Source organism: Salinispora mooreana, assembly GCF_000379065.1.
Classification (GTDB): Bacteria; Actinomycetota; Actinomycetes; order Mycobacteriales; family Micromonosporaceae; genus Micromonospora; species Micromonospora mooreana.
On record NZ_KB900614.1, the window covers coordinates 4,902,151 to 4,949,968 of the forward strand.

The 47,818-nt window shown below is 67.4% G+C and carries 51 protein-coding genes, 2 tRNA genes, 2 pseudogenes and 1 riboswitch (1 of these 56 cut by a window edge); of the genes and pseudogenes, 37 read left to right on the plus strand and 18 right to left on the minus strand.

Annotated features, from left to right (window positions below; translation table 11 throughout):
- The 6 genes from SALPAC6_RS0123500 to SALPAC6_RS0123525 all read left to right on the plus strand — a co-directional run.
- Positions 1-1,447 carry the 3' portion of a beta propeller repeat protein gene (locus SALPAC6_RS0123500; protein ID WP_018255761.1) on the plus strand. It extends 1,349 nt beyond the left edge of the window, so the window shows 1,447 of its 2,796 coding nt (coding positions 1,350-2,796); its start codon lies beyond the left edge, outside the window; it ends in the stop codon at positions 1,445-1,447.
- A gap of 25 nt (positions 1,448-1,472) precedes the next feature.
- Positions 1,473-2,333, plus strand: a complete 861-nt coding sequence (locus SALPAC6_RS0123505) for a carbohydrate ABC transporter permease (protein ID WP_018255762.1) — start codon at positions 1,473-1,475, stop codon at positions 2,331-2,333.
- Positions 2,330-3,655: an ABC transporter substrate-binding protein gene (locus tag SALPAC6_RS0123510; protein ID WP_018255763.1), complete on the plus strand. Its 1,326-nt coding sequence runs from the start codon at positions 2,330-2,332 to the stop codon at positions 3,653-3,655. Before SALPAC6_RS0123505 ends, SALPAC6_RS0123510 begins: the two co-directional genes overlap by 4 nt.
- Entirely contained in the window at positions 3,652-4,707 is a 1,056-nt protein-coding gene (locus tag SALPAC6_RS0123515) for an ABC transporter ATP-binding protein (RefSeq protein ID WP_018255764.1), read from the plus strand. Before SALPAC6_RS0123510 ends, SALPAC6_RS0123515 begins: the two co-directional genes overlap by 4 nt.
- Before the next feature lie 68 nt (positions 4,708-4,775).
- Positions 4,776-5,645, plus strand: coding sequence for a carbohydrate ABC transporter permease (locus SALPAC6_RS0123520; RefSeq protein ID WP_018255765.1), 870 nt, complete (start codon positions 4,776-4,778; stop codon positions 5,643-5,645).
- Between the two features lie 7 nt (positions 5,646-5,652).
- Positions 5,653-5,726: transfer RNA gene (locus tag SALPAC6_RS0123525), tRNA-Lys, on the plus strand.
- 142 nt (positions 5,727-5,868) lie between these two features.
- Here the strand turns inward: SALPAC6_RS0123525 and SALPAC6_RS28490 are convergent.
- Both SALPAC6_RS28490 and SALPAC6_RS30580 read right to left on the minus strand, forming a co-directional pair.
- Positions 5,869-6,897 carry a site-specific integrase gene (locus SALPAC6_RS28490; protein ID WP_223874467.1) on the minus strand — a complete coding sequence of 343 codons (1,029 nt, stop codon included), beginning with the start codon at positions 6,895-6,897 and terminating at the stop codon, positions 5,869-5,871.
- A gap of 12 nt (positions 6,898-6,909) precedes the next feature.
- A pseudogene (locus tag SALPAC6_RS30580) lies at positions 6,910-7,455 on the minus strand (tyrosine-type recombinase/integrase); the annotation flags it as partial.
- A 2,252-nt stretch (positions 7,456-9,707) separates the two neighbouring features.
- Between SALPAC6_RS30580 and SALPAC6_RS29535 the strand changes: the two are divergent.
- The 4 genes from SALPAC6_RS29535 (at position 9,708) to SALPAC6_RS0123545 (ending at position 12,918) form a co-directional block, all read left to right on the plus strand.
- A complete protein-coding gene (locus tag SALPAC6_RS29535; RefSeq protein WP_162561506.1) occupies positions 9,708-10,229 on the plus strand; it encodes a hypothetical protein in 522 nt (173 codons plus the stop codon).
- 80 nt (positions 10,230-10,309) lie between these two features.
- On the plus strand, positions 10,310-11,044 hold the full coding sequence (locus SALPAC6_RS28500) for an ATP-binding cassette domain-containing protein (protein WP_188115261.1): 735 nt from the start codon (positions 10,310-10,312) through the stop codon (positions 11,042-11,044).
- 293 nt (positions 11,045-11,337) lie between these two features.
- Positions 11,338-12,297, plus strand: a complete 960-nt coding sequence (locus SALPAC6_RS29540) for a hypothetical protein (RefSeq protein WP_162561505.1) — start codon at positions 11,338-11,340, stop codon at positions 12,295-12,297.
- Between the two features lie 15 nt (positions 12,298-12,312).
- Complete coding sequence (locus SALPAC6_RS0123545) at positions 12,313-12,918, plus strand: hypothetical protein (protein WP_223874316.1); 606 nt, start codon at positions 12,313-12,315, stop codon at positions 12,916-12,918.
- Positions 12,919-13,226: 308 nt separating this feature from the next.
- Here SALPAC6_RS0123545 and SALPAC6_RS0123550 read toward each other — a convergent pair whose 3' ends face one another.
- The 3 genes from SALPAC6_RS0123550 to SALPAC6_RS26660 form a co-directional block, all read right to left on the minus strand.
- Entirely contained in the window at positions 13,227-13,418 is a 192-nt protein-coding gene (locus SALPAC6_RS0123550; protein ID WP_018255769.1) for a DUF397 domain-containing protein, read from the minus strand.
- 234 nt (positions 13,419-13,652) lie between these two features.
- Positions 13,653-13,853 carry a hypothetical protein gene (locus SALPAC6_RS30585; RefSeq protein ID WP_018255770.1) on the minus strand — a complete coding sequence of 67 codons (201 nt, stop codon included), beginning with the start codon at positions 13,851-13,853 and terminating at the stop codon, positions 13,653-13,655.
- Positions 13,853-14,110, minus strand: a complete 258-nt coding sequence (locus tag SALPAC6_RS26660; protein ID WP_018255771.1) for a hypothetical protein — start codon at positions 14,108-14,110, stop codon at positions 13,853-13,855. Before SALPAC6_RS26660 ends, SALPAC6_RS30585 begins: the two co-directional genes overlap by 1 nt.
- Before the next feature lie 186 nt (positions 14,111-14,296).
- Between SALPAC6_RS26660 and SALPAC6_RS0123565 the strand changes: the two genes are divergently transcribed.
- From SALPAC6_RS0123565 to SALPAC6_RS0123580, 4 genes are all read left to right on the plus strand, one after another.
- Entirely contained in the window at positions 14,297-15,094 is a 798-nt protein-coding gene (locus tag SALPAC6_RS0123565; protein WP_080636180.1) for a helix-turn-helix domain-containing protein, read from the plus strand.
- Complete coding sequence (locus SALPAC6_RS0123570; protein ID WP_018255773.1) at positions 15,085-15,285, plus strand: DUF397 domain-containing protein; 201 nt, start codon at positions 15,085-15,087, stop codon at positions 15,283-15,285. Before SALPAC6_RS0123565 ends, SALPAC6_RS0123570 begins: the two co-directional genes overlap by 10 nt.
- 262 nt (positions 15,286-15,547) lie before the next feature.
- Positions 15,548-15,622, plus strand: a tRNA-Ser gene (locus SALPAC6_RS29545).
- A 238-nt stretch (positions 15,623-15,860) separates the two neighbouring features.
- Entirely contained in the window at positions 15,861-16,541 is a 681-nt protein-coding gene (locus SALPAC6_RS0123580) for a YdcF family protein (protein WP_026190008.1), read from the plus strand.
- A 6-nt stretch (positions 16,542-16,547) separates the two neighbouring features.
- Here SALPAC6_RS0123580 and SALPAC6_RS26665 read toward each other — a convergent pair whose 3' ends face one another.
- The gene (locus tag SALPAC6_RS26665; RefSeq protein WP_018255775.1) at positions 16,548-17,288 is read right to left on the minus strand and encodes a hypothetical protein; all 741 of its coding nucleotides are present in this window, start codon (positions 17,286-17,288) and stop codon (positions 16,548-16,550) included.
- 3 nt (positions 17,289-17,291) lie between these two features.
- Between SALPAC6_RS26665 and SALPAC6_RS30590 the strand changes: the two genes are divergently transcribed.
- From SALPAC6_RS30590 to SALPAC6_RS0123600, 4 genes are all read left to right on the plus strand, one after another.
- A complete protein-coding gene (locus SALPAC6_RS30590) occupies positions 17,292-17,429 on the plus strand; it encodes a hypothetical protein (RefSeq protein ID WP_018255776.1) in 138 nt (45 codons plus the stop codon).
- 147 nt (positions 17,430-17,576) lie between these two features.
- Entirely contained in the window at positions 17,577-18,083 is a 507-nt protein-coding gene (locus tag SALPAC6_RS29550; RefSeq protein WP_162561504.1) for a hypothetical protein, read from the plus strand.
- A 381-nt stretch (positions 18,084-18,464) separates the two neighbouring features.
- The gene (locus SALPAC6_RS0123595; RefSeq protein WP_018255777.1) at positions 18,465-19,067 is read left to right on the plus strand and encodes a GNAT family N-acetyltransferase; all 603 of its coding nucleotides are present in this window, start codon (positions 18,465-18,467) and stop codon (positions 19,065-19,067) included.
- A gap of 28 nt (positions 19,068-19,095) precedes the next feature.
- Positions 19,096-20,514, plus strand: coding sequence for an RtcB family protein (locus tag SALPAC6_RS0123600; RefSeq protein WP_018255778.1), 1,419 nt, complete (start codon positions 19,096-19,098; stop codon positions 20,512-20,514).
- A gap of 39 nt (positions 20,515-20,553) precedes the next feature.
- Here the strand turns inward: SALPAC6_RS0123600 and SALPAC6_RS0123605 are convergent, their stop codons facing one another.
- On the minus strand, positions 20,554-20,994 hold the full coding sequence (locus SALPAC6_RS0123605) for an archease (RefSeq protein WP_018255779.1): 441 nt from the start codon (positions 20,992-20,994) through the stop codon (positions 20,554-20,556).
- A 115-nt stretch (positions 20,995-21,109) separates the two neighbouring features.
- Between SALPAC6_RS0123605 and SALPAC6_RS0123610 the strand changes: the two genes are divergently transcribed.
- The 4 genes from SALPAC6_RS0123610 to SALPAC6_RS0123625 all read left to right on the plus strand — a co-directional run bounded on the left by SALPAC6_RS0123610 (position 21,110) and on the right by SALPAC6_RS0123625 (position 24,754).
- The gene (locus SALPAC6_RS0123610) at positions 21,110-22,594 is read left to right on the plus strand and encodes a flavin-containing monooxygenase (protein WP_026190009.1); all 1,485 of its coding nucleotides are present in this window, start codon (positions 21,110-21,112) and stop codon (positions 22,592-22,594) included.
- Positions 22,587-23,519: an SDR family NAD(P)-dependent oxidoreductase gene (locus SALPAC6_RS0123615; protein WP_018255781.1), complete on the plus strand. Its 933-nt coding sequence runs from the start codon at positions 22,587-22,589 to the stop codon at positions 23,517-23,519. The genes SALPAC6_RS0123610 and SALPAC6_RS0123615 overlap by 8 nt, the downstream gene beginning before the upstream one ends.
- Before the next feature lie 34 nt (positions 23,520-23,553).
- Positions 23,554-23,772: a hypothetical protein gene (locus SALPAC6_RS0123620; RefSeq protein WP_162561503.1), complete on the plus strand. Its 219-nt coding sequence runs from the start codon at positions 23,554-23,556 to the stop codon at positions 23,770-23,772.
- A gap of 211 nt (positions 23,773-23,983) precedes the next feature.
- Positions 23,984-24,754, plus strand: coding sequence for a hypothetical protein (locus SALPAC6_RS0123625; RefSeq protein ID WP_018255783.1), 771 nt, complete (start codon positions 23,984-23,986; stop codon positions 24,752-24,754).
- A gap of 45 nt (positions 24,755-24,799) precedes the next feature.
- Here the strand turns inward: SALPAC6_RS0123625 and SALPAC6_RS0123630 are convergent, their stop codons facing one another.
- The 3 genes from SALPAC6_RS0123630 to SALPAC6_RS0123640 all read right to left on the minus strand — a co-directional run bounded on the left by SALPAC6_RS0123630 (position 24,800) and on the right by SALPAC6_RS0123640 (position 28,237).
- The gene (locus SALPAC6_RS0123630; RefSeq protein WP_018255784.1) at positions 24,800-26,422 is read right to left on the minus strand and encodes an alkaline phosphatase D family protein; all 1,623 of its coding nucleotides are present in this window, start codon (positions 26,420-26,422) and stop codon (positions 24,800-24,802) included.
- Between the two features lie 93 nt (positions 26,423-26,515).
- A complete protein-coding gene (locus tag SALPAC6_RS0123635; RefSeq protein WP_026190010.1) occupies positions 26,516-27,964 on the minus strand; it encodes an MFS transporter in 1,449 nt (482 codons plus the stop codon).
- Positions 27,965-28,000: 36 nt separating this feature from the next.
- Positions 28,001-28,237 (minus strand): hypothetical protein, encoded by a 237-nt coding sequence (locus tag SALPAC6_RS0123640; RefSeq protein ID WP_018255786.1) that lies wholly within the window; start codon positions 28,235-28,237, stop codon positions 28,001-28,003.
- 219 nt (positions 28,238-28,456) lie between these two features.
- On the opposite strand from SALPAC6_RS0123640, the gene SALPAC6_RS0123645 reads away from it, so the two are divergent.
- From SALPAC6_RS0123645 to SALPAC6_RS0123655, 3 genes are all read left to right on the plus strand, one after another.
- Positions 28,457-29,605 (plus strand): geranylgeranyl reductase family protein, encoded by a 1,149-nt coding sequence (locus tag SALPAC6_RS0123645; RefSeq protein ID WP_018255787.1) that lies wholly within the window; start codon positions 28,457-28,459, stop codon positions 29,603-29,605.
- A 465-nt stretch (positions 29,606-30,070) separates the two neighbouring features.
- Positions 30,071-30,268 carry a hypothetical protein gene (locus SALPAC6_RS0123650; protein ID WP_018255788.1) on the plus strand — a complete coding sequence of 66 codons (198 nt, stop codon included), beginning with the start codon at positions 30,071-30,073 and terminating at the stop codon, positions 30,266-30,268.
- A gap of 92 nt (positions 30,269-30,360) precedes the next feature.
- Complete coding sequence (locus tag SALPAC6_RS0123655) at positions 30,361-30,519, plus strand: hypothetical protein (protein WP_018219641.1); 159 nt, start codon at positions 30,361-30,363, stop codon at positions 30,517-30,519.
- A gap of 4 nt (positions 30,520-30,523) precedes the next feature.
- On the opposite strand, the gene SALPAC6_RS0123660 is transcribed toward SALPAC6_RS0123655, so the two are convergent.
- From SALPAC6_RS0123660 to SALPAC6_RS0123670, 3 genes are all read right to left on the minus strand, one after another.
- Positions 30,524-31,174: an HhH-GDP family DNA glycosylase gene (locus tag SALPAC6_RS0123660; protein WP_026190011.1), complete on the minus strand. Its 651-nt coding sequence runs from the start codon at positions 31,172-31,174 to the stop codon at positions 30,524-30,526.
- Positions 31,175-31,541: 367 nt separating this feature from the next.
- Complete coding sequence (locus SALPAC6_RS0123665) at positions 31,542-32,009, minus strand: hypothetical protein (protein ID WP_018255790.1); 468 nt, start codon at positions 32,007-32,009, stop codon at positions 31,542-31,544.
- A 140-nt stretch (positions 32,010-32,149) separates the two neighbouring features.
- Positions 32,150-33,031, minus strand: a complete 882-nt coding sequence (locus SALPAC6_RS0123670) for a universal stress protein (protein WP_018255791.1) — start codon at positions 33,029-33,031, stop codon at positions 32,150-32,152.
- 370 nt (positions 33,032-33,401) lie between these two features.
- Between SALPAC6_RS0123670 and SALPAC6_RS0123675 the strand changes: the two genes are divergently transcribed.
- From SALPAC6_RS0123675 to gcvP, 11 genes are all read left to right on the plus strand, one after another.
- Positions 33,402-34,010 (plus strand): CDP-alcohol phosphatidyltransferase family protein, encoded by a 609-nt coding sequence (locus tag SALPAC6_RS0123675; RefSeq protein WP_018255792.1) that lies wholly within the window; start codon positions 33,402-33,404, stop codon positions 34,008-34,010.
- The gene (locus tag SALPAC6_RS0123680) at positions 34,007-34,930 is read left to right on the plus strand and encodes a DUF881 domain-containing protein (protein ID WP_018255793.1); all 924 of its coding nucleotides are present in this window, start codon (positions 34,007-34,009) and stop codon (positions 34,928-34,930) included. Before SALPAC6_RS0123675 ends, SALPAC6_RS0123680 begins: the two co-directional genes overlap by 4 nt.
- A complete protein-coding gene (locus tag SALPAC6_RS0123685) occupies positions 34,927-35,259 on the plus strand; it encodes a small basic family protein (protein WP_012013613.1) in 333 nt (110 codons plus the stop codon). Before SALPAC6_RS0123680 ends, SALPAC6_RS0123685 begins: the two co-directional genes overlap by 4 nt.
- A 9-nt stretch (positions 35,260-35,268) precedes the next feature.
- Positions 35,269-36,180, plus strand: a complete 912-nt coding sequence (locus tag SALPAC6_RS0123690; RefSeq protein ID WP_018255794.1) for a DUF881 domain-containing protein — start codon at positions 35,269-35,271, stop codon at positions 36,178-36,180.
- A 62-nt stretch (positions 36,181-36,242) separates the two neighbouring features.
- The gene (gene gcvH, locus SALPAC6_RS0123695) at positions 36,243-36,623 is read left to right on the plus strand and encodes a glycine cleavage system protein GcvH (RefSeq protein WP_018255795.1); all 381 of its coding nucleotides are present in this window, start codon (positions 36,243-36,245) and stop codon (positions 36,621-36,623) included.
- A gap of 215 nt (positions 36,624-36,838) precedes the next feature.
- Positions 36,839-37,291, plus strand: coding sequence for an oxoglutarate dehydrogenase inhibitor Odhl (gene odhI, locus SALPAC6_RS0123700; RefSeq protein ID WP_018255796.1), 453 nt, complete (start codon positions 36,839-36,841; stop codon positions 37,289-37,291).
- A 50-nt stretch (positions 37,292-37,341) separates the two neighbouring features.
- Complete coding sequence (ftsR, locus tag SALPAC6_RS0123705; protein ID WP_018255797.1) at positions 37,342-38,037, plus strand: transcriptional regulator FtsR; 696 nt, start codon at positions 37,342-37,344, stop codon at positions 38,035-38,037.
- A 190-nt stretch (positions 38,038-38,227) separates the two neighbouring features.
- On the plus strand, positions 38,228-38,692 hold the full coding sequence (locus SALPAC6_RS0123710; RefSeq protein WP_018724884.1) for a bifunctional nuclease family protein: 465 nt from the start codon (positions 38,228-38,230) through the stop codon (positions 38,690-38,692).
- A gap of 201 nt (positions 38,693-38,893) precedes the next feature.
- Positions 38,894-39,454 carry a MerR family transcriptional regulator gene (locus tag SALPAC6_RS0123715; protein ID WP_026190013.1) on the plus strand — a complete coding sequence of 187 codons (561 nt, stop codon included), beginning with the start codon at positions 38,894-38,896 and terminating at the stop codon, positions 39,452-39,454.
- Positions 39,455-39,472: 18 nt separating this feature from the next.
- On the plus strand, positions 39,473-40,366 hold the full coding sequence (locus tag SALPAC6_RS0123720; RefSeq protein WP_026190014.1) for an NAD-dependent protein deacetylase: 894 nt from the start codon (positions 39,473-39,475) through the stop codon (positions 40,364-40,366).
- Positions 40,367-40,452: 86 nt separating this feature from the next.
- Positions 40,453-40,552, plus strand: a riboswitch (glycine riboswitch).
- A 71-nt stretch (positions 40,553-40,623) separates the two neighbouring features.
- Positions 40,624-43,440 (plus strand): aminomethyl-transferring glycine dehydrogenase, encoded by a 2,817-nt coding sequence (gene gcvP, locus SALPAC6_RS0123725; protein WP_018255800.1) that lies wholly within the window; start codon positions 40,624-40,626, stop codon positions 43,438-43,440.
- A gap of 122 nt (positions 43,441-43,562) precedes the next feature.
- On the opposite strand, the gene SALPAC6_RS0123730 is transcribed toward gcvP, so the two are convergent.
- The gene (locus SALPAC6_RS0123730) at positions 43,563-43,763 is read right to left on the minus strand and encodes a DUF5999 family protein (RefSeq protein WP_012013604.1); all 201 of its coding nucleotides are present in this window, start codon (positions 43,761-43,763) and stop codon (positions 43,563-43,565) included.
- 96 nt (positions 43,764-43,859) lie between these two features.
- Here SALPAC6_RS0123730 and SALPAC6_RS0123735 point away from each other — a divergent pair, with 96 nt between their 5' ends.
- Positions 43,860-45,086: a chorismate-binding protein gene (locus SALPAC6_RS0123735; protein WP_080636181.1), complete on the plus strand. Its 1,227-nt coding sequence runs from the start codon at positions 43,860-43,862 to the stop codon at positions 45,084-45,086.
- 36 nt (positions 45,087-45,122) lie between these two features.
- On the opposite strand, the pseudogene SALPAC6_RS28515 reads toward SALPAC6_RS0123735, so the two are convergent.
- The 4 genes and pseudogenes from SALPAC6_RS28515 to SALPAC6_RS28520 all read right to left on the minus strand — a co-directional run.
- A pseudogene (locus tag SALPAC6_RS28515) lies at positions 45,123-45,946 on the minus strand (IS5 family transposase).
- Positions 45,947-46,422: 476 nt separating this feature from the next.
- Complete coding sequence (locus tag SALPAC6_RS30595; RefSeq protein ID WP_223874394.1) at positions 46,423-46,638, minus strand: DUF6596 domain-containing protein; 216 nt, start codon at positions 46,636-46,638, stop codon at positions 46,423-46,425.
- Complete coding sequence (locus SALPAC6_RS26675; protein WP_026190016.1) at positions 46,617-47,171, minus strand: sigma factor; 555 nt, start codon at positions 47,169-47,171, stop codon at positions 46,617-46,619. Before SALPAC6_RS26675 ends, SALPAC6_RS30595 begins: the two co-directional genes overlap by 22 nt.
- 262 nt (positions 47,172-47,433) lie before the next feature.
- On the minus strand, positions 47,434-47,818 hold a 385-nt coding region (locus SALPAC6_RS28520), incomplete at its 5' end, for a transposase (RefSeq protein WP_162562070.1).

A 47,818-nucleotide genomic window follows, 5' to 3' on the forward strand; every position in this document is an offset into this window, starting at 1 on the left:
CCAGTGCTGGTACGACATGTTCGTGCACACCCCGCCGGGGCATCCGGACATCGTCTACACCGGTGGCTCCTATGTCTACGGCGAGACGGTCGCGCACAAGCGGGCCGTCGTCCTCTCCACCGACGCCGGGGTCAGCGGTACCGACATGACCTTCGACGGCACCGACGAGCTGCACCCGAACGGTCTGCATCCGGACCAGCACGCGATCGTGACCCACCCGCGGGACCCGTATCAGTTCTTCGAGGCCAACGACGGCGGGATCATGCGCTCCAGCGGTGACTTCGTCGATCGCTCCGCCTGGTGTGACAGCCCGGACCGCAACCTGACCACGCAGTCCCAGCAGGATCGCTGCAAGCAGATGCTCTCCCGGATCCCGAGCAAGCTGGAGGGCATCAACAAGGGCATGAACACGTTGCAGTTCATCAGCCTGTCGGTCAGCCCGCACGACGTGAACCTGCTGCAGGGTGGCACGCAGGACAACGGGACCTGGGAGAACAACGGCGAGCGGCGGCGCTGGTCGAACACGATGATCGGTGACGGTGGTGCCTCCGGCTTCGATGTCGGCAGGCCCGAGTTCCGCTTCCACACCTTCTTCGACGCGTCACCAGAGGTGAACTTCGCCGGCGGCGACATCGCCGAGTGGATCTGGACCGCGGACCCGATCTACGGCCAGCCCGGCACCCTCTTCTACGCTCCGGTCATCAGCGACCCGGTCGTCAGCGGCACGATGTTCGCCGGTACCGGCCGCTCGGTGTACCGGACGAAGACCTTCGGTCTGGGCGACCGGAGCATCGAGGAGGCCAACCGGATCTGCAACACCTGGACCGGCACCTTCGAGGAGCAGTGCGGGGACTGGGAGGCGCTGGGAGCCACGCCGCTCACCGACGAGGCGTGGGGGGACCGGGCCGGTGGCGCGGTCTCGGTGGTCCAGCGGGTCGACACCGACTCCGCCACCGCCTACGCGGCCACCAGCACCGGTCGAGTCTTCGTCAGCCACAACGTTGACGCCGAGTCGGCCGCCGAGGTGACCTGGACCCGGATCGACAACCCGGACACCCCGAACCGCTTCGTCACCAGCATCCACATCGACCCGAGCGACCCGAACCGGGCCTGGGTCTCCTACAGCGGCTTCAACTCGAACACGCCCGAGACGCTCGGGCACGTCTTCGAGGTGACGACCGCCGGCACGACGGTGACCTGGACCGACCGTTCGTACGACTTCGAGGATCAGCCGATCACCGACCTGGTCCGGGACGACGTCACCGGTGATCTGTACGCCTCGACCGACTTCGGCGTGTTGCGGTTGGCCGAGGGGCGGACCAGCTGGACCAAGGCGGGCGGTGGCATGCCGAATGTGGAGGTCGCCGGGCTCACCATCGTGCCGGGCGAGCGGGTCCTCTACGCGGCCTCGCACGGCCTCGGCGCCTGGCAGCTCAACCTGAAGTAGGTCGATCATCCACACCACCAACCGAGTGGGGGGCCGCGCCGGCGGCCCCCCACCGCTGTCCGGGAGGATCGGTCAGATCTGGCGTGCCCTGGGCGCGCTCTTCGTCCTGCTCGTCTTCGTCCCGCCGCTCCTGCTGCTGGTCTCGGGCTCGCTCACCGAGCCCGGGCTGCCGCCGTCCCCCACCCCGCGGCTGATCCCCGATCCGGTCTCCACCGCCGGCTACCGACAGGCCCTGGCGGTCGGCGGGGTGCTCCGTGCCGCGCTCAACTCCCTGCTGGTGGCGGTCGTCGCCGTGCCGCTGAGTGTGCTGGTTGCCGCGCTGGCCGGCTTCGCGTTGGCCCGGCTCAGGCCCCGGGCGGCCGCCCTCGTTGTGGTGGCCTCCCTGGCAGCCCTGATGGTGCCGGCCACCGCACTGCTGGTACCCCGGTTCACGATCTTCCGCGCGCTCGGGCTGACCGATACGCTGGTGCCCTTGATCGCTCCGGCGCTGTTGGGTACCTCCCCGCTCTACGTCCTGGTCTACTACCTGGCGTTCCGGGCGCTGCCGCGGGACCTCTACGACGCCTGTCTGGTGGAGGACATGACTCCGATGGGCATCTGGTGGCGGGTCGCGCTCCCGTTGGTGCGTCCGGTCACTGCCGCGATCACCGCGTTGACCTTCGTGCTGACCTGGTCGAACTTCCTCGATCCACTGATCTACGTGTACGACCGTGACCTGTTCACCCTGCCCTTGGCGCTGCGTTCGCTGTCGGTGCTGGATCCGACGAACTTCCCGGTGTTCCTGGCCGGGGCGGTCCTGGCAACCGGCCCGGCCGTGCTGGTCTTCGGGCTCGTCCAGCGCCGATTTTTCCACCACGATGACCAGACAGGACGGAACCGGCCATGAGAAGACCCAAGGCGCTGCTGGCGGCGCTGCTCGCGACTGTGCTCTTCGGCACCGGCTGCGCAGCCGGACCCGGGGCCGCCGCCGACGGGCCGGTGCGGCTACTGGTCTTCGGCGCCCCCGAGGAGTTGGCCGCGTATCGCACGCTGATCGAGGCGTACGGTCAGGCGCAGCCCGGTAACGAGGTGCAGCTCATCGAGGCGAGCGACCGCAAGGACCTGCTGGCTCGGCTCGCCACCTCGGTTGCCGGGGGAGCCCCACCGGACCTGTTCCTGATGAACTACCGCTTCTACGGCCAGTTCGCGGCGAAGAACGTGGTGGAGCCCTTGGACGAGCGGATCGCCGCCTCCGAGAGGGTGAATCCCGCTGACTACTATCCGGTGGCGGTGGAGGCCTTCACCTGGGGCGGCAAACAGCTCTGCCTGCCGCAGAACGTCTCCAGTCTCGCCGTCTACTACAACCGCACCCTCTTCGCCAAATACCAGGTCCCTGAGCCGAAGGCGGGCTGGACCTGGAACGACATGGTCGGGACCGCCATCGCGATGACCCGGGACGACCGTGGTGTGGTGGTCAAGGGCACCGAGAGCGAGGGGGCCGCTGCCCGCCCGGCCGTGCACGGGCTCGGCGTCGAGCCGTCGATCATCCGGGTGGCCCCGTTCACGTGGTCTGCCGGCGGTGAGATCGTCGATGACCCGGACCGACCGACCCGACTCACCCTGGACACCCAGGCCGGCCGGGAGGCGCTGAAGAACCTGGTCGACCTGCGCCAGGCGTACGGGGTGGTGCCCACCGACGAGGAGGTCGAGGCGGAGGACGACGAGTCCCGCTTCGCCAACGGCCGACTCGCCATGCTGATGTCCTCGCGGCGCTCCACCACCACCTTCCGCTCGATCACCGGCTTCGAGTGGGACGTCGCTCCGCTGCCGGTCTACCAGGACCAGGTCGGGGTGCTGCACTCGGACGCGTACTGCATGACCCGGGGTGCCAAGCGTAAGGACGCGGCGTGGCGGTTCCTGGAGTTCGCCATCTCCGCCGAGGGGCAGCAGATCATCGCCGCCACCGGGCGGACGGTGCCGTCGCACATCGGTGTCTCGCAGTCCCCGGTGTTCCTCGACCCGTCCCAGCCACCGCGCAACGCCCAGGTCTTCCTCGATACGGTTCCCACCCTCCGGACGTTGCCGACCATCTCCACCTGGCCGGAGGTCGAGGATGTGACCGCCGGGATCCTGGAGAACGCGCTCTACCGGGGCGACCGGTTGGACGAGGTCATCCGCGCCCTGGATGAGCAGACCCGCCCGCTGTTCGCCCGTGGTGAGCACGGGTGAACGATGCCGGTCTGACCCACGACGCCGGGCTGACTCTGGACGGAGTGAGTGCCGCCTACCGGGGCGTTACCGTTCTGCGGCAGATGTGGCTGACCGCGGCCCGGGGAGAACTCCTGGTGGTGCTCGGCCCCTCCGGCGCCGGCAAGTCGACGTTGTTGCGGGTGGTGGCCGGGCTGGAGCCGGTCACCACCGGGCGAGTCTGGATCGCCGGCCGGGATGTCACCGCCGACCGTCCCGGCCGGCGTAACGTGTCGATGGTCTTCCAGTCGTACGCGCTCTTTCCCCACCTGACCGTCGCCGAGAACATCGCGTTCGGCCTGGTGGTGCGGGATGTCCCGAAGGCGGCGGCCCGAGAGCGGGCCCGGCGGGCCGCCGAGCAGGTCGGCGCGGCGCATCTGCTCGGCCGGCGACCCGGGCAGCTCTCCGGCGGCGAGCGACAGCGGGTCGCGTTGGCTCGGGCGTTGGTGCGGGAGCCGGACGTCTTCCTCCTCGACGAGCCGCTGTCCAACCTCGACCTTGCGCTGCGGGTGCAGATGCGGGCCGAGCTGCGGGCCCTGCACGACCGGCTCGGCGCCACGATGGTGCACGTCACGCACGACCAAACCGAGGCGCTGGTGCTGGCCGACCGGATCGCGGTGCTGCGCGACGGCCGGGTGGAGCAGGTCGGTACGCCGGACGAGATCTGGCACACCCCGGCGAGCCGGTTCGTGGCTGGCTTTGTCGGCTCCCCGGCGATGAACGTGCTTCCGAGCTCCGGCCCGATCCACCCGTCCGGTGCTCCGCCGGCGGGGATGGCCGGCGACCGGGAGATCGGGTTCCGCCCGGAGGCGGTGGTGTTGGGGGAGTCCGACGGCGCGGCGGCGACTGTTGACCGGGTGGAGGTGGTCGGCACGGACGCCTACGCCTACCTCACTCTCCGCGCCGGGAGCCCGGTGGTGGCCCGGGTGCCCGCCGCCCACCGGCCCGCGCGCGGCGATGCGGTTCGAGTCGGGGTCCGCTGGGCCGATACGCACGTCTTCGACGCCGCCACCGGGCTCCGGTGCGTTCCTTGAGCGAAAGGAGTGAGCGGTCGCGCGCCGGGGTAGGGCCGGCGGCGCGTGGGCACCGGCAGGTGGTGCTGATGCTGGCGCCGTATCTGATCGGTCTGGTCGGTTTGGTGTTGTTCCCTGCCGCGGTCACGCTTGCCCTGGCCTTCACCGAGTACGACCTGGTCAATCCGCCGAGCTGGGCCGGGTTGGCGAACGTCTCCGAGCTGGTGACGGACCCGGTCTTCCGGGTCGCGCTGACCAACTCGCTGGTGTTCGCGCTGGTGGCCGTGCCGCTTCGGGTGCTGCTCGCACTGGGCTTGGCGCTGCTGCTGCATCGCCGGTCGTTCGGGGCCCGTCCCGCACGGGTCGCGGCGCTGCTGCCGACCGCGGTACCCGAGATCGCCTATGGCCTGCTCTGGCTCTGGCTGTTCAACCCCTTGTACGGCCCGATCAACCAGCTGCTGCGCGTCGGTGGCGAGAACGGGTTGACCGTGCTCGGTCGTACCCCGCCGCAGTGGCTGACCGACCCCACTGACGCCCGCGCCGCGATCATCCTGATGAGTGTGTTCACCATGGGCGAGACCTTCGTGGTGTTACTCGCCGCCCGGCGGGCCCTGCCAGCGGATGTCTATGAGGTGGCGGCCCTGGAGGACGCCACCGGTTGGGACGTCTTCCGCCGGGTCACCCTGCCGCTGATGGCGCCGGTGCTGGCCCTGCTGGTGGTGCGGGATCTGATCGCCAGCCTGCACTTCTCCTTTGTGCCGGCGCTCGTGGTGACCGACGGTGGCCCGCCGCCGTATGCCACCACCTACCTGTCGTTGTTCATCTACCGCACCGGGTTCGAGTACCTGCGCTACGGCTACGCCGCGGCCGCGACGTTGGTGATGATGCTGCTGACGGTGGCGGCGGTGGTGGTGCAGTGGCGGCTGTTCCGCCGCTACCGGGCCTTCTATCGGCTGTGATCATTCAGGGCCGGTCGGTTCGTGGCTTCCGTCGGACTCTTAATCCGCGGGTTCGGGGTTCGAGTCCCTGGCGGCGCACCAACGAGCAAGGCCCTGACCTGGCACTTCTGTGCCGGTCGGGGTCTTTTTCGTCGGTGTCTGTCGATATCTAGCGCTGCTGTGAGCCCGAGGTGAGCCCGGGGGTGTATTGCGATGCCATCAGGCGGTGGAAGCTCCCACCGCCTCAGGACGCCTGGTCATCGATGTCAGCCGATTTATCGGGCTGTGAGCCCGGGTGAGCCCGGGAGCGCTTCTGCCTGGGCACCAGACGCGCGGCGGCTTCCGCCGCATCGTGCGCCACCTCCGGCAGGACCGAGGTGTAGGTGTCCGACGTGAGCCCGATGGACGCGTGGCCCAGCATCTCCTGTACCACCTTCCGGTCGACCCCGGCCGCGAGCGCGATCGTTGCCGCACCGTGACGGAGGTCATGCAGCCGGATCGGCGGAAGGCCAGCCCTCCGGGTCAGCCGCTCGAAGCGGGCTGTCAGCCGGTCTGGTTCGATCCACCCCCCGGTTGGCTGGGTGAACAGTCGACCGCTGTCCACCCATGCCGCTCCGGCCCTCTCGCGCGCCTTGCGTTGCCGCTTGAGGTGCCGCTTGAGCACCTTCACGCTCTTCCGATCCAGCGCAACGACGCGATCCCCCGCGTCGCTCTTCGGTGTGCCTTCCAGCGTCTGCCCTCCGAACGCCACTAGCTGAGTAGCGATGGTGAGGGTTTGTGCCTTGAGGTCTAGGTCCTCTGGCCGTAGCCCGCACGCTTCGCCCCGTCGCAGTCCCCGGAACACGATCAGGTGAAAAAGCGCGCACAGGTCGTCATCACCGATCGCATCCAGGAACGCGCCGGCTTGCTCTGGTGTCCACACCATGACCGGTGACGGCTTCACACCGGTAGCCTGCCATTGCGCCACCCGGTCATCAGTCCACACAAGCGCCTTCGGGCGCTTCACGGAATCCAGCTCGACATGTGCGGCAGGGTTAAACGTGATCAGCCCCTGGGCTATCGCATCGTTGAGTGCTGCGCGGAGCGTTGCCCTGATGTGTCGCTGCGTCGTTGGCCCCGCTGGACGACGGAATGGGGGCATCTCTGCGATAGCGGCACGTGCCGTACGGCGACGCTGCCGCCCCTTGAGCGCCTTTAGCTCATCGATAGCGGCGTGCCGTAGCGCGTTCGACTCTTCAATCTCGATGTTTTGTTCAGCGATACCAGCGAACATCTCTTTTAGGTGAGACACCCTAAGTCGGTCTAGCCGTATGTCCCCGATGCGGGGCTTTAGGTGATTCTGGATGTCTCCGGCGTACCTGTTCTTCGTGCTGGGGCGGATTTTGCGGCCAGCGATCCATTCGTCTAGCCACTCCCCGACCGTGGTCTTCGCGGTCAGTGACTGTCCGCTGTGCAGCTTGCGCCTCGTCTCGTCCAGGTCGGGCAATGGTCCCCCACTGGATGCGACACCCGCCAGTAGGTCCCCGATGCGCTGCTGTCCGTCTGCGTCGTCACTGTCAGGCAGCGCCAGCAAAGCCCGTAGGGCGTCCAGGTCGACCTGTGCCTCAGCAGCCGACGTGTAGCCGGTCCGGCGGAACGTCCGCCGTTCGCCGTCCGCTGTCGGCGGTAGCTCCTGGCGTACGCCCCATGTGCCGTGACGGCGTTGGTTGAGCTTCGGGCAGGACTGTCCGTACTGTTTGCCTGTCTGTGGATCGCGGCAGGCGCAGCGGCGGAATGTTGATCCTCTCAAGGTTCCTCCTGACAGTGAAGGTTGGTACCAAGTAGGTACCATACAGGTACCTCCAAGGTATCAACTAGAATGAGGGCGTGGAAGGGCAAAGAGTGGGCGCAGATGGCATGCCAGAGCTTCCCCCGAAACCTAGGGTGAGGAAAGAAAAGCGAGATCGGCAGGCCAAGATTCGGCTCTCGGATCGGGAAACCAAGGCCCTAGAGGACCGGCGGCCAGACCTTACGGTTGCGGGCATTGTCTCCCTGTTGGTTGATGACGTGCTAGAGGGTCGCCACAATCCTTCATGGATGCTCCCGGCGGACGACGACACTGACCCCCAATAGTTCAAGGATGGCCCGGACCGGAACAACGTAGCTACGTCCAACCCGAATGACCTGTACAGGGAACTGCCCGCGTTGGGCTAGCGTGTAGGCTTTGCTGCGGCCGATGCCGAGGATTGATCCGGCCGTAGCGACATCCGTTGTCAGTCCGAGACCCTGAACAGATGCGACGGTCCAAGGTTCATTGGTGCCGTTTTTGGACATGAATCTCCTCCCGTTGGGAAGACAAGTTTGTGGCTCCGCTTGAGGCTTAAAGCCAGTGAGGCAGTTATTCAGGCAGCCTGATGGACACTTCCAGCCCAACTTCAGGATCGATCAAGGGTTCACGTGTAGCCCGACCTTGGAGCGACAACCATAGCAGCCACTGCAACACCCCCCTTCGCGAAGCAGTGACCCAGGTCACATCAGATTCCACCTACAGGCATACGGGTTTGTAGGTGGTTATTAATAGTGAGGGGGTTTTACGGGAGGGAGGGGAGGGAGCGAAGGCGACCGACCCGACCGACCCAACAGTGACCTACCAGTGAGGGCAGCCCCCTTGGCTGCCCGACAGTCACTACTGCTAACAGCAACAGGGCAGCCCCCTAGGGCTGCCAACACTAGTCACTACTGACTACTACTAACCAGGTTGGCAGCCCTTCGGCTGCCAACAACAGAACCAACCACTACGGCAGCCCCCGAGGGCTGCCAACACTGACAACAGCAGTAGCAGCAACTACTGTTGGCAGCCCCCTCGGCTGCCAACCAACAGTAACTACTAAACAGTTCTACTCAAACAAGGGCAGCCCCCTCGGGCTGCCTAGTAGTAACCACTAACTACAGTGGCAGCCCTCAAGGGCTGCCCGCAGTAACAAACTGAAGCTTTAATAGCTACCACTGTTGGGCAGCCCTTCGGGGGACTGCCCAACCAATAACCAACAACCAACCACTAAAGGGCAGCCCCGAAGGGCTGCCTACAGTAACAAACCACAGCTTCTAATTAGCTACTACTGTTGGCATTCCCCAAAGAATGCCAACCAACAGAAACAACCACTGTCCCGCAAAGGCAATGAGTTACAACACCTGCACCATCTGCAAACACCTCACACCCCACGGCACCACAAGGTGCCCAACACACCAGCCGAAACCGTTCGCCACCGCCCAACGGTCGGAGGCGCACAACCGCACTCACCCCGAAGTTTGGTATTCCGCAAAGGCAGCCCGCGCGAAACGCGCGTACCTCAACCACCATCCGGTGTGCTGGGAATGTGGAGCACCCTCAACACACGTCGACCACACCATCCCCACGTCCACACCGGAAGGCCAGGCACTGCTCATGGAACCGTCGCTGTGGCGTCCTCACTGCGCCACCTGCTCCAACCGCCAAGGGGCCCGGTTAGGGGCCCAACGAAGAATCGAGAACCGTGCGACCCCGTTCGGTGAAAGAGCCCCTGGGCTCTGACACAACAGTCTAGCTGGGCGGGGGTTCGCACACTACGGTCTGCATTCCGTACAGAAAAACCCACAAGACAGTCTGCTCAGGAAATGCAAACCCACAACCCCCAACCCCCGGCAGGGGGAAAGGGGCAGAAAAACTTTCCCACAAACTTTACCCACTCCCGCTGCATTAGGCTCGTTTTTGTGTCTGCACATTTCCCGGGTTTGTGGGAATTCGAGGGAAACCTTAAATTGTTTCAGTTACCTTAAATGAGAGTAAGGAAATTTCATGGATGATCCGTTTTCGGCGTTCCGTGAGCCCCCTACCCGACCCAGCGACCAGCACAGCACCGTAAGGAGAACTTCTCCTCCACCGCCCTGGCGGTGGAGGAGACCTCGTCGTAGCTGGTCGGCGCGGCCGCCCTTGAACAGGAGCCGGGCCAGCTGACCGCTGCTGAGGTTTCGGTTTTCGGAGAGCCTAAAGTTGGTTGGCTTGACTTTCTCAAATCCCATTGATAACCTTTCCGCGTCAAGACAACGATCCACTGTGGAGGAACGATGAAGATCGGTAGGGCATTGTCAAGGCTAGGCCTTGGAGTGGCAGTGGTGGCCGTCGGTGGATTTATGGCGCTTAGCTCCGGGACGGGCGCATTCGCGAATACCACGTTTAAAGATGAGTATAAGTACTGGCAATCCGAAAGCAATCCATTGAAGGTTTCCGGCTACGGCAGTACCGTCTATGGATATGGCCAGTGGCGGGTCACTGACAACAGTAGCGGAACTCGTTCGTTCCTGGACGCCCGACTTTGGTATTCCAACGCAGACAACCACAAGAAGTACGCTGAACTCGAAACGCAGGCGAATGTTACGCCAGCTGGCGCGATCAGTGCCCAATTCTTCCCCCACGCAATTAAAGCAACTCCGAGTTCCAATTACACGTCCAAAACCTGGAACTACGTCAACACCTCAGTTCATTCCTGGGGCACTAAGGCCCGTGCGGCTGTCGTGGTATGTCTCGACATCCCGAACCGCTTCGATCCGTGTTCTGGTGAGAGTATAACTGGCAGCACAAATTACTAACATATAGATCTCACGAGTCACCGCCGAGCCTTGCCGTCGCAACGATTGGACTTATCAAGGCTCGGCGGCGGCATGATCGCATGGAGAAACTTTTGGACGTGGGTCGCCTTGTCCTGACCGACTTGACGAAGGCTTTTGGGAACTCGTTTACTCTCGGGCCGCTTTCTTTGACTTTAACAAAGGGCGTAACGTGCCTCGTCGGACCGAACGGCGCGGGCAAATCAACGCTCTTCCGTATTGCCGCTAAAGTGGACCGTCCCACCTCCGGATCCATCACCCTTGAAAATGACGGGAGATCAGCAAGGCTGGGTTACCTACCACAGGAGCCGTTGCTGCCGCCATCGGCAACCTGTGAAGACTTTCTGCACTACGTGGCCTGGCTGCAGCGCATCGGTCGACACCAGCGCGCGGCTGCTATATCGTCGGCTTTGGCCGCCGTAGGACTAGCCGACCGTCGCTCTAGCAGGATCCGCGAACTGTCGGGCGGAATGCGTCGGCGTCTCGGTATCGCGCATGCGATTGTCCATGACCCGGCCCTCATCCTGTTGGACGAGCCGACCGTTGGCCTGGATCCGGCGCAACGAATCAGTCTACGCAACACCATCGGCACGGTTGGCCAGGACAGGATCGTACTCGTCTCGACCCACCTCGTTGAGGACGTTCGCGGTCTGGCTGACCGGGTGATCATCCTTAATCAGGGAAGAGCTATCTACGACGGCAACATCCCCGATCTGGAGAAGCTCGCGACGGCCGAGGCACCTGGTGACACCGATTTGGAGCGAGCTATCGCCAGCCTAATGGAGGGGCAGCAGTGAAGCTCCACGTGCCTTTCGCACTGCGTACGTTGGTCGGCCCTTGGCTAGTGCTGCCGGCACTCGGAGTAGAGATCGCCACTTTCCTTTTGCGAGGTCTACCCTGGCGTGGCGAGGGAATGTGGACCATCGAATGGTTTGCCACCTCCCTATACCTTATCGGGCCCCTGTGTGCTGGTGCAGCTGCGGTAGACGCCGCGCGCCTTACCCGCCCCGGGAACCTCCATCTTGCTGTTGCTGTGCCCCGACCATGGCGGGTGTACGCGCGGGCTGTCGCGTGGTGCGCGGTCCCGCTCATGATCCTGCACCTAGCCGTGATCATCGCTGGCCTGTTGGTTGGAGAGGTTCGCCAGCCGAGTGCCGGCTGGGCGATGATGTCAGTCGCTGCCACGGTTCAGTGTTTCGCGATTCTCTGGTTTGCTACGCTTGGCTCAGCTATTGGACGCTTCGCGAATTATCTTTTGGCTGGGTTGATCGGTGCTGCATCCGGCTACCTCCTCAGCTACCTGGTCAGCGATGCACTAGACGGCGAACCCCGATTCCGTCTCCTCGCTTTAGGGGCCGCTACCGTCACCCTCTTGGGGCGTAGCTACAATTCGGGATATCTGCTCGGGCAACTGACCGTATTCGGCCTCACATCAACGCTTTTCCTCTTGACTTTGGTGCGGATTCGGTCAGGTGTCCGACTGCCTAGCCTCACTGGCGCTGCCGCAGCGATGCTCGCTGTGGTAGTGGTTGCCCTAGCCCCGGCGGTTCTTCCTGCCGAAAGGCGTGTCGATGACCCCCGACCACCAAGCTATTGCTTGGGTAAGGACCCGGAGGTCTGCTTATATTACGAACACCGCCGATATGCGGAGCTAGTCGAACCACACATTCGTACGCTAATGAACGCCGCCCAGGAAAACGGCTATTCCGCCTTTGTGCCCCAACGGATAATGGAGGAAAGTCAAAGCTATAGGCCCGACCCTTCGCAGGCCAAGCCTCTCTGGTTGCCGGCTGAGGTATACGAGGAGGGCAGGTATACTCTGGAAGACGCTGCTTTCTTCCTCCTGCTACCGGCACACTGTGACTTCCTAAATGGCCCGACATTGACCCCCGAAGGTTACGATGAAATATTCTTCTCGCTCCTCGGAACCTGGCTCGAAATTGCCGACGGGAAGCCCTCCCACGCGCCGGTAGAGTACCGAAAACTCACGCCGACCGAGGTGAGTCAAGCATTGGCGGATCTGGATCGATGTCAAGTCGGTAGTGATTGATTAGAAGTGGAATTAATGCGCACGCTGCGTGCTTGGTCAGCCGTCCACAGTACCGGTCCGGCCCTCGGTGCCTTGGCGTTGGTGGGATTGGCTTCGCTGTTTTTTGCCGATTCGACAGTGGACGGGATAGGACCTTTCCGCTTTTGGATGCCAGTGTCCGCACTTCTACTCCTTCCGGCCATCGCGGGAGTGAGTGCCGCCATCGCATGCGCCAGCACCCATCGCCTACCACTGCCCGATCCGGCGCGCGCCCATGGGGCGCGCGCCGGATGGGCGGTCGCCTGGACGGCGCTGGCTGCCCTTGTCGCCAACTTGGGCTTGCTACTCTCCTCGGGTACCTCGCCCCTGGCGGTTACTCGCAACGTAGCCCTCTACATGACGCTCAGTCTCGTGATGGTGTCCGTCGGGCACTCTCACTTGGCTTGGGCGCCCGCGTTCGCCTACACGATCGCCGCAATGCTATTTGGGCACGGCTCCAATTCCGATCAGTACACGTACTACTGGTGGGCTGTCGTGATGCAAGAAGAACTGACGACCACACAGTTGGTCATCAACCTGTTGATCCTCGCTATCGCGCTAACCTTGTACGTGGCCAAGCCCAGTCACAACAGCCGTGTCTAGAGGAATTCAGATTCAGGACGTAGGGCTTGCTGTTTCTATTGGGCCTGTCAAGACAATTGCCCTGTCTCACATTCGGTGGCGATGGAGGATCCTGCTATCCGAGGAGGATGCGGTGGGCGAGGCAGGGTACAGCCTAAGGGGTATCTCGCAACCCTAATGTATGTCTGTTGAGGATGATTACGGTCCTGGACCCCGACAGGGGCCCGGGGCCTTTTCATTGGGCGGTTCACACGATCCTCAAAGGCGGCACCTGGACCGCTAGCCGCCCACTACGGCCAGCCCTCAATGGCTGACCCAGGACGGACGCGTCAGAAACGCTGTCCGGCGCGGATAGAACCCTCGAACGCGTCCCACTCATCCGCCGTGAAGCGGAGCGGCGGCTGATCCGGGTTTTTAGTGTCGCGGATATGCCGATCGCCGTTCTCGCCTTCGGCCACCTCAACACAGTTCGGGGCGGAGTTGTCACACCTCATCGGCTTCTGCCGGCTCAACTTCTCCACGAGAATCTTCCTCTCTCTTTTCCTCACCGGACGCTGATTGCGTCCGGACATCCTTCGGGTGCGGTGGCGTACGTGGGTCAAGCAGGTCATGGGCCAGCAACTCCGCGAATGCTTCACCCCACACCCGGCACCGCCGTCGGGTGCCGCACTCCGGGCAGTGACCATTGACCGCCTGGTGCAAGCTGAGGGTCTTCTGCCACCGCTCAACCGTTGTCCGGCAGGGTGGCCGGCCTGTCACCGAAGTGCCCCGATCACGACGGCGGCAACAACGATCACCACCACCAGTAGAGCTGTCAGTTTCTGACGGGTCGTCAGGGGGTAGGGGTCTGGCTGTGGTACTGGCTCACTGTGCACCTGGTCGCCATCCGGCAACGGGGGCGACCCGTGAGGATCACGGTTGCGGTGTAGCTCTTGGTGCCCACTGTCGTCTGCCATCACAACCGCCTGAGCCCGTCCAGCACAGCCTCAAGCACGTCTACGTCCGGATGGGTCGTGTAGTACACCCGCGCCCGCCCGACGGCGGGCGAACTCTGCACGCAAAGATCGGTTGCAACCGGCGTGGAGGGGGTCGGCGGAGCTGCCGCTTCCAGGTCGATCCGGTGCCGAGCGGCATTCGCCTTCGTGCCTGTGATCACGCCCAGGAGCAGGCCAAGCATGCCCGCAACGGCAGCTATAGAAATCATTACCAGCATTGACGCTCCTAGGGTCCAAGAAGTCCCCGGCGGGTTGGGTTCTCCACCGGCACGCTGTCGGGTTCCACGATGGATGCGCTAGGCATACCCTCACTAGGTGTGTCTATCGGGTGGGCAGCGCCGAGACAGTCCGGGGAACCCGTGCGATAGCCTGAATTATTGATCTTGATTTTGGGGGACGTTGAATTGGTCGACCTGTCGAACCCGATCGCATCGTTCATCGTTAGTGAGATCCGCCGTGCCAGAGGAGCGGCCGGCATGACACAAGAAGCGTTCGGGCGAGCAGCCGGATATGCCGCGTCACACGTTAGCTCCGTCGAGAACGGAACACGGGCGCTAACAATCGACTTCATCCATGGAGCCGATCGGGGCCTCAACACCGGCGGACTATTCGAACGCATGATCAAAGAACTGGGGCGGCGATCCTGGTTCCTGCCTTGGCTAGATGCCGAACGCACTGCAACACAGCTCAGGTGTTTTCAACCTTCCCTCATTCCTGGCCTACTACAGACCCAGGACTACGCCCGGGCGGTGATCCGGTGCGATGACCGGCTCAGCGATGAAGAGGTTGATCGGAGGCTTGTCGAAAGGATGGACCGGCAAGAAGTCTTGACCAGAAAGGACCCTCCCCACTTCATAGCGGTTATTGCCGAATCGGTAATCCGTCGAGCGGGCGAAGACTTCCGTGACATCATGGCCGGTCAGACTAAGCACCTAATCTCACTTGCGGAAAGACCCAACATTAGCGTCCACATCCTGCCTGACGAAATCAGTATGCATGTCGGGCTTACTGGCCCATTCAGCCTCACCTGCGCCGGTCACCAGTGGCTAGCGGAGATGGAAAACCAACTAGGGGGCACGGTTGTAGACCAAGACGACAACGTAGATACTCTGATGTCACGGTGGGAGACGGTGCGCAACGAGGCACTACCTCGCCGCCAGTCAGTCGAGCTGATGAAGGAAGTAGTGGACTCATGGACCTGATCGGCGCTCAGTGGCGCAAGTCGACCCGCAGCGGCTCCGGTGGCGGCAACTGTGTGGAGGTCGCCGGCAACCTCCCCGGCATCGTCGGGGTCCGGGACAGCAAAGACCCGACCGGCCCGGCGCTCGTGTTCGGCCCCGAGGCGTGGCGCTCGTTCGTCGCGTTCACCAACAGCGGGCACGTAGCCCGCTGAGGCGCTACACGCACAACGAAACCCCCGGCCCTTCCTCACGGGTAGCCGGGGGTTTTCACGTCCACAGGGCCCGTACTGCCGGCCCTGCAGTGACGGTCGGTGTATTGCGGGGGTCTTCTATGTGGCTTCTTGCTCCCCGCCTCACCCCTGGATGGTGAGCCCGGTGTGAGCCCGGATGTCTCTGGACCGGCCGTCAGCCGGTGGGACCGGCCGGCATGAAGAAGGGTGCCCACCTGGCTTGATAGGCACCCTTCACTATCCAGCGGGACCGGCTAACACGAAACCGCTCTAACTCTTAATCCGCGGGTTCGGGGTTCGAGTCCCTGGCGGCGCACCAACGAGCAAGGCCCTGACCTGGTATTTCTGTGCCGGTCAGGGCCTTTTCGCGTACGGCGGTGGTGGTTGGTCGCTCGGTGGGTGCTCGGGAGCCGTTGGACGTCACGATCATCCTGGCCGTCGCCAACCTCCTGGTTCTGAGGTGGTCGGCGGCGTGGTGCTGGCGTCAGCGGTGTTGTGCTGCGCTGCTGCCCCTACGCTGGCGGCATGAGGGAACCCAGCGCGGACCGGACTGGTAGGTGCTGATGGACCGGCGTGCGGCAGTTGCTGCCGAGGTGATTCCCGACGCTGTTCGGGCGGATGTGGTGACGCTGTGGCGCTACCACGACCTGCGTCACGGGTTGCGTTCGTGTGATGTGGGTATCGGGTTGGGCAGTCATGATCTTGGGGTGGCGGTCGTCGCGACGCGTCTGTTCCACGAGGGCCTGTTTCCAAGGATCGTGTTTACCGGCGCGAATGCTCCGACGACGGTTGGGCGGTTTCCGCGCGGGGAGGCGGTGCACTACCGCGAGTATGCCGTCGAGCAGGGCGTACCGGCGGGAGCGGTTTTGGTGGAGCCGCGTGCCATGAACACCGCCGAGAATCTGGAGTTCTCCCGTGCGTTGCTGGCCGAACGGCGGATCCCGGTGGAGTCGGTGCTGATCATGTCGCGGCCCTACCAGCAGCGTCGGGCTTATGCGACGTGCCGGCTGGTGTGGCCGGAGGTCGAGGTGGTGTGCGCGTCGAATCCACTCGAACTGGATGACTACGTGCGTAGCATCGGCGACGCGCGGCGGGTGGTGGACATGCTGGTCGGCGACACGCAGCGGATCGAGGTGTACGCGCAGCGTGGGTTCGCGATCCCGCAGGAGATGCCGGACGAGGTGCGGGCGGCGTTCGAGCGCCTGGTGGCGGCCGGTTACACGAGCCGGCTGGTCTGAGCCGGGCTACCAGCGTGGCCCTGCTGGCCGGACGCCCATCCGGTCGCTGAGTTCGACGGCGAGTCGAGGTGGCCGGGGGCGGGTGAGGATGTCCCGGACCAGGTCGCGGGAGAGCCGGTGGTAGCGCACCTGGTCGGGGCCGATGACCTCAGCGTCCAGAAGCGTGGCGAGCGCGTCGTCGATGCGGTTCCACCGGGCGAGGGCTCGGGCGGTTTCGATGGCGTGGCGAACCTGCCGCTCGACGGGCACGGTGCTGGTGTCGAGTGGGGCGCCGATGGCGATGGCGCGTTGTGCGGCACCGAGTTCTATCGCGATGGTTGTTTTGTGGATCGACACGTTGGTCGGCCCGAACGCGGTCCACAGGTGGTTGCCATCGGCGCCGAGCCGCTGCGCGGCTGCGTCGGCCTCGGCGATGTGGGTGGCGGCGGATGCGCGGTCGTCGTTTCGGGCGGCGGCCAGCGCGCAGACGAGGTGCAGGCTGCCGTAGACCGACAGGAGCTGCGGAGTCGGCTTGCCGAGCCGTGGTTCCAGGAACTGTGCCGCCGTGGCGGCGAGGCCGCGGGCTTGGGCGTACTCACCGATAGCTGCCAGCGAGTGCGCGGCGGAGCGGCTGAGTGAGCCGATGACGACGTGGTCCTGGCTGGCGTTGGCGGCGGCCAGCCCTCGGCTGGCGGCGGTCCACGCTAGGTCACCTTCGCCCAGCTTGGTAAGGAACAACGCGGCGAGTTGGTGCGCGTAGGCGGTCATCGCATGCGCGCGCCGACCATCGTCTCCGTCGTACGTCTCGGTAGCGGTGAGGCGGTCATGGATGAGGTGGGGCAGCCGGCGGGCTCGCCCTTCCCACGGCGAGCCCGCCGCTCATCGTCCCTGGTGGAGGTGGCGGTATGACGGTATACGTCTCGCGCTACCCTATAGCTTCCTTTGATTATGTAGTTTCTCTTGCGTCGGTGAGTGGAGCTAGGGCCTTGTTCGCTTCGTTGTGGTCGAGTGAGGGGAATTTCCGCCACGTCGGGCTAGGGCTGATGTCCGATTTGTGTGAATGTCGCCAAGCGCTACCCGGACCGATTTGTAGAATGTGATTTCCGGAAATGGTGGACGTTAATGAGCTCGCGGGTCGGCAAGGTGAGTGTGCGGCGGATGCTGTGGCTTTTTGCCGCTCTGCCCCTTTTGGTCTGTTGCTGTGACGGCGTTGTGAAGTCGGGGGTCTGGCCTCCGGTTGGGGAAAGTTCTGTTTGCGGGAAATATGAGTCGCCGTCAGGTGGTATCGTCCACCTGAAGGATGGCGGAGTTGCTGTAGTTTCCAACGTTATCTTCGAGGATTTCATGGGGCAGGGTGATCACGAGGTTTCCGGGCTCGGTGAATGGCGGTTTGGGCGGGGTATTTTGGGGCCTGCGGAAGTCGCCCTTAGTGTTGACCGATTCGCTTTTGGCTTGAGTGTTGAGCGAGGCTGGCTAGGGGGGATTCATCTGTGGTATTTCATCGATGATCCTGATACTGGCGAGCGCGAGAATTTCATCCGCATTGCGGATTGTGTTAGTTGATACCGAATTCCTGTTAGCTGCACGCGTTCGTTTAAAGTCCCGGTGGGGTCGGACTACCGAGAACTCTGGGCGGAGGGTCGCGACTGGCAATCTTTTCGCTTTTCTGCGCGGGACGAACTCGGCCAGCGAGCGACTGCCTTGGTGAAGGCAGTCGATCAGAACCTCGCCATCACAGCACCGCTGGACTTGCCCGCTGGCTAGCCACTGAAGTTGGTGGTGTTCCTGCCAGGTCGGCCACCCGGCCCCTGACCGCCCGCTCTGGCTGAGCGGCTCGGGGGTCCGGGGCTGGCGAGCTTCCGGGAGACGCGAATATTCCCGGCGGCGGATGCTGTGGTGATGAGAGGATCGCCGTTCTGATCGAGACGGCTGGGGAGGACATTCGTGGAGGTACGGCGGATCGGGCCGGAGTTGGCTGAGGCTGCGGCTGAGGTGTTGGCCGAGGCGTTTGACGGCTACTCCTGGACCGCGTGGACCGTGGGCGCCGATCGGCATCGGGAACGGCTGGCAAACCTCTTCGCGGTGACCCTGACCACGGTTGGCCTCCCGTACGGGGATGTCTGGGCGGCGCTGGACACCCACGGCCGCCCGCAGGCGGTGGCGGTGTGGCTGCGGTCGGATCGACCGGTGCCCGACGAGGTCTGGGCCGACGTGGCTGCCGCGGACGCGAAGTATGCCGGGGACCGGCATTCGGCGATGCTCGCCGCCGAGGCGGCCTGTGCCCCGCTGCGGGCCGAGGAGCCGGCGTTCCTGCTGGCCACGGTGGGGGTTCGCCCCACGGGCCAGGGCGGGGGAGTCGGCTCGCGGCTGCTGCGTCCCGGCCTGGCCGAGGCGGACCGGGCTGGCCTGCCGGCGACGCTGGAGACATCCGCCTCGGCGAATCTGCGGTTCTATGGGCGGTTTGGGTTCGAGGTGACCGGGGAGGTGACCGTGCCGGGCGGGGGGCCGCGGGTGTGGGCGATGCGCCGTCCTCCGGCCGGCGTGTAGGCCGCACCGGACCGGGTAGGTCGCGCGGGTGGAGCTGGTTGAGGAGTCGCCGTACCGTTTCCGGATCGACCGGCGGGACCCGATGCGGGTCCCGGGGGTGGTGTTCGCGGCCGAGGCGCTACTGCCGGAGATCGGGGCGGATGGGTCGTTGGAGCAGGTCGCGGCCGTCGCCACGCTGCCCGGCATCGTCGATGCCTCGTACGTCATGCCGGATGTGCATCTGGGCTACGGCTTTCCGATCGGCGGGGTGGCCGCCACCGATGTGGCGGCGGGCGGGGTGGTGTCTCCGGGCGGGGTGGGCTTCGACATCTCCTGCGGTGTGCGGCTGCTCACGGCCGACCTCGATCTGGCGGGGCTGCGTCCCCGGCTCGACGCGGTCATGGATGGGCTGGCGGAGGCGACGCCGCGGGGGGCGGGACGGGGCGCGGCATGGCACCTGTCGGGCCGCTCGGACGTGGACGGGGTGCTGCGCGACGGGTCGCGGTACGCGGTGCAGCGCGGCTTCGGCGTCGAGCGGGACCTGGAGCGCTGCGAGGACCAGGGTGCGCTGGGTGACGCCGACCCGGGTGCGGTCGGTGAACGGGCGATTGAGCGTGGCGCGAAGCAGGTGGGCAGTCTCGGTTCGGGCAACCACTTCCTCGAGGTGCAGGCCGTCACGGAGGTGTATGACCAGCGCGTCGCGGAGGTCTTCGGGCTGCGGCCCGGCCAGGTCTGTGTGATGATCCATTGTGGCTCTCGTGGGCTGGGGCACCAGATCTGCGCCGACTATGTGCGCCGGATGGAGAACGCGATGCGCCGCTACGGCATCGAGGTGCCGGACCGGCAGCTCGCCTGCGCCCCGGTCTCGTCACCGGAGGGGCACGCCTATCTTGGCGCGATGGCCGCCGCCGCCAACTACGCCCGGGCGAATCGTCAGCTACTCACCCACGTGAGCCGGCTGGTCTTTCGTCGGGTCACCGGCGCAAGCCTCGACCTGGTCTACGACGTCTCACACAATCAGGCGAAGATCGAGACCCACGGGGTGGATGGCGAGCGGCGTTCGCTCTGCGTGCATCGCAAGGGTGCCACCCGCGCGCTGCCTCCGGGACACCCGGACCTGCCGGCGGAGCTGGCTGAGGTCGGGCAGCCGGTCCTCATCCCCGGGTCGATGGGCACCGCGTCCTACGTGTTGACCGGGGTCTCCGGTGCCCCCGCCTTCGCCTCCAGATGTCATGGGGCCGGGCGGGTGCGCAGCCGGAAGCAGGCGGTGCGGGCCGAGCGCGGCCAGGATCCGCGCGAGCAGCTCGTTGCGCGGGACATCGCCGTCCGCGGTGCTTCTCGGCGGGGCCTGGCCGAGGAGATGCCGGCGGCGTACAAGGACATCGACGCCGTGGTCGAGGCCACCGAGGGCGCCGGGCTGTGCCGGAAGGTCGCCCGGTTGGCGCCGATCGGCGTTGTCAAGGGCTGATGCCCGGGTGGGCCGCCCGGAGCTGGCGGTGGTGCCGCCTCACACGTCCACGGTGAGCGCGCAGGACCAGCGGGGACCGTCGGGGCCGAAGCGCAGCTCGTGCAGGGAGATGGCTTTCGGAACGGCGCCGACCAACTCCACCGCGTCGGCGTCGATGGTCTGCCAGCGTACGTGTAGCCCGTCGGCGCCGTCGTCGCGAACCTCGGTACGCAGTGGCAGCTCGCCTGTGGTCTCCATCCGGAAGATCACCTCTTCGAGGATGGTCACCAGGAGGTCTGCGTCCTCGTCGGCGGGGGCGTGGTAGACCTGTTCGTTGGCGGGTTGCGCCGGGCCCGGGTCAACGAAGGTCTCCACCAGGGCGGTGACCGCCTCGGCCACGCACTCCTCCCGTGTCGGCGCCCACGCCTCGATGCGTACGTCGGCGGTGTGCGGCAGGCAGTGGTGGCCGCGTTCGGGCTGTGCTTCCACGCCCCCGATCATCCGCTACGATCGCCCGCTCCGGACGGGGTTCGCCGCGGTGGGCTTCCGAGTCCTGTTGAATGCGTTGATGGTGATGGATAGAGTTTAGTGCACGGGCTCGTTTATGGGAGACACCATGGCCACGATCGACCACGTTGACGTGCTCATTGTTGGTGCCGGTCTCTCCGGCATCGGCGCGGCCTGTCACCTGGTCCGGCGCTGTCCCGAGAAGACCTACGCCGTGCTCGAGGCGCGTGGCGCGATCGGCGGCACCTGGGATCTGTTTCGCTATCCAGGCATCCGGTCAGATTCGGATATGTTCACCCTCGGCTACTCATTCCGGCCATGGAGCGATACCACGGCCCTCGCCGACGGTCCGTCCATTCGGGACTACGTCCGGGACACCGCCCGTGAATACGGCGTCACCGAGCACATCCGCTTTGACCACCGGGTCGTCCGCGCCGACTGGGACAGCCGTACCGCCCGGTGGACGGTCTACGCCCGTCGGGACACCGGCGAGGAGGTGGTCCTCACCTGTTCGTTCCTCCATGCCTGCGCCGGCTACTACCGCTACGACCGGGGCTACACGCCCCAGCTGCCCGGGGCGGGGCGGTTCGCCGGCCGGATCGTGCACCCGCAGCACTGGCCTGCCGACCTCGACCACGCCGGCCAGCGGGTGGTGGTGATCGGCAGCGGCGCGACCGCGGTGACGCTGGTGCCCGCGCTGGCCGAGCGCGCCGCCCACGTGACGATGCTGCAACGCTCACCCACCTACATCCTGGCGCTGCCGGCGCGGGACATGGCCGCCGCCGCGCTGCGCCGGGTGCTGCCGAAACGGGTGGCCTACCCGGTCGTCCGCTGGAAGAACATCCTGCTGCTCACGGCGATCTACCAGCTCAGCCGGCGGGCCCCGAACCTGGTCCGGCGTCTGCTGCGGCGGGCGCTACGAGGCCGTCTTCCGGCCGGGTACGACCTCGACCAGCACTTCTCGCCCCGCTACAACCCGTGGGACCAGCGCCTCTGCGTCGTTCCCGACGGTGACCTGTTCCACGCGATCACGGCGGGCCGGGCCTCGGTCGTCACCGGCACCATCGACACCTTCACCGAGACCGGGCTCCGGCTGGCCTCCGGTGAGGAGGTGGCGGCCGATGTGGTCGTCACCGCCACCGGCCTGGAGCTGCTTGCGCTCGGCGACGCCCGGCTCACCGTGGACGGTGCGCCGATCGATCTGTCCAACACGGTCGCCTACAAGGGAATGATGCTCTCGGGTGTCCCGAACTTCGCGATGACCATCGGCTACGTCAACGCCTCCTGGACGCTCCGGGCCGACCTGATCGCGAGGTACGTCTGTCGGCTCCTCGCCCACCTCGACCGCACCGGACAGCAGGTCGTCACCCCGCTGCCGCCGCCCGACGGCGAGCGGCTTCCCCTCCTTGACCTGACCGCCGGCTACGTGCGGCGTGGCCTCGCCGCCCTGCCTCGGCAGGGGGCCCACGCTCCCTGGCGGCTGCCCCAGAACTACCCACGGGACCTGTTGCTGATGCGGTACGGCCGGCTCAACGACGAGGGGGTTCGGTTTTCTCGGGCGGGCCAGCCGGAGCGGAGGCCCGCGCATGCGTAGGTTTGACTACCACTCGGCGAACGCTGTGGTCACCGGCGCTGCCAGCGGGATCGGCGCCGCCCTCGCCCATGGCCTGGCTGCGCGCGGCAGTGACCTGGTCCTGCTCGATCGCGATGCCGAGCGCCTGGCCACCGTGGTGAGCGCGGTCCGCACCGCGTACCCGGACCGGCGGGTGGACCCGGTCGTCGTGGACCTCGCCAACGCGGCGGCCACGGCAAAGGCAGCCGCGCAGGTCCGCGTTCGCCATCCCCGAATCCGGCTGTTGGTCAACAACGCCGGGGTGGCACTGGGCGGTCGGTTCGACCAGGTGACCCTGGACGAGTTCCAGTGGGTGGTTGACATCAACTTCCGTGCGGTCGTGCAGCTCACGCACGCGTTGCTGCCCGCCCTGAAGGCGGAGCCCGGCTCGCACCTGGTAAACGTCTCCAGCCTGTTCGGGCTGATCGCCCCGCCCGGGCAGGCCGCCTACTCGGCGACCAAGTTCGCCGTCCGTGGCTTCACCGAGGCGTTGCGCCACGAACTGGCCGCCGACGGCATCGGTGTCACCTCCGTGCACCCCGGGGGGATCGCCACCCGGATCACCGAGAACGCGCGGATCGGCAGCGGCGTGAACCGGGACGACTACGAGGCGGGCCGGCGGCAGTTCGATCGCCTGCTCAGCATCCCACCCGCCCGAGCCGCCGAGGTGATCCTGCGGGGCGTGGAACGCCGCCGGCCCCGGGTGCTCATCGGCTGGTCGGCGAAGCTACCCGACCTGATCGCCCGGATCGCGCCGGCCTCGTACGGGAGGTTGTTGCGGGTCGGGCTCAACCAGACCGCCGGTGCGCCGACGCGTCGGCTGACCACCGGGGCTGCGCCCGCACCGCAATCGGCCGACCAGCGTCCGACGGTGTCGCCCCCAGCTCCGGCGGACGACTCGGTGTGACCGCCGACACCTGGTGTGGCGGCCGGTACTCCTGATGGATCGGATCGTGGAGATCAACGATCTCCTCAGCCTGGCTGCCTCCCGGTACCTGTCGGGACCCCGCTCCGCGATCCAGGACGGAGAGCTGACCGCGATCACCGGAAGTCGTTTCTGGGCACGGCATACCACATCCACCGGCCGGGAGGCCTGGCGGACGGCCGCAGGCCGCGCTGTGGCCGACGCGGTCTGGGTGTGGCACTTTCGTGTTCCGTAGTGTGCCGTCAGCGCCTCTTGCCCGGTTTGTGGCCGCCGGAAGCCGCCGATCGCCTGTGACCTGCGCCGCAGCTACTTCCATCCAGGGTGATCCCCGGAATGTCGGATATGGCGATTGGGTTGTGTCCCCGGTACCGCCGGAACCACACCCACATGGCGGTTCCGCAAGGAGTGCTCACCCGGAGCGCTTCGCCTGACCGAAAGGGCACATCGTGAAGTGTGACTTCACCCGATGGCTCCCGGCCATCGCGAAGACCCCGCACCAATGGCTCTCGACGGAGCCGAACCGCAAGCTTGTCCTGAGCGTGGCTGGCGTAGCAGCGATCGGAGGTCTCGCGCTCGCGCCGACCGCCGCTGCGGCCTCGGTGACCAGCGGCCCGCATGCGGGCGCCGTATCCGCCATCGAACTGGCCACCGGCAAACAGGCGGCGGACCCGGACCCCGAGCCGGCCCCGGACTCCGAGCCGGCCCCGACGGAGTCAACCGCCGACCCGGACCGGAGTCCCGAGGCGGCAGCGAGCGACACCGACGGCACCAACTCGCCCACCCGGGAACAACTGATCCCCTACGGTGTGCAGGGTGCCCAGTCCTACATCCAGGTTGACGACGCTCAGCGCACGAACGCCAAGGAGATCATCGAGGTCGCCAAGGCGACCGGGGTCGGCGAGCGGGGTGCGGTCATCGGCGTGGCGACCGCGCTGCAGGAGTCGAAGCTGTACAACCTCGGCCACCTGGGCAGCTACAACGACCACGACTCGCAGGGCCTGTTCCAGCAGCGCCCGTCAACCGGTTGGGGCACGCCGGCGCAGATCACCGATCCGCAGTACGCCGCGACGGCGTTCTTCGAGGCGCTCAAGAACGTCAACGGCTGGCAGGAGCTGCCGCTGACGACCGCCGCGCAGACGGTACAGGTGTCCGCGTACCCGTTCCACTACGCTCAGTGGGAAGAGCAGGCAGCAGAGCTCGTCGCCGAGCTCTGGTGACAACCGCCGGCCGTTGCCCAGCTGGGCAACGGCCGGCTCCTCAGGTCAGCTCAGCGGCGCGCTCTCCTGACACAGCCGCGACGAGCCGGCGGTCACCGACCAGCCCGTCACAAAGCGGCTGCCGGTGCTGCTCTGGGTCCGGTCAACCAGGTGGAACCAGTCCATCCGGCACTGCTGTGGCGTCACCTCCAGTACCCCGTAGCCATGCCCGTCCAACTCGTTCCAGCGCACGTGCGGGTTGGTGGAGCGGATCAGGCCCGACGCCAGATCACTGAGCGCGTTGCCCTCCCGCATCCCCAGGAAGTCGTTGATGTTGTCGCTGGTCACCGACGGCACCACGAACTCCGCAGCGGCCGGGTTGGTCAGCCCGGTCGACTGCGTGGTCAGCTCGTTCGCCCACGAGGTGTGGACATCGCCGGTCAGGAAGACCACGTCCCGGGTCTCGGTCGCCAACAGGTGGTCAATCAGCTCGTTGCGGTCAGCGTTGTAGCCGTCCCACTGGTCGGGGTTGAGCACCGCCCCGTTCTGTGGGATGCCGAGCAACGTGCCCAGCGGCCCGAGCAGCCAGGAGGGGAGGGCACCCACGTCCAGCCGGGAGATCATGACCGGATTGCCGACCAGCTTCCACTGGGCATCCGAGGTGGCCAGGCCCGCCTTGAGCCAGGCCATCTGCGCCTCGCCGGTGATCGTCCGCTCCGGGTCGTCAACGGCCAGACCCGATGCCTGCTCGGACCGGTACGTCCGCAGGTCCAGCATGGACAGGTCGGCGAGCCGCCCGAAGCGCAACCGTCGATAGATCGCACCGTCCGCTCCGGTGCGCACCGGCATCCACTCCGCGTACGCCTGACGCGCTGCCGCCATCCGATCGGTGAAGCTGCCCTCGGCGCCAGGGGTGTGGTTCTCCGCACCGCCCGACCACTGGTCGTTGGCGACCTCGTGATCGTCCCAGGTGATCGCCCACGGCACCGACGCGTGCAGGGTCTGTAGATCGGGGTCGCTCTTGTAGAGCGCATGCCGGACGCGGTAGTCCTGTAGCGTCAGCGTTTCGTGCCCCGGTCGGACCGACCGCACCACGGTGCCCCCGGCGGCGAACTCCCCGGTGCCGTACTCGTACAGGTAGTCGCCGAGGTGCACCACCAGGTTCAGGTCGCCCCGTTCGGCGAGGTGCCGGTAGGCGGCGAAGTAGCCTGCCTCCCAGTTCGAACACGACACCACACCCAGCCGGATCCGGTCGATGTCGGCGTCCGCCGCCGGCGCGGTCATTGTCCGGCCAGTGGGCGACCAGGCGTCGGCGTAGCCGAAGCGGAACCAGTACGTGGTGGCTGGCGTCAGCCCGTTGACGGCAACCTTGACCGTGTGGTCCCGAGCCGGGCCGGTAGCGACGGTGCCCTGCGCCGCCAGTGTGGCGAAGTCCGGGTCGGCAGCCACCTGCCAGGTCACCGTTACCTCCGGGCCGACGCCCGAGCCCGGCTGGGATTCCTCGGTCGGGGTGAGGCGGGTCCAGAGCAGAATGCCGTCCGGCAACGGGTCACCGGAGGCGACGCCGTGCCGGAAGACGCTACCGGTAGCGCCGGCCGGGCCGGCGAGGGTGGCGCTGGCAAGAACGGCTGTGCCGGCAGAGGCGCCCACGATACGCAGAAGGGTACGACGGTCGAGGGAGTTCGTCATGGGCACTGTTTCTACCGGCCGGTAGGGTCTGAGCGCTGCCCCGTGTCGGCGTGTTCGCCGTTCTTTCGTCTTGGCGTCGTCGAGTCTTTCCGCTCAGCGGTGGTCGAGGACGATGTCGGCCAGCGCCAGGCAGAGCGCGAGCGCAGCGATTCCGCTGATCAGGAGCATCGCGTGGTGGAAGGCGGCCGACCAGTCCCCAGTGGCCCCCTGCGCTGCGAAGATGACACTGCCGACCGAGGCGATGCCGGCGGCTGACCCGATGCGGTGGCCGGTTTCCAGCATGCCCGCGCCGTTGCCCGCGTGCGGCGCCGGCACCTGGGCGAGGGTGAGGGCCTGGTTCGGGGTGACCACCAGGCCGCTGCCGAGCCCCGCCACCAGCAGCGGTGTAGCGGTCCACCAGGACACCGTGGCACCCGTGGGAACCCGGTTGACGACGAGGACCACGACGACGAGGCTGACGGCGACGGTGGCCAGTCCGAGGGCGACCAGCGGCCGACCGACCCGGCTGATGACCCGGCCGCCCACGATGGAGGCGAGGACGAACCCAGCCGTGAACGGGGTGCTGGCCAGCCCGGCGGCGAGTGCGCTGTGCCCGAGGCCGTTCTGCAGGTACACCGTGAGGACGAAGAAGATAGCGGTGAATCCGCCGAAAAACAGCAGGGCGATTCCGACGCCGATCCGGAATGAGCGAATGCCGAGTAGGCGCGGGTCGAACAGGGGCTCGTAGCGGCGGGCGTACCACCGTTCCCAGCCGGCGAAGGCCGCCAGTGTCAGCAGGCCGGCCGGAAGCGTGAGCCATCTTGCCGGACTCTGCCAGTGCTGTTGCACCAGGGGCAGCAGCACAAGCAGGACACCCACGCCCAGCAGTAGCAACCCGACCGGATCGAATCGGCGACGGCCGGGGGTGCCCTGGGCGCGGTGCGGGAGAACGCGCCAGCCGAGGACAGCGGCGGAGAAACCGATTGGCACGTTGACGAAGAAGACCCACCGCCACCCGTGCTCGGCGCCGCCGATGTGGATGAGAAGGCCGCCGAGCAACGGCCCGATCGCGGTGGAGATGCTGACGGTCACGCCGAGCAGCCCAAACGGGCGGCCCCGCTCGGAACTCTGGAAGAGCTCCTGGATCAATCCGGTGACCTGGGGGGTGACCAGGCCGGCGGCGACACCTTGGAGCAGACGGGCAGCGACCAGCCAGTTGGCGGTAGGGGCCAGCCCGGCTGCGACGCTGGTGATGGTGAACAGCGTGACGCCGACCACGAACACGGTCCGTCGCCCATGCCCGTCACCGAACCGGCCGGCGGGTACCAGCATCAACCCGAACGTCAACGCGTAGCCGGAGAGGACCCACTGCACATCACTGGGGGCGACACCGAGCGCCCGGTCCATCGACGGAATGGCGACGTTGACGATGCTCACGTCGAGCAATGTCATGAAGACGGCGACCAGCCCCACGCCGAGCGCCACCCCTCGGCGTTGTCGTTCGGCCAGGTCACCCCCAGGTGGTGCGGCCCGTGGAGCCGGGGAGGAGCGGTCGTCACCCATCCGGTGGTTGTCGGCCTGACCCTGAGTGTCGTGGCCTCACGTCAGCTGTTGGGCGCAGAACCGAGGGCCGAAGTCCAGGCCGGCCATCGGCGAGTCCTCGCGGTGCAGCAGGTTCTTCTCGGTGAGTTGGTGCAGGGGAGCGTTCAATTGTTCCTCGGTCAACCCGGTCTCCTCGGCGATCAGGTCCGGGTACGGGACCTGGCCGCGGGACTCCAGGACCGCGACCGCGTCGTACACCTGTTCCTCGAGCTCCGACAGTTGCACCTGCCGCATGTCGTCCTCCTTCGGAAACCGCCTCGCGGGCGGTCGGCCTGGGCAGTGGATACCCGGCTGGCGACCGAGGATGCTCCCCCGATCGGGTATGTCGCCCTGGCCGGGCAGCCGGGTTAGGGCGGGGAGCTGTGCCGAGCATGGGTCATCGGGTCGAGACGGCGCCGGGCACTCGCCTTCGCCTCGACCAAGAACGTTGACGGGGGACCTAGGCTGGCAACGGTGACGGTCTGGGATCTTGCGGTGGTCGGTGCGGGCCCGGCTGGCCTGTCCGCCGCCGATGTCGCGGCACGGGCGGGTCTGACGACCCTTGTGCTGGAGCGGGCTGTGCATCCGCGTTACAAGACCTGCGGTGGCGGCCTGATCGGCACCTCGCTGGCCGCACTGGCGGACCGGATCGAGGTGCCCGCGCATGATCGGGCGGAGCGGGTGACCTTCACCCTGGACGGGCGGCGGGCGTTCACCCGGCGCAGTGGGGCCGGTCCGCTGGTGACGATGGTGCGCCGGGACGAGTTCGATGACCGGCTACGGGCCGCTGCGGTCACCGCCGGGGCCACGCTGCGTCAGCGGGTCGCGGTCCGGGCGGTGGAGTCAGAGCCGGACCGGGTCCGCCTGCGGTTGGCCGACGGGGCGACGGTGACCGCGCGGGCGGTGATCGGCGCCGACGGGTCCTCGGGGGTGACCGCACGGCACGTGGGGGTGCGACACCGGCAGGTCGACCTGGGGCTGGAGTTGGAGCTGCCGGTGCCGCCGGCCCAACGGGCCCGCTGGCGGGGGCGGGTGCTGGTGGACTGGGGCCCGCTACCCGGCTCGTACGCCTGGGTGTTTCCAAAGGACGACCTGTTGACGGTGGGGGTGATCGCGGCGCGGGGGATGGGCGAGCAGACCCGGGCCTACCTACGGTCGTTCGTGGACCGGCTGGGTCTGGCCGGGATCGAGCCGGCGCACGACTCCGGGCACCTGACGCGGTGTCGGCGGGAGGACTCGCCGCTGCGCCGAGGGCGGGTGCTGGTGGCGGGGGATGCGGCGGGGCTGCTGGAGCCGTGGAGCCGGGAGGGCATCAGCTACGCCCTGCGTTCCGGTGTGCTGGCGGGGGCGGCGGTCGCCGCTGACGATCTGGGCCGGTACGAGTCGGGGGTTGCGGCGGAGCTGGTCCCGTCGATGCGGGCGGGCCAGCAGCTGCTGGAGACGTTCGCTCGCCGGCCGGGGCTGTTTCACGGGCTGTTGGCCACGCCGCCGGGCTGGCGGACCTTTGTCGCCTTCTGTCAGGGCCGGGCTGGCTTCGATGACCTGCTCTCCCGGGTGCCGGTACGGGTGGCACTGGGAGTGGTGGCGGGGCTGTCCCGGCGGAGAAGCGCCAGCCCGCGCTGACGCGGTTGTTCCATGTCGCGCGGAGAAGGAGCTCCGCATCTCAGCTATCCATCCAGGATCCTAGGATGCTTTAGCGGTGGTGCGGAGTATCGCCGAAACCAGCGGGAGAGCCGGCCATCCTGCTGTTTGAATCCGCAGACCGGGACACAGCTGACCGCTGTCGCCCGGGGGTGGTGCCGGTACCGGAGTGACAGCGGTCACCAGCTCGGGAGGAAGGGCCGGAGCGGGTACGCTGTTGACACGGGTGTCGGTGTGTCCAGTGTCCCCGGGCCTCACCAATATGCCGTCGCGGACTACCGTTCGGCTGGAGCCGCCACGCGCCACGCGCCGAGAGGCGACCTGCACACCGGCACCCCCACATCGCCCCCCGCTGCCCGAGCCGCGGGGGGCGATGCTCCTCTCACCGACGCCGTGCGGGGGCCCAGAGCTGACCCGCACGTGAAGCCAGCTCGGTAGCGTCTGAGCATGGACCCTTCCGCGATCTGGCGGGACCGGCAACACCGGTGGCGGATCGAGGCCTACCGGGCGCCCGACCTCCGGTTCGCGATCTTTGCCACCAACGGGACGACCGAGTCGGCGCCGCTGTGGTTATTCGGGATGTCGGCGTTGGCGCGCTGGCTGATGAGCCACAAGATCTCGCTTGACGACCTGGAGGTCGACTGACCCCGGTTAGCGGAAAAAAGTGGTTTGCCACCCTTCGTGGCTGGTGCTGGCTAGGGTCACCGAGTGTGAGGGACCGAGGAGTACGTACCGCCGTGGCGGTGCTGACCGGACTGGCAGTGATCTATTTTGGAACGACTGGCCGGGATCAGCCGGACGGTGAGGGTGTCACCAGCGGCTTGATCGCGCTGGCCGTGCTTGCGGCGCTGCTGGTGTGGTACCTCACCCGGCCTCGCGGCGACGCGACGAAGTGACCGGTCACCGGCGCGCCGCCCGCGTCACCGCACCAGCGGACTCTTCGCCGAGCGCGACCCGCACCAGGGCGGAGGCGAAGCGGCCGAACTCCGCCTCCGCCACCAGGCTGGCGAGCCGCCGCGGGGTTTGCGGTAGGCCCAACCTCTCCGCGCCGCTGAGGGCGCGCCGGTCGGCGAAGGGGCGCAGGTCCGGCCAGACCGCCTGGGCCTCGCGGAGGAAGATGTCCGCGCCGGTAGGCCCGATGCCCGGAAAAGCGGTGAGCAGGCGGCGTAGCTGCGCCGGCTGGCCCTGCGCGGTGTGGTGTAGCCGGCGCAGGTCACCCTGCCAGCGGTCCAGGCAGAGTTGTGCGCCCTTGCCGAGCAGCGTGGCGGTCCGCTCGTCATAGCGCCGATAGTGCCCGCGACCGAGCGCGTCAACCCGGTCCTGCCAGGTCGCCGCCTGCATCGCCGACGGGGTGCGGTAACCGGCGGCGAAGAGCTCGCGGGCGGCGGCCACCGCGACACCGGCTCGGATTCGTGAGCTCAGCAGGGTGGCGAGCACCAACAGCTGGTAGAGCGGCCCGGGCCGGTCGGCCAGCCGGATCCCGGCCTCCTCGGTGTAGGTCTGTCCTCGGCGCTCCAGCAACACCCGCGCTGTCTCGTGACTGTCTCCCACCGGCAGGACTTACCCGTCGTAGGCCGGGTTAGCCCGTTGCATGTCCGGTGACGTCGGCGGGTATTCGGGGGTGGAGGCGGCCGCCGCGTACGCCGCCGCCCAGCGGGAAGGAGACAGCGGTGACGAACCCGCAGCAGCAGGAGGTCCGGCGTAGCGCCCGGGGCTCGAACGTGCAGGACACCAAGGGACCCGGTCCGACGGGTCATCCACGTAACCGTGGCTCGTCGCAGGGCGACCGGGGGCGCCCGGTGCCCCGGGGCCAGGTCTCTGGCTATGGGCCCCCGGGCGAGCCGGTTGCTGAGGACGAGAGCTGATCCGTGCCGCCCGCCCTGTGTCTGAGAGGGGCGGGCGGCACGGTGGCTACGCCTCAGGCGGGTGGCACCCGGAGTCGGTTCCAGGTCACCGCGGCGACCAGGCCGTAGGCCAGGTGCGGGATGAGGTCGGAGAGCCAGTCCCCACGGCTCCAGGTTCGTGGGTCGCTGATCCCGAGGACGGCGTACGAACCGCCGGAGGCGGTCATCACCCCGCCGCCGAGCAGCCCACTGGCCAGGGCCGGCGGCATTGGTCGGCCCCGGGTCAGCAGGGCGAAGCCGACTCCGGCCGCGATCCCGATGCCGTATCCAAGTAGCGGGCCGAGCCCCGAGCGGCGGTTGGTCGCCTGGGGCTCGGGGCCGAGGTTGAGGTGGGTCACCTCGGCGACCCGGCCGGCACTGCGTTCTGGGGTGTTACTCGCCGGCCGGGCACGTAGCGTCATGTCGAGATAGGTGACGGCGTTGAGGGCGGTGGTGCCGGCCGCGCCGGCGACTGCGCCGTCGGCCAGGAGTCCGGCTCTCATCTCGGGTCGCCGTCGTGCGTGCCGTACGCGTCGTTACCTGGTCGTGGTGCTGGCATGCTGGGCGCCTCCTCGGTCGTACTCACCAGTGTTGTCCGCCGGGCGTCTACCCGTCCGGCTGGTGACCAACCGCGCCGGGCGGGTCAGCCGGGAGCGCGGACAACCGCGACGGGGCAGTCGGCGTGGTGCAGCGCGGACTGGCTGACCGAGCCCAGCAGGAGGCCGGTGAACGCACCGTGTCCGTGCCCGCCGACCACCAGTAGTTGGGCCTGCTGGGAGGCTTCGGTGAGGGTCGGCGCGGGCCGGCCGCGGACGACTCGTTGGTGGACGGTCAGATCGGGCCACCTCTCGGCCAGCCCGGCGACGGATTCGGCGAGTAGCGTGCGTTCCTCGTGGCGTAGCTTCTCCTCGTCGTAGACGAGAGGCTGCATGTCGCCGGGTTCGCTGGCGACCGGGTGCAGGTAGGTGTGTATCGCGACGAGGTCGCTGCCGCGCAGCGACGCCTGTTCGGCAGCGAATTCGACGGCGGGAGGGGAGACCGCGGATCCGTCCACCCCGACGACCACTGGCCCTTCGGTACGGTCCGTGCCGCGGACGACCAGAACTGGGCAGTCGGCGTGGGTAGCGACCTGGATCGCGACTGAGCCGACGACGAGGGCCGCGAAACCGCCCATACCACGGTCACCCAACACGATCAGCACGGCGTTTGGCGCTTCGCCGACCAGCACGGCGGAGGCCTCGCCGTCGATGATCTCTCCGGAGACGCGGAGGCCGGGCACGGTTGCTTCGGCTTCGGCTACCGCGTCGGCGACGAGCTGCTCCGCTTGGTGACGGAGGCCCGATCCGGGTGGCCCGCCGGGCGGTGCGCCCACCGGCACGTGGAGGAGTGGCCAGATGAAGCCGTGGACGATCCGCAGCATTCGGTTGCGGCGGGCGGCTTCGACGGCTGCGAGGCGTACGGCCCGCCGCGCCTGTTCGGACCCGTCCACGCCGACTACCACCGCGGCGCCGTTCGACGAGTTCACTCCTTCACCCCCCGCGGTCAGTATCGCGGGCGTGGGGTGGCCGGGAGCCGTAACCGGGTGGGTTCGCCCCACCCCGGGCTGCTGCTCGGGGACTCCGGTACACAGACACCCTAGCATCCTAGGCCACCTTAGGGGCGTGTCTCACCACACACCCAGACACCACACGTATCCGCCCTCACACAGCACATCGATGCCGTGACAGGGCGGATATAGTGGCAGCGCAACTGGCCCGGCCCGCGATCCCAGACACTCGCGGGCCGGGCCAAAGATTCGGTCCCGCGCTGGGGTCGCGGTGGTGGTGCCTGCCGATCCGGCAGCGCGGCCGGCAGATGTGGGTCGGGGCGCCGAAGCGCGCAGTGGAGGAGGTTCGGTGTCGCAGCGGCCGGCTCGAGTTGGCACTCCGCAGGCCTCCGACCACCTCACCGACCGGGTCTTCACGCTGCCGAACCTGATCAGCTTCGTCCGGCTTCTCGGTGTTCCGGTCTTCCTCTACCTACTCCTGGTGGCCCGCGTTGATGTCGCCGCGATCGCGGTGCTGGCGGTCGGCGGCACCACCGACTGGGTGGACGGCTGGGTCGCCCGACGACTCCACCAGGTGAGTCGGCTGGGCGAGTTACTCGATCCGTTCGTGGACCGCCTCTACATCCTGGCCACGCTGGTCGCGTTCACCGTTCGTGAGGTGGTGCCGTGGCAGTTCACGGTGGCACTGCTCGCCCGTGAGGTGTTGCTGTTGGGTTCCCTCGGCATGCTACGGCGCCACGGATACGGGCCGCCGCCGGTGCACTATGTGGGCAAGACGGCGACGTTTCTGTTGTTGGCCGCGTTCCCCGTCCTGTTGCTGGCGAAGGCGGTGCCCGCGACAGTCTTCAGCGCGGCTGGTTGGAGTCTGGCCTGGTGGGGCCTGGCCTTGTACTGGGTCGCTGGCGTGATGTACGTGGTGCAGGCCGGCCGGCTGGTGCGGGCAGCGAGGGCACGATGACCGACTCGCAGCTTCGACCGCAGAACCGGGAGTCGACCGGCCGGACGTACGCGCCGGATTTCCTCACCGCGCTGTTTCGCAATCCGCTCGATCCGGGATACGCCGACGCGGCGGCCCGCCGGCGGCAGGGGGCTGTGGTGAGGTGGCGTCGGTCGGTCCGGGCCGTGAGCCTCGTCGTCCTTGTGGTGCTCGGGTTTCTGTTCGCGGTGGCGTACCGCCAGACGGTGGCGGCGGCGCCGGGGCGCCAGCAGGCCCGGGAGGGTCTGGTGGCGCAGATCGAGCAGCGGGAGAGCGAGACCGACCAGCTGTCCGAGCGGGCCGACGAGTTGCGGGCGGAGGTGGCCCGGCAGCGGGCCGCTGCGCTGGGGACGGAGGCGTCGCAGCTGCACGAGCTGGAGGCGGGCACCGGTTTGGGGCGGGTGAGCGGGGACGGTGTGGTGGTGCGGTTGGCCGATGCTCCGCCGGATGAGCAGCTGGTGCCAGATCCGGCTTCGGGGCCGCCGCGAGTGATTTACCTCGACCTCCAGGGGGTCGCGAACGGGCTGTGGGCGTCGGGGGCGGAGGCGATCTCGATCAACGGGCAGCGGTTGACGGCAACGTCCACGATTCGGTCAGCAGGGCAGGCGATTCTGGTTGACTTTCGGCCGGTGACGGGACCGTACGAGGTGTCGGCGATCGGCCCGGACGAGTTGCGGGAGCGGTTCGCACAGACCCGGATTGCGGCGATGATGCAGCAGGTCGCGGCGGATACCGGGGTGGCGTTCGAGGTGCGGGACGCCGATGACCTGACCCTGCCCGCCGCGCCGGATCCGCGGCTACAGTACGCGCAGCCACCGGTCAGTCCGACGCCGTCGGGTCGGTCGGTCAGTCCAGGGACGTCTGGTTCGCCGGCGGCTCCCGATTTTGGAGGTGGTCGATGATTGCGGCGTTGGCGCTGCTTGCGGGTGTGCTGCTCGGGCTGTGGCTCGATCCAACGGTGCCGGGGGCGTTGCAGCCGTATTTGCCGATCGCCGTGGTGGCGGCGTTGGATGCGGTGTTCGGCGGGGTGCGGGCGAAGCTGGACCGGATCTTCGATGACAAGCAGTTCGTGGTGTCGTTCATCTCCAACGTGCTGGTGGCTGCTCTGATCGTGTATGTGGGGGACCAGTTGGGGGTGGGTAGCCAGCTCTCCACGGGTGTGGTGGTGGTGTTGGGAGTTCGGATCTTCGGGAATGTGGCGGCGATCCGCCGGCACCTGTTCCGGGCGTAGGTGTGTGTGATGAGTGGTGACGAGCACACCGAGACGGGGACGGGCTGGCCGGACCAGCCAGATCCGCTGCCTGCGAAGGGCACGGCGGGGGAGCCGGATCCGGACGAGTTGAGTCGGTTGGTGCCGGAGGTGGATCCGGAGCCGGCCGCGGCGGATGAGTCGAGGCTGGACCGCGCGGCGGGGCGTCCGTTCAGCTCCGCCCTTGCCTTGGTCGGGGGCTGGCGGCGGACGAGTCCAGCCACCGTGATGATCTTTGTGTTGCTGGCGTTGCTGGGGTTCACGCTGGTGGAGCAGCTGCGGACGACATCAACGGATCCGACTATCTCGGCGGCGCGGCAGGAGGATCTGGTGCGGATTCTCTATGACCTGAATGCTCGGGAGGACCGGCTGCGGCAGGACATCGCGGCGTTGGAGGACAGCCAGCGGCAGCTGCGGTCGGGGGAGCAGGGCCGGCAGGCGGCGTTGGAGGAGGCGGCGCGGCGGGCGGATGAGTTGGGGATCCTGGCGGGGACGTTGCCGGCACAGGGGCCGGGGTTGGTGGTGCGGTTCGAGTCTGGTGGTGCGGGGGCGATTTCGGCGATGCGGGTGTTGGACGCGGTGCAGGAGTTGCGGGGCGCGGGCGCGGAGGCGATGCAGATCTCTGGTGCGGACGGGGTGACGGTGCGGGTCATCGCCTCGACGTATTTCCTGGATGGGGAGGAGGGTTCCCTGTTCGTGGATGGGCGGTTGTTGACGGGGCCGTACACGATCACGGTGATCGGGGATCCGGCGACGATGCGCACGGCGTTGAACATTCCTGGCGGGGTGGTGGCGACGGTCGACGGTGACGGCGGTACGGTGATCGTCGAGGATCGTGAGGTGACCGAGGTTTCGGCGCTGCACGCCCCGATCGAGCTGGAACACGCCCGTCCGATCACGTGACTGGTGGCGCGGCTGCGCTGTCATGTGGGGGTTGGCGCACGATGGGATGAAGGACGCAGCTGGTGATTCCTGAGGATCTACGGTATACCGCTGAGCACGAGTGGGTTGCGGGTGGTGGCGACGGCGTGGTGCGGGTTGGTATCACGCACTTCGCGCAGGACGCGCTGGGTGACATTGTCTTCGTCCAACTGCCCGAGATGGGGTCGGTGGTGTCCTCCGGTGATTCGGTGGGTGAGATTGAGTCGACGAAGAGTGTGTCGGAGATCTACGCCCCGGTTGCCGGGACGGTGTCGGCGTGCAATGAGGCACTGGGCGACACTCCTGAGTTGGTCAATAGTGATCCGTATGCTGCGGGTTGGCTGTTCGAGGTCACCGTGGCTGATCAGGGCGGGCTGGACGGCCTGCTGTCGGCGGGTGCGTATCGCGAGCTCACCGAGGGCTGAGTGGCGCCCGTCTGCCGCGCGGGGGTTGGTTCCGCGCGTCTGGTTGCCCTGCTTTTCGGCGCTGGCTAGGCTCGCCCAGTCGACCGAGAATCCGATAGTTGAGCGTTGTGTAGTTGCCTTCCTGGCACGGGGAGCCAGCCGCTGGGTGCGAGAATGCCCGGCGGCCAGTCCCGCTCTTACCCGACGCTGACCGAATAGATCCGTGAGGTGGTCCCATGACGCGCCCAGACGACGAGTTTCCCCCACTCGACGTCACTTCGACGCTCAATCTCGGCTCGCTCGAAGAGGCCCTGGAGGGGCCGGATCCCGATGTGATGCCGAACCGGATGTCCGGTTCGTTGCCGCCGGGGATGGCTCTGCTGGTGGTGCGGCGAGGGCCGAATGCGGGTGCCCGTTTCTTGCTGGACCACGATGTGACGACCAGTGGGCGGCATCCGGACAGTGACATTTTCCTGGATGACGTGACGGTGTCGCGGCGGCACGCGGAGTTCCACCGGGATGGTGGGACGTTCACGGTGCGGGATGTGGGGAGCCTGAATGGGACGTACGTGAACCGGGAGCGGGTCGAGGCGGCCACGTTGAGCAACGGTGACGAGGTGCAGATCGGCAAGTTTCGGGTGGTGTTCCTTGCTGGTCCGCGGCCCGAGGAGGGGGCCGGCCGGGGGTGAGTGAGCCTGCGGCGTCTGCTGCGCCGGGGTCATCCCGTCCGCAGCCGTTGATGAGCATCGGTGAGGTGCTGGCCCAGTTGCGGGTGGACTTTCCGGATGCCACGTTGTCGAAGTTGCGGTTCCTCGAGGCTGAGGGCTTGGTGGAACCGCAGCGGACGGCGGCGGGGTACCGGAAGTACAGCTGGGATGATGTGGCGCGGTTGCGGTTTGTGTTGACCGCGCAGCGGGATCAGTACCTGCCGTTGCGGGTGATCCGTGAGCAGCTGGCGGTCTGGGATGCGACGGGTGAGCAGCCGGGTCGTTCTCGGCCAGCGTTGGTGGCGGTGGGCCCGGGTGGGCAGGTGCCGGGGCAGCCGGCGGAGGCCGAGTCGTCGCGGTTGCGGTTGGATCGGGCTGAGTTGATTGCCCGCAGCGGTGTTGATGAGGCGACGCTGGCGGAGTTGGAGCGGCTTGGTGTGGTGGTGACGGATCCGCCGGGTTGGTATGACGGGGATGCGTTGATCATCGCGCAGGCGGTGGCGGGTCTGGCGGCGTACGGGTTGGAGCCGCGGCATCTGCGGGGGTATCGATTGGCGGCGGACCGTGAGGTGGGGTTGTTTGCCCAGTTGGTGACGCCGTTGGCGCGGCAGAGTGATCCGGCGGCGCGGGCACGGGCGGCGGAGACGGCGCGGGAGTTGGTGGCGCTGTCGCAGCGGTTGCACGCGGCGTTGGTGCGGGTGGGGTTGCGGTCGACGTTGGGACGGTGAGGTGGCCACGCCGGTTGTCTGCTGGCCGGGTGGGTGTATGCGGAAAGATCTGTCCGGTGATGCGTGCCGTAGGCTTGCCGGGGTAACCCCTTTTGCGGCGCGGGCCGCGCGTGGGACGGCCGGGTCGCGGTCCGTGTACGGTGCAGAAGGGGTGCGGTGCGGCGTAGGTGACAACGACACGGAGGCGGCGGTGCGCGAGCTGAGTGTGGTCGGGGTTCGGGTGGAGCTGCCGGGCAACCAGCCGATCGTTTTGCTTCGGGAGGTCGAGGGAGACCGTTACCTGCCGATTTGGATCGGCGCGGTCGAGGCGACGGCGATCGCCTATGAGCAGCAGGGGGTCAAGCCGACGCGGCCGTTGACGCACGATCTTCTTCGGGATGTGTTGGCGGCGTTGGAAGCGCCGTTGCAGGCGGTGGAGATCACCGAGTTGAAGGAGAATGTCTTCTTCGCTGATCTGTTGCTGGGTGACGGGGTGCGGGTGTCGGCGCGGCCGAGTGACTCTATTGCGTTGGCGTTGCGGGTGGGGGCGCCGATTCGGTGTGCCGATGAGGTTCTCAGCGAGGCCGGGATTGTGATTCCGGATGAGCAGGAGGACGAGGTGGAGAAGTTCCGGGAGTTCTTGGACCAGGTGAGTCCGGAGGACTTTGCCGGCTGACTCGGCTGACTGGTTGATCTGGTGGTTATGGGTTGGTTGTGCTTTCGTCACGGTTGGTGACGGTCTCTTTGGGCGTGTTGTGGGCGCGGCGTGTCGTGTTGTTGTTGCCTGGCAACCGTCGGGTGCGGCGTTAGGGTGACCGTATCGAGGGGTGCTTGTCTCGACGTGGACGTGGCACCGCACGGCGGGGAGGTTGTCCGGATGCAGGAGCCGTGGGATTCCGATTCTGGGCCGGGTGTGCCGGCGATCGATGGTGACGGCGAGGTTGGCTACCGGGGTGTGACGGCCTGCCATGCGGTGGGTATCAGTTACCGGCAGTTGGATTACTGGGCGCGGACTGGTCTGGTCGTGCCGGGAGTGCGGGACGCGTCGGGTTCGGGGACGCAGCGGTTGTACTCGTTCCGGGATCTGGTGGTGTTGAAGGTGGTGAAGCGGCTGCTGGACGCTGGGGTGTCGTTGCAGAACATCCGGAAGGCGATTGAGGTGTTGCGGTCGCGGGGGGTGGCGGACCTGGCGGGCATCACGTTGATCTCCGACGGGACGACGGTGTATGAGTGCCGGTCGCCGGAGGAGGTGGTTGACCTGTTGCAGGGTGGCCAGGGGGTGTTCGGGATCGCGATCGGTGGGGCGTTCAAGGAGATCCAGGGGTCGTTGTCGCATCTGCCGGCGGAGTCGGTGGTGCCGCAGCCGGCACCGCCGGCTGCGGCGGAGGTGGCGGGGGATGAGTTGGCGGCGCGGCGGGCGCGGCGGCGGGTGAGTTGAGCGACGGCGGGAGTGACCATGCTGCCGTGGCCGCGGCAGCATGGTTCTGTGAGCGAACAGGTTGATGTGCTGGCGGGGTTGGTCTCGGCTGGTGGGGTGGTGGTGCTCAGCGGTGCTGGCTTGTCCACCGAGTCGGGGATCCCGGACTACCGGGGGCCCAGTGGCGTGGCGCGGCGGCACTCTCCGATGACCTACCAGGTCTTCACGCGGGATCCGTTGGCGCGGCGGCGGTACTGGGCACGTAGTCACCTGGGGTGGCGCACGATTGCCCGGGCGGTCCCCAACGCCGGGCATCGGGCGGTGGCTCGTTTGCAACAGGCCGGTGTGGTTGACGGGGTTGTTACGCAGAATGTGGACGGGTTGCACACGGCGGCGGGTAGCAGCGGGGTGGTGGAGCTGCATGGGCGCCTGGATGAGGTGGTGTGCCTGGATTGTGGGGTTGGGGTGTCGCGGTGGGAGCTGCATCAGCGGCTGGCGGAGGTGAACCCGGGGTTCGCGGCGTGGGTGTCGGCGGTGAATCCGGACGGTGACGTGGATCTCGATGATTCGGCGGTGGCGGATTTCCGTACGATCGATTGCGCCCAGTGCGGCACGGGAACCCTGAAGCCGGATGTGGTGTTCTTCGGTGAGTCGGTGCCGGCATCGCGGGTGGCCCGGTGTTTCACCATGGTGGAGTCCGCTCGACTGCTGTTGGTGCTTGGTTCGTCGCTGACGGTCATGTCGGGGCGGCGGTTTGTGGTGCGGGCGGCGAGTCTGGGAATTCCGGTGGCGATTGTGAATCAGGGCGCGACTCGTGGCGATGCGTACGCTGCGGTGACGGTGGATGCCCCGCTGGGTCAGGTGTTGCCGGCCTTGGCTGATCAGTTCGGTGCCGTCCCAGACGGCACGGGGGGACCGGTGGTGGTGGGCTGACCGTGGCGGGCTGTTGTGCGGTCGGTAGTGGCCTGGGTGGGGACGCCCGGGTGGGGATGGCCGCTGGTAGCGTTGGTCGTGCCGGTCGCACCCGTGTGGGAGAGACCGCCCGGAATCCACCCGGTGCGGCGCCGAAGGGGCAAATCCTCCCCGGAACCTCTCAGGCAAAAGGACCACACGGGTAGGCACTGTGGAGCGCCTGTGTGCGCGACAGAGGGGGAGGCCGACCTGTCGACCTCATCCCCGGGGAGCGCCCCATGTCCCTTGAGCAGTTCGCCGCCCGTCATATCGGTCCGGATCCGCAGGACGAACGCCGGATGTTGGAGGTTGTTGGCTACGGCTCTGTTGACGAGCTGATGGATGCGGCGATTCCGGAAGCGATCCGCTGGTCGGGCACCCTGGACCTGCCGGCGCCGGCCAGTGAGTCGGAGGCGTTGGCGCAGCTGCGGGCGCTGGCTGAGCGCAATACCGCTGCGGTGTCGATGATCGGTCTTGGTTACTACGGTACGCACACCCCGGCGGTGATTCGTCGCAACGTGTTGGAGAATCCCGGCTGGTACACCGCGTACACGCCGTACCAGCCGGAGATCAGCCAGGGTCGGCTGGAGGCGTTGTTGAACTTCCAGACCATGGTCACCGATCTGACCGGGTTGGAGACCGCGAACGCTTCGATGCTTGATGAGGGCACCGCGGCGGCCGAGGCGATGACGCTGGCGCGGCGGGCGAGCCGTAGCCGGAGCCAGGTGTATGTGGTGGACGCGGACACGTTGCCGCAGACGGTGGCGGTGATCGCGGGGCGGGCCGAGCCGCTTGGTATCGACGTACAGGTAGTTGACCTTGATGGTGCGGAGCTGCCGGCGGAGTTTTTCGGCCTGCACGTGCAGTATCCGGGGGCGTCCGGGGCGGTGCGGGACCACGCTGCGGTGGTGGACGCCGCGCATGCCGTGGGCGCGTTGGTGACTGTGGCCGCCGACCTGTTGGCGTTGACGCTGCTGCGTCCGCCGGGGGAGATCGGTGTTGACATCGCTGTCGGTACGACTCAGCGGTTCGGGGTGCCGATGGGCTTCGGTGGCCCGCACGCGGGCTATCTGGCGGTCCGCGCCGGCTTGCAGCGGATGCTGCCGGGACGGTTGGTCGGTGTGTCGCGGGACGCGGATGGGGAGTCGGCGTACCGGTTGGCGTTGCAGACCCGGGAGCAGCACATCCGTCGGGAGAAGGCGACGAGCAACATCTGCACCGCGCAGGTACTGCTCGCGGTGATGGCCGGGATGTACGCGGTCTACCACGGCCCGGACGGGTTGCGTGCGATCGGGGCGCGGACCCATGCGATGGCGGCGCGGTTGGCGGCCGGGTTGCGCGCGGGTGGGGTGGATGTTGCGGATGTTCTGTTCTTCGACACTGTCTCGGCGGTGGTGCCGGGTCGGGCGGCCGAGGTGGTGGAGGCAGCCGCGCGGCGGGGGGTGAGTTTGCGGCTGGTGGACGCCGACCGGGTGGGTGTTTCCTGTGACGAGACCACGACGGAGGCGCATCTCGCGGCGGTGTGGGCGGCGTTCGGGGTGCCGGTCTTCACCGGTGCGGTGGATGCGGCGTTGCCGGCGGCGTTGGCTCGCACATCGGACTTCCTCACTCACCCGGTGTTTAGCGCCCATCGGTCGGAGACGGCGATGCTGCGGTACCTGCGTCGGCTGGCGGACCTCGACTATGCCTTGGATCGGGGCATGATCCCGTTGGGGTCGTGCACGATGAAGCTGAACGCGACCACCGAGATGGAGCCGGTGAGCTGGGCGCAGTTCGCGCAGATGCATCCGTTGGCGCCCGAGTCGCAGACCGCCGGTTACCGGGAGCTGATTGCCCAGCTGGAGGGTTGGCTGGCGGAGGTGACCGGGTACGACGCGGTCAGTGTGCAGCCCAACGCCGGCTCGCAGGGGGAGTTGGCGGGGCTGTTGGCGATCCGCGCGTTCCACCGGTCGCGGGATGCGGGGCACCGGAATGTGTGCCTGATTCCGTCGTCGGCGCACGGTACGAACGCCGCGTCGGCGGTGATGGCGGGGATGCGGGTGGTGGTGGTCGGCTGCGACGTCGACGGCAACATCGACCTGATTGACCTCGACAGCAAGATCGATGAGCATCGGGAGACGCTCGCCGCGATCATGGTGACGTATCCGTCGACGCACGGCGTGTATGAGACGGGTATCGCTCAGGTGTGCGCGAAGGTGCACGACGCGGGCGGGCAGGTGTATGTCGATGGGGCGAACCTCAACGCCCTGGTGGGTTTCGTCAAGCCGGGACGGTTCGGTGCGGACGTGTCGCATCTGAATCTGCACAAGACGTTCTGCATCCCGCATGGTGGTGGCGGGCCGGGCGTGGGGCCGGTGGCGGTGCGCTCGCATCTGGCGCCGTTCTTGCCCGGTGACCCGCTCGCGGGGGATTCGGGCCGGCCGGCGGTGTCGGCGGCCCGGTACGGGTCGGCGGGGATTCTGCCGATTCCGTGGATGTATCTGCGGATGATGGGTGCGGCTGGGCTGACCCGGGCCACGGGGGTGGCGGTGTTGGCGGCCAACTATGTGGCGGCGCGGCTGCGCGGCGCTTTCCCGGTGTTGTACGCGGGTAACAAGGGCCTGGTGGCGCACGAGTGCATTCTGGACCTGCGGCCGTTGACGAAGGCGACGGGCGTCAGCGTTGATGATGTGGCCAAGCGTCTGATCGACTACGGTTTCCACGCACCGACGATGTCGTTCCCGGTGGCGGGGACGTTGATGGTGGAGCCGACGGAGAGTGAGGATCTCGCCGAGTTGGATCGGTTCTGCGACGCGCTGATCGCGATCCGGGCCGAGATCGACAAGGTGGGTTCGGGGGAGTGGCCGGCGGAGGACAACCCGTTGGTGAACGCCCCGCACACCGCGGCGATGGTCTCGGCTGACCAATGGTCGCATCCGTATCCGCGGTCGGTCGGAGCCTATCCGGCGGGGAATCGGTGGGGGAAGTACTGGCCGCCGGTGCGGCGGATCGACGGCGCGTACGGCGACCGGAACCTGGTGTGTTCCTGTCCCGCGCCGCAGGCGTTTGAGGAGTGAGGGGTCGACGGGGCCGGGCGGGGTTGTCCGCCCGGCCGGCTGGTGTCGACTCCCGGGCCGGTGACCTGGTGCGGGCGGCTAGCCTGGGGTCGACGGAACCAGATGATTACTGTGAGTTGTTGTCAGGCGACGAGGGCGTGGCGGGCTGGGCCGCGGTGCGGGGCGATGCTGCGCCCGTCGGGAAGTATCTCGCCGGTGTCCTCGAAACTGATAACCCCGTTGCAGAGCAGACTCCAGCCCTGCTCAGGGAAGCAAGCGATGACTTTGGCGGCGTCCCGGTCGGTGGCGTCGGCAGAGGGGCAGGTGGGTTGGTGCTGGCACATCGGGGTTCTCCGGAGGGTGGGGGAACTGTGTCATGTTTCACACGGCCAGTGACGCACAGTACCAAGTTCACGTGATCAGCATCGAGTGGTGTGCGCGTGCCGCGTGGAAAATCCACTGAACGGTTGAGGCGGAATGGACCGGATAGCGTGGAAACGCTTCCAGCAGAGGTGACGATTGCTCCGCCGGCGGCGCCGGACTGCGGGCGTGCCCACGTCGAACGCGCCCGCTGGGAGTGGCGCGTCGGCGACGGCGGAGACCCGGCGGCGCTCGTCCAGGAGTTCCTCGCCGCCCACGGTCTCGCCCTGGATGACCTTGCTCGGCCGGCGGGGCGAATCCCGCAACGGGTGTGCGGGGCTGCCCTCTACGTCTCGGCCGCAGCCGGTGCGCTGGGGGTCGGCCGCGGCCCTGGCCCGGCCACACCCGCCCCCGCACTGCCCGAGGTGGCGGTCGTCGTCTATGGCCATGCTCCGGCTTCCCGCAGGCGTCCAGCCCCCCGCCGATCGTCGGGTTGGTGGCTCGGTACCTGGGCGGAGAGTTGGACCCCATGGCAGCACGCCGACGCGATACGTGCCGTCCGTGCGGCAATCGGCCGTGGGGATGTCTACCAGGTCAACCTCGTGGGACACGCCGCCGCCCCCTACGCCGGTGATCCGCTGCCCGCCCTGGCCCGTCTCGGTGCGCTGCCGGGTGCCCGGTACGCGGGTGTACTCACCGGCACCGGGTGGGCGATTGGCTGCGCCTCCCCGGAGACCCTCGTAGAGGTCACGGCCGGGCGGATGATCACCCGGCCGATCAAGGGCACCCGTCCGGCCACCGCCGCCGGCCGGACCGCGCTGCTGACCAGCACGAAGGAACGCGCGGAACATATCATGATCGTTGATCTGCAACGTAATGATCTGGCTCGCCTCGCCCGTACCGGCACCGTCGCGGTTGACGAGCTGTTCGCCGTACGCCGGTGGTGTGACCTGTGGCAGGCGGAGTCGACCGTCTCCGCGGCGGTCGCCGAGGGGCTCGGCCTGGCGGATCTGCTGCGTGCCGTCTGCCCTGGCGGTTCGGTCACCGGGGCCCCGAAGCTCGCTGCCCTGGACCACATCGCCGCTGCGGAGCCGGTCGGTCGTGGGGCCAGCATGGGCGCGCTCGGCTGGGTCACCCCCGGCCGGGTCGACCTTGGTTTGACTATTCGCACCGCCGCCGCCGACGCCGATCAGCTGCACGTGTGGGCCGGTGGGGGGATTACCTGGGGCAGTGATCCGGAGGCCGAGGTCGCGGAGGCGGCGGCGAAGTCGGCCCCGGTACGCGCCGCGCTGGCCGCCGGGTCTTGACGGCGAACCTATGGCTCCTAGGCCGTGTCTCCTGGATCATGGCTTGGGGCGGTCCGGTTTCGCGCGTAGCCAGATGAGGATGTCGGCGATCTGCACGGTGGCGCGGTAGCGGCAGGCGAGCTTGTCGTAGCGGGTGGCCACGGCGCGGAACTGTTTGCGCCGGTTCATCAGCCGTTCGATGGTGTTGCGCTGTCGGTAGCGCTGCGGGCGGAACGTGGGTGGGCGGCCACCGCGTGAGCCCTTGCGTGCGCGGTTGGCCTTCTGGTCGTCCTTCTCGGGAATGTCGTGCGGGATGCGCCGGGCTCGCAGGGATCGGCGGTTGCCGCGGGAGCTGTAGGCCTTGTCCGCGGAGAGGGAGTCGAGGCGTTTGCGGGGGCGGCCGATCCCTGCGGGGCGGGCCACGGCCACGTCGTCGAGCAGCCGGACCAGTTGGCGGGTGTCGGAGTCCTGGCCCGGGGTCAGGTGGCTGGTCAGGTTCCGGCCGCGTCCGTCACCGATCGTGTGGATCTTCGTGGTCCATCCGCCGCGCGACTTGCCGAGTCCTTCCCGTCGCGCTGCGTCACGGCTGGTCAGCCCCCTTTACGGGCGCCGGCGGCGTGCTGGTGGGCACGCACGATCGTGGAATCGGCGTTGCCGTGCCAGTCCAGGTCCCCGGCAGCGTCCGCCTCGGTGTGCAGCATCGCCTCGATCCGTGCCCAGGTCCCGTCCTCCTGCCAGCGGGTGAACCGCTTGTACAGCGTCTTCCACGGCCCGTACCGCGTAGGAACGTCGCGCCACGGCACCCCGGTCCGCACCCGGAACACGATCCCGTGGATCACCTGCCGGTGATCACGCCACCGCCCGCCACGCTGCGGTGTCATCGCCGGCAGCAACGGTGAGATCCGCTCGTACTCGACCTCGGTCAGCTCAAACCGTCCACTCACGACAACCCTTGATAGCCGATCCGGGATCAAAGATCCAGGAGACACGGCCTAGTTGAGTCGGCCTGGAGCGCGGTGCCAGCGTTGCCGCTGGTCCGTTTCTCCAGGCCGCTCGCCGAACCCGCCGTGCGCGTCTCCGCGCAACGGGCTCTCCACGGTTGCTGTCGTCAGGCGTTGTCGGATGCGGGCCAGGGGTTATCTCCTGTCCCACCGGGGAGGTCACGGGTGAGGGGCAGACCGGACGGGTGAATCGCGTGAACCTTCGTTGATGCCTACTAAAACGGAGCCCCGCTGGTGGGATGTGGCAGCGGGGTGTGGGGACATGCCGTTGTGATGCGGCAGGCGCTGGCCGGGCACGGCATCCGGTCAGGAGAGCACCGCCGTCCCCGGGGTAGGGAAGGCACCCACCCCGGTCGTTACTCGCAGGTGCGAAACAGGTAGCCCCGACGGGGTCCAGCGCCAGTGTGGTGGCTGGTAAGCCGACCGTGAGGAAGGCGCAACGCCGCTACCCGGCCGATCCACGCCGTGCGGGCCAGCCGGATCGCCTCGTACGCGATGTCGGGGCGCAGCAGCCGGTCGCCCGACGTGGCCGCCGACCCCTCGGTGAAGATCACATAGAGGACGCTGAGCACGCCGCCCAGCCGCTCCCGGCGCTCGCCGGCCGCCGGCAGCTCGAACGGCACCCTGGCCGCCGCGATCGTCTTCTTGCCCCGGGTGATGCGGGCCTGCACGGTCGGCACAGCACGAGGAATGCGCGGGCGATCTCCTCGCTGGACAGGCCGCCGACCACGCGCAGGGTCACCGCCACCCGGGCCTCCGGGGAGAGCACCGGGTGGCAGCTGACGAACATCAGCGCCAGGACGTCGTCGTCGATCCTGTCGGGGTCGATTTCTTCGTCGACCGCCAGGCCGGCCGCCAGCAGGGCGTACCGGTCCTGCAGGGCGGTCCGGCGGCGGATCGCGTCGATCGCCCGCCGCCGGGCCGTGGCCATCAGCCAGCCGACCGGATTGGCCGGAGAGGCACGCGGCCACGACACCAGCGCCTCAGCCACCGCCTCCTGGGCCGCGTCCTCGGCCAGCCCGAAATCGCCGGTGAACCGGGTCAGCGCGGCGACGATCCGGGCCGACTCGATCCGCCAGACGGCCTCGACGTCGGCCGTACCCATCAAATCTGGCCGTTGCTCTCGCTGCCCTGCGGGACCTCGTCGGCCTCGGCCACCCGCCGGACCTCGATCTTGGACCCGGCCCGTGAGGCTGGCAGGGTCGCGTAAACTAAGTGTCTTGTATTCGTGTTAGGGCTCGTCCGGTAATCACGGTGAGTCACGCCGAGCATGGTGCTGGCAGCGAGATCTGCATCCACGATCATCGACTTATGACGCGAGTTGTTCCGGTGCGGCGGGGCCTGATTCGTGTCAGAGGACGTCTGATTCACGTATTTTGTGTGTGTTGTGGTTGTAGTGGTTCTCGCCAGGTTGGGGTGGTTTCGGCGGTGAGGCGTTTGGCGAGGTTGTCGATCATGGCGAGGGTGATCATGCTGGCGGAGTTGTCGGGTCGTGCTTCGTAGTCGCGGACGAGTCGGCGGTGGTGCATGAGCCAGCCGATGGTGCGTTCGACGACCCATCGCCGTTTGACCACGCTGAAGCCTTTGGCTTGGGGGTCTTTGGTGACGGTCTCGACGTCGACGCCGAGGGCGGCGCCGTATTCGACGACGCGGTTTGTGAAGCCGGCGTCGACCCAGGTTTTGGTGAGGGTGGGGTGGGTGGTGGTGGCCTGGTTGAGCAGGTTGATGCCGATGGTGTTGTCGCTGGCGCTT

Coding starts and splice junctions, on each gene's coding strand:
- SALPAC6_RS0123510 (WP_018255763.1), top strand. CDS start 2,330: ATGAGAAGACCCAAGGCGCTGCTGGCGGCGCTGCTCGCGACTGTGCTC.
- SALPAC6_RS0123520 (WP_018255765.1), top strand. CDS start 4,776: ATGCTGGCGCCGTATCTGATCGGTCTGGTCGGTTTGGTGTTGTTCCCT.
- SALPAC6_RS28490 (WP_223874467.1), bottom strand. CDS start 6,897: ATGTTCGCTGGTATCGCTGAACAAAACATCGAGATTGAAGAGTCGAAC.
- SALPAC6_RS29535 (WP_162561506.1), top strand. CDS start 9,708: ATGAAGATCGGTAGGGCATTGTCAAGGCTAGGCCTTGGAGTGGCAGTG.
- SALPAC6_RS28500 (WP_188115261.1), top strand. CDS start 10,310: ATGGAGAAACTTTTGGACGTGGGTCGCCTTGTCCTGACCGACTTGACG.
- SALPAC6_RS29540 (WP_162561505.1), top strand. CDS start 11,338: ATGATCCTGCACCTAGCCGTGATCATCGCTGGCCTGTTGGTTGGAGAG.
- SALPAC6_RS0123545 (WP_223874316.1), top strand. CDS start 12,313: ATGCGCACGCTGCGTGCTTGGTCAGCCGTCCACAGTACCGGTCCGGCC.
- SALPAC6_RS30585 (WP_018255770.1), bottom strand. CDS start 13,853: ATGGCAGACGACAGTGGGCACCAAGAGCTACACCGCAACCGTGATCCT.
- SALPAC6_RS26660 (WP_018255771.1), bottom strand. CDS start 14,110: ATGCTGGTAATGATTTCTATAGCTGCCGTTGCGGGCATGCTTGGCCTG.
- SALPAC6_RS0123570 (WP_018255773.1), top strand. CDS start 15,085: ATGGACCTGATCGGCGCTCAGTGGCGCAAGTCGACCCGCAGCGGCTCC.
- SALPAC6_RS26665 (WP_018255775.1), bottom strand. CDS start 17,288: ATGACCGCCTACGCGCACCAACTCGCCGCGTTGTTCCTTACCAAGCTG.
- SALPAC6_RS30590 (WP_018255776.1), top strand. CDS start 17,292: ATGCGCGCGCCGACCATCGTCTCCGTCGTACGTCTCGGTAGCGGTGAG.
- SALPAC6_RS0123605 (WP_018255779.1), bottom strand. CDS start 20,994: ATGATCGGGGGCGTGGAAGCACAGCCCGAACGCGGCCACCACTGCCTG.
- SALPAC6_RS0123610 (WP_026190009.1), top strand. CDS start 21,110: ATGGCCACGATCGACCACGTTGACGTGCTCATTGTTGGTGCCGGTCTC.
- SALPAC6_RS0123615 (WP_018255781.1), top strand. CDS start 22,587: ATGCGTAGGTTTGACTACCACTCGGCGAACGCTGTGGTCACCGGCGCT.
- SALPAC6_RS0123620 (WP_162561503.1), top strand. CDS start 23,554: ATGGATCGGATCGTGGAGATCAACGATCTCCTCAGCCTGGCTGCCTCC.
- SALPAC6_RS0123630 (WP_018255784.1), bottom strand. CDS start 26,422: ATGACGAACTCCCTCGACCGTCGTACCCTTCTGCGTATCGTGGGCGCC.
- SALPAC6_RS0123635 (WP_026190010.1), bottom strand. CDS start 27,964: ATGGGTGACGACCGCTCCTCCCCGGCTCCACGGGCCGCACCACCTGGG.
- SALPAC6_RS0123640 (WP_018255786.1), bottom strand. CDS start 28,237: ATGCGGCAGGTGCAACTGTCGGAGCTCGAGGAACAGGTGTACGACGCG.
- SALPAC6_RS0123650 (WP_018255788.1), top strand. CDS start 30,071: ATGGACCCTTCCGCGATCTGGCGGGACCGGCAACACCGGTGGCGGATC.
- SALPAC6_RS0123665 (WP_018255790.1), bottom strand. CDS start 32,009: ATGAGAGCCGGACTCCTGGCCGACGGCGCAGTCGCCGGCGCGGCCGGC.
- SALPAC6_RS0123680 (WP_018255793.1), top strand. CDS start 34,007: ATGACCGACTCGCAGCTTCGACCGCAGAACCGGGAGTCGACCGGCCGG.
- SALPAC6_RS0123685 (WP_012013613.1), top strand. CDS start 34,927: ATGATTGCGGCGTTGGCGCTGCTTGCGGGTGTGCTGCTCGGGCTGTGG.
- SALPAC6_RS0123690 (WP_018255794.1), top strand. CDS start 35,269: ATGAGTGGTGACGAGCACACCGAGACGGGGACGGGCTGGCCGGACCAG.
- odhI (WP_018255796.1), top strand. CDS start 36,839: ATGACGCGCCCAGACGACGAGTTTCCCCCACTCGACGTCACTTCGACG.
- ftsR (WP_018255797.1), top strand. CDS start 37,342: ATGAGCATCGGTGAGGTGCTGGCCCAGTTGCGGGTGGACTTTCCGGAT.
- SALPAC6_RS0123715 (WP_026190013.1), top strand. CDS start 38,894: ATGCAGGAGCCGTGGGATTCCGATTCTGGGCCGGGTGTGCCGGCGATC.
- SALPAC6_RS0123720 (WP_026190014.1), top strand. CDS start 39,473: ATGCTGCCGTGGCCGCGGCAGCATGGTTCTGTGAGCGAACAGGTTGAT.
- gcvP (WP_018255800.1), top strand. CDS start 40,624: ATGTCCCTTGAGCAGTTCGCCGCCCGTCATATCGGTCCGGATCCGCAG.
- SALPAC6_RS0123730 (WP_012013604.1), bottom strand. CDS start 43,763: ATGTGCCAGCACCAACCCACCTGCCCCTCTGCCGACGCCACCGACCGG.
- SALPAC6_RS26675 (WP_026190016.1), bottom strand. CDS start 47,171: ATGGGTACGGCCGACGTCGAGGCCGTCTGGCGGATCGAGTCGGCCCGG.